Genomic DNA, 56,550 nt, shown 5'->3' with positions numbered 1-56,550 from the left:
GCGCCGCTGACGAAGCGCCGGTTTTGCTCTAACGCTAGAGGTTCTCCGCGTCCTTCGGGCGCGCAGGCAACGGCCGGCCCGGACCGGCTTGCGGGAGTGGGCGTGCGTATCCTGGCCATCGACACAGCGCTGGACACCTGCGCCGCCTGCGTCGCGACGGAGGATGCCGAGGCGCCGCTCTCCACCGAATCGCTGCCGATGGCGCGCGGCCATGCCGAATCCCTGCTGCCGCTGATCGAGCGGGTCATCGCACGGGTCGAGGGCGGCTTCGAGGCGATCGACCGCGTCGCCGTCACCGTCGGGCCCGGGAGCTATACCGGGTTGCGGGTCGGCCTGTCGGCGGCCCGGGCCATCGGCCTCTCCACCGGCAAGCCGGTCGTCGGCGTCGGTACCCTCTCGGCGCTGCTCGCGCCGTTGCTGGCCGAGACCGTCGACGCGACGATCGCGGCGGTGATCGATGCCCGGCACGGGGCCGTCTACGTTCAGGCCCTGGGTCCGGGTGACGGCCTCGCCCCGGTCCATATCGCGGTCGATGCGGCCGCGGAGCGGCTGGGTCCCGGCCCCGTCGTACTCATCGGCTCCGGTGCGCCCTTGCTGGCGGCTGCGCTGGCCGAGCGCGGCGTCGAGGCCCGCGTTGCCGGTGTGGCGGGTCCCGATATCGCGTCGGTCGCCTCCCTCGGGCTGGTGGCCGATCCGGTGCAGGCGCTGCCGCGTCCCCTCTACCTGCGCGGCCCGGATGCCCGGCCGCAGGACCACGCGCGGATCGCACGCCGATGACGCGTCCGTTGCCGTTCTGGCCGTTCGACTGGTGGTTCGCGTGGTGGGACGCGCTGACCCCGGAGCCGTATGTCGCTCCGCTCCGCGACGCCTCGCAGGCCCCTGCCCTCGCCCGCCTGCACGCGACGGCTTTCGCGCGCCCCTGGGATGCGCACGAGTTCGAGCGCATGCTCTGCGAGCGCTCGACCCAGGCGCACGCCCTGTGGCGCGCAGGCACGCTCCAGGGCTTCGTGCTGTCGCGCCGGGCGGCCGACGAGGCCGAGATCCTGACGGTGGTGCTGGCCCCGGCCCTGCGCGGGGGCGGCCACAGCCGCAAGCTGCTCCGCGAGCATCTGTCGAGCCTGGCTCTGGCCGGTGTCGCGCGCGTGCACCTGGAGGTCGACGAGGGCAACGCTCCCGCCCTCCGGCTCTACGCTCGTCACGGATTCCGTCAGGTGGGCTCGCGGACGGGCTATTATCTCAAGGCCGACGGCAGCCGGGCCACCGCGCTGACGATGAGCGCCGATCTGTGACGCCGTGAGCCGCCTCGGCATCGCATGGCGCATGGCGGCCCTGGCCTTCGCCCTCGCGGTGCTCGGGCCGCCGCACTGGGTCGCACTCCGGKTCCTGGGGCGCCGCGCGACGTTGGCGCCGATCCTGTTCCACCGTGCCTTCCTTCGCCTCTTCTCGATCCGGGTGACGGAGAGCGGCACGCCTCCGGAGCCCGGTGAGGCGGCCCTGGTGCTGGCCAATCACGTCTCCTGGCTCGACATCAGCGTGATCGGCTCGCTGCGCCCGCTCTCTTTCGTGGCGAAGTCCGAGATCGCCGGTTGGCCTGGAGTCAGCACGCTCGCGGGACTTCAACGCACGATCTACATCGACCGGCAGCGGCGCGGCGCGACCGCCACGGTCAGCACCGTGGTCGGGCATCGCTTGGCCGAGGGCGAACTCGTGGTGCTGTTCGCTGAGGGCACGACCGGCGACGGCACCCGCCTGTTGCCGTTCCGCTCCTCCCTGGTCGGCGCGGCCCGGGCGGCCCTTCAGGCGGAGGCGGGACGCGGGCGGGTGCGCCTTCAGCCCTTGGCGATCGCCTATCCCCGACGCAACGGCCTGCCGGTGACGCGTGCCGAACGCGCCGAGATCGCTTGGTACGGCGATATGGAACTGGCGCCGCATGTCGCCGACTTCATCCGGGGCGGACCGGTCGACGTGCACGTGGTCTGGGGTGCCCCGATCGCCTTCGAGGCGACGACCGACCGGAAGGCGGCGACGGCCGCCGCGGAGGCGGAGGTCCGCGCTGCGCTGCAGAGCCCGGTCGCGGGGCGCGGCGGCGCTGCACCGAACCCGCGCCCGACTCCCGCCGGGCGCGGCCTGCGCGAACCCGAGGCCGCGCCGGCCTGACCGGTCCGCGACGCTTATTTCGCCATCGGATCCGTCTTCCGCATCGCATCCGGAGTCGCGGATTTCTTGGCCATGCCGTCCTTGGCCATGCTGTCTTTGGCCATGTGGTCCTTCGCCATGCTGTCCTTGGCCATCGGCTCCTTGGCCATGTGGTCCTTGGCCATCGGCTCCTTGGCCATCTGCTCGGCGGCCAGGGCCGGGCTGGCGGCGATCGCGCCGGTCAGGAGAGCGGCAGAGACGAGGCGAAACAGGTTGCGCATGGGGTTGCTCCTCAGCAGACGCCGCGATGTGCGGCACGCTCGCTGTTTCGACGCCGGTGCGTACGGGTTACTCGGGGCGCCCATATCCCGTCGTGGAGGTCGGTCTCGCCACCGTTCCGCGCTCCCGATGCCCTCCGACGAAGATCCGGCGCGGGCGCAGGTTCGGGTCCGATCACGGCCTCGCCCGGCCGTGCAACGGGCCTGGGAATACATGATGCAACACATTGAGCGGGCGGAACTGCTCTGCTAGCTAGGCCGAAACCCGCATCAGGCGGGACCATTCGGAGGACGCCCGTTGCAAACCTGGAATCAGGTTTACGATCCGTTCGGGAGCGCTTGGCTCTCGACGATCGCTGCTTCAGTGCCGGTCATCGCACTGCTCGCCATGATCGCCAGCGGGCGCGTGAAGGCCCATATCGCGGCCGTCATCGCCCTCGGCCTCGCCCTGCTGGTCGCCATCGTCGGCTTCGGCATGCCGACCGGGCTCGCGACCCGGGCGGCGATCCTCGGGATGGTCACGGGCTTCTTCCCGATCGGCTGGATCATCCTCAACGTCATCTTCCTCTACCGTCTGACGGTGGAGAAGGGCTGGTTCGCGATCCTGCAGCAATCGGTTGCCGGCATCACGGCCGACCGGCGCCTGCAACTCCTGCTCGTGGCCTTTGCGTTCGGCGCCTTCTTCGAGGGTGCGGGCGGCTTCGGCACGCCGGTGGCCGTCACCGGCGCGATCCTGATCGGCCTGGGCTTCTCGCCGCTGGCCGCCTCGGGCCTGTCGCTGATCGCCAACACCGCGCCCGTGGCCTTCGGGGCGCTCGGCGCGCCGATCCAGGGCCTCGCCTCGGTGACCGGCTACCCGCCGGAGATCCTCGGCGCCATGATCGGCCGGCAGCTGCCGCTGTTCTCCCTAATCGTGCCGTTCTGGCTGATCTGGGTGTTCGCGGGCTTCCGAGGCATGATCCGGGTGTGGCCGCCGATCCTGGTCTGCGGCGCCACCTTCGCGGTCGCGCAGTTCCTGATCTCGAACTACGTGAACCCGTGGATCGTCGATATCGGCGCCTCGCTCGCCTCGATGCTGGCCCTGGTCCTGTTCCTGAAGGTCTGGCAGCCCGGCGAGATCTGGACCTCGCCGGCCCTGCGCGGCCACGATCCGTCGCTCGCCGTGGCCGGACCCCGTCCGGTGGCGCTCGGCGCCGGCGTGCCCGGCACGCCTCCGGTCCATACCGGTGCCCGCACCGCCTCGCAGGGCGAGATCCTGATGGCCTGGGTGCCGTGGATCATCCTCTCGATCGTGGTGGCGATCTGGGGAACCGGCTGGTTCAAGGGCATCGTCAACCCGCTCTTCACCTGGAAGTACGAGGTGCCGGGCCTGCACAACGTGATCATGAAGGTGCCGCCGGTGGTGGCCAAGCCCGCCCCCGAGGGCGCGGTCTTCCTGTTCACCTACATGTCCTACACCGGCACGGGCGTGCTGATCGCCGCGATCATCTCCGGCCTGATCATGCGGTTCTCGCCGCTGCGCCTCGTCACGGCGTATGTCGAGACCATCTGGGCGCTGCGCTACTCGCTGATCACCATCTCGGCGATGCTCGCCCTCGGCGTCCTCACCCGCTACGCGGGCGTCGACGCCACCCTCGGCCTCGCCTTCGCGGGCACCGGCATCCTGTACCCGTTCTTCGGGACGCTGCTCGGCTGGCTCGGCGTGGCGCTCACGGGGTCGGACACGGCCTCGAACGTCCTGTTCGGCGGCCTGCAGCGGATCACCTCCGAGCAGCTCGGCCTGCCGGGCGTGCTGATGGCGGCGGCGAACTCGTCGGGCGGCGTGATGGGCAAGATGATCGACGCCCAGTCGATCGTCGTCGCCTCCACGGCCACCGGCTATTTCGGCCAGGAAGGCAAGATCCTGCGCTTCGTGTTCTGGCACTCGATCGCGCTCGCCTGCCTGGTCGGCCTGTTCGTGATGCTGCAGGCCTACGTGCCGTTCTTCCAGCACATGGTCATCGACGTGCCCGCCGCGGCCGCGGCCGCGCACTGACCGAGGCGGCGGGTCCTCCGCCGCATCCGGAAACCGGCCGCCTGCGGGCGGCCGGTCGCGTTTCGAGGCGCCGCGACGGCCCGCGCGATCCGTGCTACAGGCCACGCGCCGCCCTGCCCCGCGGGGCAGGCACGAGGATCCAAGCGGACTGGTTCGGGACGGCGCGCGTTGAAGAAGGCTTTCGTCAAATCCTACGGTTGCCAGATGAACGCCTACGACGCGGCCCGCATGGCCGACGTCCTGGGCGCTGAGGGCTACGCGGCGACCGACTCGGTCGAGGACGCGGATGTCGTGGTCCTCAACACCTGCCACATCCGCGAGAAGGCCGCCGAGAAGGTCTATTCCGAACTCGGACGGCTGCGCGTCCTGAAGGGCGAGCGGACGGCGAAGGGTCAAGACACGCGCATCGTCGTCGCCGGATGCGTCGCCCAGGCCGAGGGCGCCGAGATCCAGGCGCGCCAGCCCGCCGTCGACGTCGTGGTCGGCCCGCAGAGCTACCACCGCCTGCCCGACCTGCTGGCCCGGTCCCGGGAGCGCCGCGTCGTCGACACCGAATTCCCGGTCGAGGACAAGTTCGACCACCTGCCCCGGCGGCGGACCCTCGGGCCGTCGGCCTTCCTCACCGTGCAGGAGGGCTGCGACAAGTTCTGCGCCTTCTGCGTGGTGCCCTACACCCGCGGCGCCGAGGTCTCGCGGCCCGTGGCGGCCGTGCTCGCCGAGGCCGGGACGCTCGCCGAAGGGGGCGTGCGCGAGATCACGCTCATCGGCCAGAACGTCAACGCGTATCACGGCGACGGCGCGGATGGCGCGCCGGTCGGCCTGGCGGACTTGGTCCGCGCCGTGGCGAAGATCCCCGGCATCGCGCGGATCCGCTACACGACCAGCCACCCGAACGACTTCGACGACGCGCTGGTCCGGGCGCATGCCGAGGTGCCGGCCCTGATGCCCTACCTCCACCTCCCGGTGCAGTCGGGCTCGGACCGGATCCTCGCCGCCATGAACCGGAAGCACACCGCCGACCAGTACCGGCGCCTCATCGACCGCGTGCGGGCCGCCCGGGGCGACATCGCCCTGTCCTCCGACTTCATCGTCGGGTTCCCCGGCGAGACCGACGCCGACTTCGCCGAGACCCTGCGGCTCGTGCGCGATGTCGGCTTCGAGAGCGCGTTCTCGTTCAAGTACAGCCCCCGCCCCGGCACGCCGGCCGCGGACCGTACCGATCCTGTGCCGGAGGCCGTGATGGCGGATCGGCTCGCCGAGCTTCAGGCGCTCCTCGACGGCCAGCGCCACGCCTACCAGCGGGCGGCCGCGGGACGGGTGTTCGACGTGCTGGTGGAGAAGCCCGGGCGGCATCCGGGCCAGGTCGCGGGCAAGACGCCGCACCTGCTCGCCGTGCAGTTCGACGCCCCGGTCCACCATATCGGGAGCGTGGTTCCGGTTCGGATCACCGAGGCGGGGACAAACTCCCTGTTCGGAGAACTCGTGGCGGAGGCCGCGGCGGCGTGAGGATGATGACGGGGATGACGGCTTGAGCGCGTCGGACGGGGCGGGCGCGCGCGGCGCCCTGAAGGGTCGCGGGCCGGCGCGCCCGGCCGGACAGGAGGAGGCGGTCGAGGTGCCGCTGACCTTCGACGACAACCGCCTCGCGAGTCTCGTCTTCGGCCAGTACGACCAGAACGTCGCCCATATCGAGCGCCGGCTGGACGTGACCGCCACGGCGCTGGGCAACCATCTCGTCATCAAGGGGCCGGCCGACGCGGCCGAGACCGCGCGTCGGGTGTTCCAGAAGCTCTACGCCCGGGTGCGGACCGGCGGCAGCACGCTCACCCTCGGCGACGTCGACGGCGCGATCCGCGAGGCCACCGCCCAGGCAACGCTGTTCCCGGCCGAGGTCATCGCGGTCGAGGCCGACAAGCCGCATTTCGAGCAGATCGCAACCCGCAAGCGTGGGGCCGTGCGGGCGCGCAACCCGGCGCAGGACGCCTACATCAAGCTCCTGCGCACCAACGAGCTGGTCTTCGCCGAGGGACCTGCGGGCACAGGCAAGACCTGGCTCGCCGTCGGCCACGCCGTGTCGCTGCTGGAGCAGGGGCATGCCGAGCGGCTGATCCTGTCCCGACCGGCGGTGGAGGCCGGCGAGCGGCTGGGCTTCCTGCCCGGCGACATGCGCGAGAAGGTCGATCCGTACCTGCGCCCCATCTACGACGCCCTCTATGACTTCATGGAGGCGCGCCACGTCGACCGGGGCCTGCAGACCGGCACGATCGAGATCGCGCCCCTGGCCTTCATGCGCGGGCGCACCCTGACCAACGCGGTGGTGCTCCTCGACGAGGCGCAGAACACCACATCCATGCAGATGAAGATGTTCCTCACGCGGCTCGGCGAGGGATCGCGCATGATCGTCACGGGCGATCCCAGCCAGATCGACCTGCCGCCGGGCCAGAAATCCGGCCTCGTCGAGGCCGTCGGCGTGCTGGAGGGCGTCGAGGGGATCGGGCACGTGCGGTTCAAGGACGTCGACGTGGTCCGCCACGACCTCGTCCGCCGGATCGTCACCGCCTACGAGCACGCCGCCCACGGCGAGGCCGACGCCGACCGCAATCCGAACCCCCGGCGCCGGCCGCTGGCGTGAGCATGCCCCACGAGATCGACCTCGCCGTCGAGGATGCACGCTGGGAAATGGCGATTCCCGACCTCGAAGCCCTCGTCACCCGCGCCGTGGAGGCCGGCCTCGCCATCGCCCCCGGGGGACCGGAAGGCCCTATCGAGGTCAGTGTCCTGTTGACGGACGATACCGCGGTTCAGGACCTCAACCGGACGTGGCGCGGACAGGACAAACCGACCAACGTCCTGTCCTTCCCGGCCGCCCCGCAGCCCCGGCATGCCGGGGCCGCGACGCCGCTGGGCGACGTGGTCCTTGCTTACGAGACCCTGGTGCGCGAGAGTACCGAGCAGTCGAAGCCGCTCCAGAATCACCTCGCCCACCTTCTCGTTCATGGCACCCTGCATTGTCTCGGTCAGGACCACGAGATCGGCGAGGCCGAGGCCGATGCCATGGAAGCCCTCGAGGTCGCGGCGCTCGCGACGCTGGGCATTCCGGACCCTTATGCCTGAGCGCGCGACAACCGAGCGACCCCAGACCCGAGAGACATGAGCAACGATCGAAGTCGCGGCGCGGCCCTGGCCGCGCCCAGTTCCAACGAGGGCGAGTCCCAGAACCGGGAGCCCTGGTACGACCGCCTGCTCCAGGCGCTCCATCTCAAGCCGCGCGATTCCCTGCGCGAGGGCCTTGAGGAAGCACTGGCCGAGCCGGATGCCGGCGAGAGCGGCCTCACCCCGCTCGAGCGCATCATGCTCAAGAACGTCCTCGGCCTGCACAAGGTGCGCGTCGACGACGTGATGGTTCCCCGGGCCGACATCGTCGCCGTGTCGAACGACACGAGCCTCGGCGAGTTGCTCAAGCTGTTCCGCACGGCGGGACATTCCCGGCTGCCGGTCTACGGCGAGACCCTCGACGATCCCCGCGGCATGGTCCACATCCGCGACCTCGTCGATCACATCGCCGCCAAGGCCGAGCCGACGCGGCGCAGCGCACCCACCGTCGTGAAGCCCGCGGACACGGTGGCCGAGGGCGCGGCGGAGGCGTCCCCCACGCCGCGGCCGCGTCGGCCCGCGGTGCGCCTGCCGCGCGGGCTGGACCTCGGCAAGGTCGACCTGACGACGACGCTGGCAGCGGCGCGCATCCAGCGGCCGGTCCTGTTCGTGCCCCCCTCCATGCCGGCGATCGACCTGCTGGTGCGGATGCAGGCGACCCGCACCCACATGGCGCTGGTCATCGACGAGTATGGCGGTACCGACGGGCTGATCTCGATCGAGGACCTTATCGAGGTCGTGGTCGGCGACATCGAGGACGAGCACGACGTCGCCGAGGACAAGTATGTCCAACGTGTCGAGGGCGAAGGCGAGGTGTTCGTGGCCGATGCGCGCACGCCGCTGGCGGAGGTCTCGGAGGTGACGGGCGTCGACCTCGTAGCGGCCGTGGGCGAGATGGCCGAGGAGATCGACACGCTGGGCGGCATGATCGTGACGCTGGCGGGCCGCGTGCCGTCGCGGGGCGAGCTGATCGCCGGCCCGGGCGACCTCGAGTTCGAGGTGCTCGACGCCGATCCGCGCCGCCTGAAGCGGCTGCGGTTCCACAAGGGCGCGGCGCGGATCGGGACCGTCGTGCCGCTCGCCCTGCCCCCGCCATCGAGCACCCCGATCGCCGAGACGCCGCACCCGTGACGGTCGCTTCGTGACGGGCCTGGCGGATGGTTTCGCCCGGTCGCCTGCGGCGGCCGGCGCACCCATGCGTGGCCCGATGCGGGGTCCCATGTCGGATCCGGAGCGGGCGCCTGTGCCGCGCGCCGTCCTGGCGATCGCCCGGCTGGCCGGCTGGCGCCGGCTCGGGCTGGCGTGGCTCGCGGGCGTGCTCGGGGCGCTGGCCATGCCGCCCTACGGGATCCTGCCGGCCCTGGCCCTGTCCTTGACGGTCGCGGTCTGGCTCCAGGACGGGGCCGTCTCCGGGCGGACGACGCTGGGCCGGTTCCGGCCCTGCTTCCTGATCGGCTGGGCCTGGGGCTTCGGCTATCTCACCGCCGGCCTGTGGTGGCTGGGCCAGGCCTTCCTCGTCGAGGCCGATGAGTTCCTCTGGGCTTTGCCCCTTGGCGTCGTCGGACTGCCCTTCGCGCTGGGCCTGTTCTACGGCGCGGGGTTCGGGGCGGCGGGTCTGTTGTGGGGGCGCGGTCCGGCACGCATCGCGGCCCTCGCCTTCGGGCTCGGGGGTGCCGAATGGCTGCGCGGCCACCTGTTCACCGGCTTTCCCTGGAACACCCTCGGGATGGCCCTGGCGCAGAACCTCTGGCTGATGCAGTGGGCTGCCGTGATCGGTCTCTACGGCCTCACCATCCTGGCTGTGCTCGTCTGCGCGGCCCCCGCGACGCTTGCCACCGGGTCGCGTCCGCGTGCTCGGTTCGGACCGAGCGCCGCCGCCGTGATCGTGCTGGTCGGCATGGCCCTCTACGGCGCCGCCCGGCTCGGCTCRCCCGATCCGGTCGTGGCCGGGGTCCGGTTGCGCCTCGTGCAGCCCAACCTTCCGCAGGACGCCAAATTCCGGCCGGAGAACCGGGCTGACATCGTCGACCGCTACATCGAGCTGAGCCAGCGCCCGACCGAGGCCGGCGCCCCCGAGCCGACCCACATCGTCTGGCCGGAATCCGCCTTCCCGTTCCTGATCCAGCGCGATCCCGACGCGCTGGCCAAGGTGGCGGCGGGCCTGAAGACCGGGCAGGCGCTGATCACCGGTGCGGCCCGCGCCGAGGAGCCCCTGCCGGGTGAGCGCCTGCGCTACTACAACGCCGTGATGGTGATCGGGGCCGACGGCCGGATCTCCGACAGCTACGACAAGGTCCACCTCGTCCCGTTCGGCGAGTACCTGCCGGCGCCCCTCGACGCCGCCCTGCGGACGCTCGGCCTGCGCCAGTTCGTGGCCATCCCGGGCGGCTTCTCGGCCGGGTCGCGCGCCGGGCAGCGGATCCTGACGGTTCCGGGCCTGCCTCCGGTGGCGGCCACGATCTGCTACGAGGCGATCTTCCCGGGCGCGATCCTGCCCGCCGGGGTTGCCGCGCCGTCGCCGCAGCCGCCTGGGCTGATCCTGAACGTCACCAACGACGCGTGGTTCGGCGACACGCCTGGCCCGCGCCAGCATCTGGCCCAGGCGCGCCTGCGCGCCGTCGAGGAGGGTCTGCCGCTCGTGCGCGATGCCAATACCGGGATCTCCGCGGTGATCGACCCGCATGGCCGCATCGTCGCCCACACGGCGCTCGACGAGGAGACCTGGCTGGACGCGGACCTGCCCGCCCGCATCGTCGGCGGCACGCTCTACGGCCAGTTCGGCGATGCCGCCTTCGCGCTGATGCTCGCCGTCTGCCTCGGCGGGGCCGTCGTCGCACGGCGGCGGCCGTGAGGTCGGAGCCCGCTACCGCGAACCGTCTCCTGCTCGGCCTCGCGCTGATGCTGGTCGCGTTCAACCTGCGGCCGGCGCTCAGCACGGTCGGCCCCCTCCTGGCGACCATCCGGGACGAGACCGGGCTCGGGGCAGGCGGGGCTGCGATCCTGACGACCCTGCCGGTCCTGTTCCTCGGCATCGCCTGCGCGCTGGCCGCACCGCTGATCCGGCGGATCGGACCCGATCTCGCCGTGCTCGCCGGCTCGACGATCCTGGTGGCCGGCCTGACGCTCCGCGGCCTCGGCGGCCTCGTGCCGCTCTTCGCCGGCACGGCGCTCGCCGCCATCGGGATCGGCCTCGACAACGTCCTCCTGCCCGCCCTGGTCAAGCGCGATTTCGCCGGGAACGGCGGTCTGATGACCGGTCTCTACACGATGACCCTCTGCCTCGGCGCGGCGGCCGGGGCCGGTGCGGCGGTCCCGGTGGAGCACGCCCTCGCGGGCGGCTGGCCGTCCGCGCTGGCGATCTGGTCGCTGCCGGCGCTGGCCGCCGCCTTCCTGTGGATCCCCTTCGCCCGCAGGTCTGCTTCGACGAAAGCCCCTTCGATCGGTCGGCTGCTGCGCAGCCCGCTGGCGTGGTGGGTGACGGGCTTCATGGGGTTGCAGTCGTCCCTCGCCTACATCCTGTTCGGCTGGCTGCCCCTGCTGCTGCAGGGACGCGGCCTCTCTCCTCTCGATGCCGGCCTCTATGCCTCACTCACGACGCTGGTCCAGGCCCCCGGGGCGCTGCTGACGGCCACGCTGGCCGCCCGTGCGCGGAATCAGCGGGCTTGGATCGTCGCGATCCCGGGACTCACCGCTGCGGCCTTCCTGGTCCTCGCCTTCGGAGCGGATTCCCTGCGAATCCCGGCCGCCGGCGCGCTGGGCTTCGGCATCGGCGGCTGCTTTGGCCTCGGGCTCACCCTGATCGTCCTCCGTGCCGCCGACGCGGCGAGCGCCGCTGGGCTCTCGGCCATGGCGCAGGGCATCGGCTACACGGGTGCCTGTCTGGGGCCGCTGGCCTTCGGTCTCGCCCACGAGTCCACGGGCGGCTGGGGTGTGCCGGGAGCTCTGTTCGTGAGCGTTGCCATGGCCGCGATCCTCATCGGCCTCGCCGCCGGCCGGGACCGCAAGGTCAGCGTGGCCGAGCCCGAGACGCGGGGCGCAGCGGCTCAGCCGCTGACCTCGCTCCAGCCCGTGAACCCGGCCAGCGGCTCCTGGTCGTAGCGCGCCATCAGGTCGGTCGTCGCGGCCTGATCGGCGAGCCGGCCCTCCGCGGCCAGCCGTGCCAGTCCCTCGAAGAAACCCTCGCGGCCGAGCGCCGGCGCGAAGCTCAGGGTGAAGCGGAGCGGCTGGTCGCCGCGATTGGCGAAGGCGTGGGCGATGCCGGGCGGGATCAGCGCGAAGTCGCCCGGCCCGAGGTCGTGGTCGGCGTCCGCGACCCGGAGGGCGAGCCGGCCCGCTTCGACCGAGAAGGTCTCGGTCAGCCGCGCGTGGCGGTGCAGTCCGGCACCGGGTGTCCGCGGATCCATCGCGACCCGGTAGATGCCCAGGCCGTCGGCGGTCTCGTCGCTGCGGGCCAGATACGAGATCTGCATGCCGCCGATGACGGCGTTCGGGTCGAGCCCCCGGTGCACGACACGCGTCATCGCCGCCCCCGCCGAATGTTCAAACAAGAACCCCGCGCGGTCGCGAGACCGCGCGGGGCATCGATCGTCGTCGGGACCGCGCGGCTTACTCGGCGGCGACCCGGTGGGCCTGCGCGCCGTCCGTGTAGGTCTCGGACTGCAGGCGCTGGCCCGGGGCGGCGCGGCCCGGCAGCGGCGGCAGGGCCTTGGCCTTCTCCAGGTCGATCCCGGCGCCCTCGGCGACACGGCGGCCGTAATCCTCGTCGGCGTGCCAGAAGTGCCAGACCATCCGCAACTGGATCGGCTCCGGGCACTGCTTCATGTCGCCCACGAGGTTGGCGATCAAGTCGTCGCGTTCCCAATCCTGGAACGACCGGTAGCGCACGCCCGCCTGGGTGTAGTCGTCCTCGGTGCGCGAGGTCTGGTAGCGGCCGAGATTGCCCTGGACCGGCTGGTGATAGTCCTTCGTGGGCTTCGGAGCCTCGCGCAGGCCCTCGGCCAGGGTGGAGGGCTCGTAGTTGATGTGCTTGTTCGGGCCTGTGCCGTCGACCGTGTAGGCCATCTGACCGTCGCGCTGGTTCGAGTAGACCCGCACGCCGGGCTGCGGCGCGTTGATCGGCAGCTGCAGGTAGTTGGCGCCGACGCGGTAGCGCTGGGTGTCCGAGTAGGACAGCGTCCGGCCCTGCAGCATCTTGTCGTCCGAGAAGTCGATGCCGTCGACCAGAACGCCGGTGCCGAAGGCCGACTGCTCGACCTCGGCGAAGAAGTTGTCCGGCACGCGGTCGAGCACCATCCGGCCGCAGGGCAGCAGCGGGAACTGGTCCACCGGCCATAGCTTCGTGTCGTCCAGCGGGTCGAACGACAGGGGGTCGTTCGGGCCGTCCGGCATGATCTGCACGGCGAACTCCCATTCGGGGAAATTGCCGGCCTTGATGTTGTCGTACAGGTCGCGGGTCGCGTGGCCGACATCCTTGGCCTGGATCTCGGAGGCCTGTTGAGACGTCAGGTTCCGGACACCCTGCTTCGGGATCCAGTGGAACTTGCACAGCACCGCCTCGCCCTGGTCGTTGACCAGCTTGTAGGTGTTGACGCCCGAGCCTTCCATCTCGCGGTAATTGGCCGGGATGCCCCAGGGCGACTTCAGGTGCGTCACCATGTGGATCGACTCGGGGTGCTGCGCCACGAAGTCGAAGAAGCGCCACGCCTCCTGGCGGTTGGTCACCGGATCCGGCTTGAACGCGTGGATCATGTCGGGGAACTTGATCGCGTCGCGGATGAAGAAGACCTTGAGGTTGTTGCCCACGAGGTCCCAGTTGCCGTCGACGGTCTTGAACTTGACCGCGAAGCCGCGCGGGTCGCGCTCGGTCTCCGGGCTTTCCTTGGCGCCGGCCACGGTCGAGAAGCGCACGAACATCGGCGTCTTGACGCCGGTCTCGTTGAGCACGCGGGCGCGGGTGTACTTGGAGGCCGGCTCGTCGCCGATCTTGCCGTAGGCCTCGAACCAGCCGTGGGCACCGGCGCCGCGGGCGTGGACGACCCGCTCGGGGATGCGCTCGCGGTCGAAGTGGGTGATCTTCTCGATGAACTGGTAGTTCTCAAGCGTCGCAGGCCCGCGCTCACCGACCGTGCGGGTGCTCTGGTTGTCGCGGACCGGATGGCCCTGGCGGGTGGTCAGGATCGGGCGTTGATCGCTCATGCGTACCGTCTCTCCGTGCTGCGAAGGCTGTCGACCGACATCGCGGCCAACCTGGAACCGTTCTGGTCGGGGGTTATGACCCCGGCATGACCCCGTGGCAAATGCATCGTCACAAAGGTTCTGATAGGCAGAGCCTATGAACCTGGCGGGCCTCTCCCTGCGTGATCTCGAATACGTCGTCGCGGTCGCCGACGAAGGGCATTTCGGCCGGGCCGCCGAGCGCTGCAACGTCAGCCAGCCGACGCTGAGCGTGCAGATCCGCAAATTAGAAACCGCACTCGGCCTGTCTTTGTTCGAACGCTCGAACCGCAGGATCCTCCTGACCGAGGCCGGGCAAGGAATAATCCGTCAGGCGCGCGTGGTCCTGGCAGAGGCGCAGCGTCTCCTGGCGCTCGCCAGCGAGGGCCGCGGCTCGCCGCTGACCGGGCGGCTCGTCCTCGCCGCGATCCAGACGCTCGGGCCGTATTTCTTCCCGTTGGTGCTGCGGCCGCTCCGCGAGCAGTATCCGTTGCTGATGCTCTCACTGGCGGAGTCGCGGACCACCGAGATCGTCGAGGGTCTGCGCGACGGGCGCATCGACGCGGCGCTCGTGTCGCTGCCGGTGGCGCCTCAGGGGCTGACGGTCGCGCCGCTGTTCGTCGAGCCGTTCTGGCTCGCCTGCCCGGCGGAGCATGCCCTCGCCCGGGGCGGTGCCCTGTCGGCGACCGAGATCGGCGGTCCGGACCTGCTGCTCCTCGACGAGGGCAACTGCCTGCGCGACCAGACGATCGCGGCCTGCGGCGCCGGGACCTCGGCCGGCCGCCACGCCACGAGCCTGGAGACGCTCCGCTCGATGGTGGCCGCGGGCGCCGGCTACACGCTGCTGCCGGCCCTCGCGGTGCCTGTCCACCCCGATCCCAGCGGCCTGACGGTGACCCGTGCCTTCGCTGTCGACGGACCGGGACGCACCATCGCCCTGGTCTGGCGAGCGAGCGACCCGCGGGCCGCGGGGCTTATGAACCTCGCCGGCTTCTTCCGGGCGCACGCCCCCCCGGGGACGGCGGCCTGTCGTGACCGCGAGACGGCCCCATCCGAGGCCCCCACTCCGCGCGGTCGTGAATAGGATGGCGGGCCTTGCAGGTCTATCAGGCGGGTCCATCAGGATCGGGCGGAAAACGGGGAGCGGGCCGATGCGGCGCATGAGGGTCTGGGCCGTGCTGGCGCTGCTGGTCCCCGCTGGAGCCCACGCCGAGCCGAAGGACAGCTTCGCCCGGATCGATGAGATCAACCGCGCCTCCCTGGTGATGACGGTGGAAACCGGCATCGTCCCGCGCGCTCTGGCGGCCACCATTGCCCGCGCCCTCGATCAGGTCGCCGCCGACGCGGCGAAGCCGGGGGCCGACCGGCCGGACGACTACCTCCGGATCGAACCGCTGATCACCGCCGTCGCCGGCCCCGACGCCACCCGGATGCATGCGGGGCGCAGCCGCCAGGACATCATCCCGACGGTGCTGAAGCTCGACCAGCGCGACCGCCTCCTCACCCTCGCCAAGACCCTGGCCGAGACCCGCGCCGCCCTGCTGGCGGTGGCCGAGCGCGAGGCCGATACGATCGTCCCGGCCTATACCAACGGGGTCCAGGCCCAGCCGACGACGCTCGGCCATCTGTATCTGGGCTACGCGGCCGTGCTCGCCCGGGATTCGGACCGCCTGCGTGAGACCTGGGCAAGACTGAACCAGTCGCCCCTGGGCGCGGCCGCCCTCGGGACGTCGAGCTTCCCGGTGGACCGCAACCGGCTAGCGGCCCTGCTCGGCTTCGATGCGCCGGTGGAGAACAGCTACGATGCCGGACAGCTCGCGCCGATGGATATGGGGCTTGAGCTGACCGGGCTCGCGGCCAATCTCGCCACCACGGCCGGCAGCTTCGCGCAGGACCTCTACGCGCAGTATCATGAGACCCGGCCGTGGATCCTGCTGCGCGAGGGGGCGTTGACGGGGCCGAGCAGCATCATGCCGCAGAAGCGCAATCCGGTGGCGCTCTACGGTCTGCGCATGAAGGCCAGCGACGTCGTCGGGGCCGCACAGGCCTTCGCGATCATGGCGCACAACGTCGATTCCGGGATGCCGGACTACAAGCGCAACCAGGCCGAGCCCCCGGGGCATACCCTGGCCGAGGCCGCCGAGATGTGCCGGCGTTGGACCCGCGTCCTCGACGGGCTGGTGGTCGACCGGGCGCGCGCCGCCGACGAGGTCGCGGCGGATTACGCCACCACCACCGAACTCGCCGACACGCTCCAGCGCGAGGCGGACGTGCCGTTCCGGCTCGGTCACTACTTTGCGTCCGAACTGGTGAGCTACGGCCGCAGCCACGACCTGCGCCCGGCCGACCTGCCCTTCCCGGAGGTGCGGCGGATCTATGCAGAGGCGGCCGCCGGATCGGGGCTGACACCGGAGCTGCCCATCGATGAGGGCCGACTTCGGGCGGCTTTGTCGGCCCGGGGCATGATCGACGCCGCCAAGGGACTCGGCGGCCCGCAACCCGCGGAGGTCCGGCGGATGCTGGCCGGCGCCCGCGACCGGCTGGAGGCCGACCGGGCCTGGCTCGACGGCCGCCGCAAGGGTCTGGCCAATGCAAGGGCACGCCTCGACACCGCCTTCGCCGCCCTGACCCGCGAGCCCTGACGTTTGCGCGGGGCGGCCGTGTCGAAACGCTGCCGTGACAGGGCCAATATTGCGGTATAGCGCGCGCCTGACGCCTGCCGGCTGAAGCGGGCCACGCCCCGATCGGTCGCCTTGCCCCCTCTCCGCACCTTCGGCCTCTGGGCCGCCCTCGCTGCCGCGTCCGCGGTCCTCTCCTACGGACTGATGCGCGCGCAGTTCCCGGCCGCATTGCTGCTGGGGCCGATGATCGCGGCCATCGCCTTCGGGGTCGGCGGCTCGCGCCTGCGCGTGCCGCGGTCCGCCTTCCAGGCCTCGCAGGCGGCGATCGGCTGCCTCGTGGCGCACGCCGTCACCGGGCAGATCGCCCAGACCCTGCTGGAGGACGGCCCGCTCATCGTCGCGGTGGTGCTGGTGACCGTCGCGGTCAGCGGCCTCGTCGGCTGGATCCTCACCCGGCTGCGCGTGCTCCCGGGGACCACCGCGGCCTGGGGGTCGTCCCCCGGCGGCGCCTCCGCCATGGTGGCCATGGCGGAGGATTTCGGCGCCGACCCGCGCCTCGTGGCGTTCATGCAGTACGTCCGCGTCGCGGCCGTGGTGTTCTCGGCCTCGCTGGCCGCCCGGTTCCTGATGGAGACGCCGGTGCCGGGGGCCGCCGCCGGGGCCGGCGAGGTCACCGGCCCGCTCGCCCTGCTGGCGACCCTCGCGGTCGCCGTCGTGGGCGCGGGTGCGGCGCTCGTCCTGCGGGTGCCGGCCGGCGCGCAGGTCGGGCCGATGGTGCTCGGCAGCCTCCTCCACGCGACCGGGCTCGTCCGCATGGCGCTGCCGGTGCCGATCCTTGAGCTCGCCTATGCCTGCATCGGCATCTACGTGGGCCTGCGCTTCACCCGGGAGACCCTGCGCCTGACGGTCACGGCCCTGCCCGGTATCCTGGTGGCGACCTTCTCGGTCATCGCCCTGTGCGCGGCGTGGGGCTGGGGGCTGACCCTGCTCCTGCCGATCGACCTCCTGACCGCCGTCCTCGCCACCAGCCCCGGGGGCCTCGATTCCGTGGCGATCATCGCCGTCGGCTCGAAGGCCGACGTCTCCTTCGTGCTGGCGGTCCAGACCCTGCGCCTGTTCGTGGTGCTGCTCACCGGCCCGCTGCTCGCCAAGTGGATCAGCCGGTCGGTGCCGGAGACGGCCGTCCGATGAACGCCCTGGTCCTGGCCTTCCTCAATTCCTGGCGCGGCCTGCGCCACGGCGCCCGCACCGAGCGGGCCGTGCGGCAGGAGCTGATGCTCCTGGCCGTAGGCGTGCCGGTCGCCCTGGTCCTGAGCGGGACGCTGTGGGTGCGCATCGCCCTGATGGTCAGCCTGCTGCTGATGCTGGCCGCCGAGTTTCTCAACACCGCCGTCGAGAAGCTCTGCGACCATGTCCATCCGGGCCACCATCCGATGATCGGCACCGTAAAGGACCTCGCCTCCGCCGGCACCTTCATGGCGCAGATGGCGGCGCTGCTGGTCTGGGTGGCGGCCCTGGTCGACCGGCTGGGCTGACCTGCATCGCTCGGGGCGCGCTCGCATCCGCGGGCTGGAGGGTCTATCTGCCCGGCATAGCCCCGCGCATCGGCCGAGACCCAACACCGTGACGGACTACATCCGCAAGATCCTCACCGCCCGCGTCTACGACGTGGCGATCGAGAGCCCCCTCGATCCGATGCCGCGCCTGACGCAGCGCCTCGGGCGGCCGGTCCTCCTGAAGCGTGAGGACCTGCAGCCGGTCTTCTCGTTCAAACTGCGCGGCGCCTACAACAAGATGTCGGGCCTGAGCCCCGAGCAGATCGCCCGCGGCGTCGTCTGCGCGTCCGCCGGCAACCACGCGCAGGGCGTGGCGCTCGCCGCCGCCAAGCTCGGCGCGCGGGCCGTCATCGTGATGCCGCGCACCACCCCGTCGATCAAGGTCGAGGCCTGCCGGGCGCGGGGGGCCGAGGTCGTGCTGCACGGGGACGCCTTCGACGAGGCGCTCGCCCAGGCGAAGATCCTGGAGGCCGAGCAGGGCCTGACCTTCCTGCACCCGTTCGACGATCCGGACGTGATCGCCGGCCAGGGGACGATCGGCAAGGAGATCCTGCAGCAGCATACCGGGCCGATCGAGGCGATCTTCGTGCCGGTGGGCGGGGGCGGGCTCGCCGCCGGGATCGCCACCTTCGTGAAGTACCTGCGGCCCGGCACCAAGGTGATCGGCGTCGAGCCGGAGGATGCCGCCTGCATGGCCGCCGCCCTCGCCGCCGACACCCGGGTCAGCCTGCCCACGGTCGGCCTGTTCGCCGACGGCGTCGCCGTACGCCAAGCCGGCGAGGAGACGTTCCGGCTCTGCCGCGAGCATCTCGACGGGGTCATCACCGTCGACACCGACGCCATGTGCGCGGCGGTCAAGGACATCTTCGACGACACCCGCGCGATCTCGGAGCCCTCCGGCGCGCTGAGCCTGGCGGGCGCCAAGGTCTATGCCGAGCGCGAGGGTGGCGACGGCACCCTGGTCGCCATCTCGTCGGGGGCGAACCTGAACTTCGATCGCCTGCGGCACATCGCCGAACGCGCCGAGATCGGCGAGCAGCGCGAGGTCCTGCTCGGCGTCACCATCCCGGAGCGGCCGGGCGCCTACCGGTCCTTCATCCAGGCCCTCGGACCGCGGGCCGTCACCGAGTTCAACTACCGGCACGCGCCGGGCTCCGAGGCGCAGATCTTCGTCGGCATCAACGTCGCCGGCGGCAAGCGCGAGAAGCAGGGGCTGATCGCCTCCCTGCGCGAGGCGGGCTACCGCGTCCTCGACATGAGCGACAACGAGATGGCCAAGGTGCATGTCCGCTACATGGTCGGCGGCCGAGCCGTGGGCGTGGCGCACGAGCGGCTGTTCCGCTTCCAGTTCCCGGAGCGGCCGGGCGCGCTGATGAAGTTCCTCGAGGCGCTCGGTCCGGACTTCGACATCACGCTGTTCCACTATCGCAATCACGGCGCCGATTACGGCCGGGTTCTGGCCGGCATCGCGGTGCCGCCGGCTGATTGCGCCCGATTCGATTCGGTGATCGAGGCCCTCGGCTACCCGGCCACCGACGAGACCGAGAATCCGGCCTATCGCCTGTTCCTCGACGGTGAGGGTGTCGGAGCGGCGTGAGCCGGCCGCGGCCTACTCCGCCCCCTCCTCCACCGTGACGACGTCCGGCATCGCGCGCAGCTTCGCCGCAATGGCCGCGACGCTCGTTCTGGACAGGCGAACGAAGGTGACGGCGACCTCGTCGTGGTCCGGATCGGTGCCGGGGCGGACCGTGAAGCTCTGCACCCGCGAGGCGCGCTCGCCGGTGGCGGCCTGCAGCGTGTCGATGGACATCGCGCCCCTGCGGACGGTCAATCGCAGGGTCTGAGCCCGCATCCGATCGCGCCAGCGCTCCTCGAACGGCTTCACGCCGGCCAGGATGCCGACGATCAGCCCCGTCGCGGCCAGGGCCGGCACGTAGAGGCCGCTGCCGATCGCCAGCCCGATCGCCGCTACGCCCCACAGGCTCGCCGCCGTGGTGAGACCCTTCACCACCTCGCCGCGCAGCAGGATCGTCCCGGCGCCCAGGAAGCCGATGCCGGAGACCACTTGCGCGCCGATGCGGGAAGGGTCGAGCACGACGTGATCGGTGCCCAGCACGTCGGAGAATCCGAAGGCGGATACCAGCATGATCAGGCAGGAGCCGACGCAGACCAGCATGTGGGTCCGCAGGCCTGCCGCCCAGAGCAGGCGCTCGCGTTCCAGGCCGATCACGCTGCCGAACAGCGCCGCCAGCGCCAGCCGGGCCACCATCTCGCCGTTGCCGATCAGGGCCGCCTCCGTGCCGTCGTCCGAAGCAGACGATACGAGTCTGTGCGGATTTCCCGCGGGCGGATCAAGCGACCCCGAGGGCCGCCTTCTCGACCTCGTAGGCGGCGCGCACGGCGGCGCTCCCATAGGAGCGTTCCAGGCGCCGGACCGTGAAATGGGCGCGTGCGGTCGCCTGGAAGTGGTTCATGAAGGCGGCATTGACCGCCGCACCCCCAAAGGCACCGAGGATCGGCACCGCCTGAGCGGCGACTTTCTGGGACACGACGAGGCCGAAGCGCGCCGCGATCTGCGCGGTGAACCGGATCAGGGCCGGGGCCGACTGGTCGAGGAGCGTCTTGCTGCCGGCGTAGCGCGCGGCTTCGGACAAAGTCTTGGCCAGGGCGGCGCGGACCGCGAAATAGCCGCTCTCGGTGAGCGTCGCGGCCGACGCGGTCTCGGCCGAGGACCGGCCGCCGAGGGCGAAGACCTGGACGCAGGCGAGCGCCCCTTCGGGCGTCTCCAGATCCTCGCCCTCCTCCCGGGCGATCTCGGCGATCGAGCGCAGCATCAGCGTTGTGGAGACCGGAAGCTCCACGGCGAGCGTGGCGAGGCCGAACGCACCGCCGACCGCACCGGACAGCGCCGCCAGGGCCTTGTGCTTGCCGTCGCCCGAGCCGAGCATCCGGGCGATCCGGCCCTCGGCCTTCGCGGCTGCGGCGCCGAGCCCGCCGCCCTCGGCGGGGGCGAGCTGAGTCCGGGGCAGCGTCGCCAACGCGACGCGCATCGCCCCGCGCATGGCGGCCTCGGTACTGCGCCCGACGGCCTCGGTGATGGGTGCGGGCAGCGACCGGCCGATCAGGTCCAGGGGAGCGCCCGCCGCCGCCGAGAGCCGCGCGGCGAGGCTCGGCCGTTCCAGCACCTGCACGGCCCGGCGCAGGGCGGCGAGGTCGGCATCGCTCAGAACCGTCTCTTGCGTCGCCGCCGGCAGGATCTCGCCGGCGCGGGTGAGGTCGCTCGTGCTCATCCGTGGATCCCTGGATCTGTCGCGCTCACGCCGCTCCCGGGGCGCGCGCCGTGGAAGGAAGCTCGGGCGCCGGGATGCGGTTCCCCGCCCCCGGTCCGTCCTGTGCGTCCGCGGCCGCCGCCTGACCGCTGCGCCGCCCCACGGCGAGGCACAGCAGCAGCACCGGGATGCCCACCAGTGAGGTCATCACGAAGAAGGCCGGATAGCCGATCGCCGCGACGATAAAGCCCGACGCGCCGGCGACCAGCTTGCCCGGCAGCGCGTAGAGCGAGGAGAACAGCGCGTACTGCGTCGCCGCGTAGGCCGGGCTGGTCAGGCTCGACATGTAGGCGATCAGCACGATGCCAGCGAAGGAGCCGCAGAAATTCTCGATGGAGATGGCCACCGTCAGGCGCCACAGGTCCGGTGCGCCGGCCGAGAGCCACGCGAAGGCGAGGTGCGAGGACGCGGCCAGGAAGGCACCGATGAGAAGGGTCGGGAACAGCCCGAGGCGGGCCAGCGCCCAGCCGCCCGCAAATCCCCCCGCGATGCCGACCCAGATGCCGTAGAGCTTCGTGACGGTGGCGATCTCCTTCAGGTCGAAGCCCAGCGTCCGGTAAAGCGGGCTCGCCATCACCCCCGACAGGAAGTCCGGAAGCCGGAACAGGGCCACGAGCAGCAGGATGCCCCAGAGGGCACCGCCGAAGCGGCCATGCAGCTCGGTCAGCGGCTCCAGCACGGCCTGGCGCATCGACCAGAGCCGCGATCGGCCGGGCGTCTCCGCCCGGGCGGCACGCTGGATGTCGAAGGCCGGGGCCAGCAAGGCCGCGATCATCCCGACGAGCATCAGGGCGGCCATTATCAGGTAGGCCAGCGTCCAGCCTCCGGCCGCGGCGATGAACAGCGCGCCCGCGCCGGCGGTGATCAGGCCGATGCGGTATCCGAGGTTCGAGGTCGCGGCCAGGATGCCCTGGAAGTCGCTGCCGGCGGCGTCGATGCGCCAGCCGTCGATCACCACGTCCTGGCTGGCGGCGCAGAACGCCACCAGGAACGCCCCGAGGCCGAGGAGCGCGAGGTTGGTCTTGGGATCGGAGAAGGCCATCAGGATGAGGCACAGGGCCACCGCAGCCTGGGTGGTGACCATCCAGGCCCGTCGGCGCCCGAGGCGGGCGCCCAGAACCGGGACGTTCAGCCGGTCGATGGCGGGCGCCCAGAGGAATTTCAGCGAGTAGGGCAGCGCCACGTAGCTGAACAGGCCGATCGCCCGAACGTCGATGTCCGAGAAGGCGAGCCGGAGCGTGAAGGTTCCCAGGACCAGAAGGAGCGGCAGGCCCGAGGAGAACCCGAGCGCCAGCATGAGCACGATCCGCCGGTCCTCGACGATATCGCGGAGCCGGAAGCGACGGTTCGCCTGTGGCGGGTTGGCCATGGCATGGAACTCCTGAGCCTGCGTGGCCTTGATCCCGCGAAATCGTGGCAGCCTTACGCCGCACCGTTCGTCGCTGGATCGTGATGTTTTGCGCCCCATTCTTGGTAGAAGCTTGCTTAACGCGGCGTCCACGTTCCGCGGATCGCGGTGTGTCGGTGACGCCGCCGGACGAACGGGTATGCCGCCTGACCGTGGAATGATGCGTTGATTGTCCCATCCGAGTCCGGTCCACCGTTGGCGACGCTCGTCGACGCGTTCGCCCGCAGCCCTACGCCCATGGTGATCACCGATGCCCGCGTCCCCGACAACCCGATCACCTGGGCGAATGCCGCGTTCCTTCAGGTGACGGGCTATGCCGCCGACGAGATCGTCGGGCGCAATTGTCGGATGCTGCAGGGGCCGGGCACCGACCGGTTTACCGTCGAGCGGATCCGCTCGGCCGTCGAGGCCGCCGAGCCGATCTCGGTCGAGCTGCTGAACTACCGGAAGGACGGGACGACCTTCTGGAACGCCATGACCATCACCCCGGTCAGCGACGCCGAAGGTCTCGCCTACTACTACGCCGCCCAGGCGGACATGACGTATGTCCACCAGATGGAGGTGTCGATGCGCGGCACCAACGACGAGCTGGAGCGGCTCGTCAACGCGCGGACCCACGACCTGACCGCGGCCCTGGAGCAGAAGACGGCGCTGCTGCACGAGGTCGATCACCGGGTGAAGAACAATCTTCAGGTGATCTCCTCGCTGATGCTGCTGAAGGCCCGGCGCACGCCGGAAGGCGAGGCCCGGGAGGCGCTTCAGGGCATGGCGGAACGGATCGGCGCGCTCTCGACGGCGCACCGGATGCTCTATTCCGAGGGCGACTGCACGCATTTCAATCTCGGTGATTTCACGACCGAGTTCCTGGCCGACATGAATGCCGGCCTCGACCCGGACCGGTGCCGCGTCGAGGCCGATGTCGAGTCGATCGCGGTCGCGGCCGCCATGGCGGCGCCGCTCGCCCTGATGATCCACGAGCTCACGGCGAACGCCCTGCGCCACGCCTTCCCGGGCGAGCGCGAGGGGCGCGTCTCCATTCTCGCCCGCCGCACCGACCGGGGCATGCACATGTCGATCCGCGACGACGGCGTGGGTTTCGCCGCCGCGTCGCCGAACCCGGCGGGCTTCGGGCGGAATCTCGTGGAGATGGTCGTCCGGCAGATGCGCGGGACCATCGCGTGGGCGGATGCCGGCCCGGGCACGACCGTCGAGATCGATATTCCGCTCCAGCCGCCGGCTTGAGAAATCGGTTTGGACGCATCAAGCTCGGCGGCCGCGGAGCCGGAGGACGGAGGTCGCATGGGGATCGGGAACGCCGCCGCGGATGTCGGGCTCCGCATCCTCGTGGTCGAAGACGAGGCCCTGATCGCCCTCGAACTCGAAAGCCTCCTGGACGATCTCGGGCACGTCACCGTCGGTGTCGCCGGCAACGCGATCGAGGCCATCGCGATGGGCCGGTCCACCGCGCCCGACGTGGCACTGGTCGACATTCACTTGGTCGACGGCCCGACCGGCATCGACGTCGCCCGCGCCCTGTCGGCCGACCGGCGCACAACCGTGGTTTTCATGACCGCCAACGCCAAACGCATCCCCGCCGATTTCGCAGGGGCGATCGGGGTGATCGCCAAGCCTTATTCGGAGCGTGTGGTGGCCAGCACCCTCGACTACGTTGCAGACCGCCGGGCCGGCCGCGACGAGCCGGCCTGTCCCGACGGGTTCAGCCTCGCTCCGCTCTGAGCCCCTTGTCGCGGCGCGGATCCGACCTCCGATGCGCAGACGCGGCGTTCGGGCCGGCGGTCCGCTTCGGCTTCCCCTCAGCCCCGGCCCGCGCGCTCGCGCTTCAGCCGGTATAGTGCATCGAGTGCCTCCCGCGGCGTGAGCGCGTCGGGATCGATGGCGTCGAGCATCGTCCCGAGGGTATCCTCCGGCGGCGGCTCCGGCGGCGGCGGCGGTGCCAGGGCGGCGAAGAGCGGCAGGTCGTCGATCTTGGCGCGCGCTGGACGGCCCCGCTCGGCCTTCTCGAGGCTCTTCAGGATGGCGCCGRCCCGGGTCACGACGCTGCCGGGCAGGCCTGCGAGCCGCGCCACCTGAAGGCCGTAGCTGCGTTCGGCCACCCCCGCCACGACCTCGTGCAGGAACACGACGCCGTCCCGGTGTTCGGCCACCTTCAGGGTCGCGTTCTCCAGCCGCGCCAGCCGGTCGCCGAGGGCGGTCAGCTCGTGGAAATGCGTCGCGAACAGCGCCCGGCAGGCATTCACCTCGTGGAGGTGCTCCAGGCAGGCCCAGGCGATCGACAGGCCGTCGAAGGTCGCCGTCCCGCGTCCGATCTCGTCCAGGATTACCAGGGAGCGCCGCGTCGCCTGATTGAGGATCGCGGCGGTCTCGACCATCTCGACCATGAAGGTCGATTGTCCACGGGCGAGGTCGTCGGCGGCGCCGACCCGGGAGAACAGACGGTCGACCCGCCCGATCCGCGCCTCCGCGGCCGGTACGAAGGCGCCCATCTGGGCGAGGACCGCGATCAGCGCGTTCTGGCGCAGGAAAGTCGACTTGCCGCCCATGTTCGGGCCGGTGATCAGCCGGATCCGGCCGCGCGTGTCGCCCGAGAGGTCGCAGTCGTTGGCGATGAACGGCTCGCCCGCCCGGCGCAAGGCCGCCTCGACCACCGGATGGCGGCCGCCGACCACGACGAAGCTCAGGGATTCGTCGACGACGGGCCGTCGCCAGTCGAGTTCGACGGCGAGTTCCGCCTGGCTGGCCGCTACGTCCAGTCCGGCCAGCGCCTCGGCCACTTCGGCGATCGGCTCGGCCCTGGCGAGGATGCGGGCCGCGAGGTCATCGAAGACCGCGGCTTCCAGGGCAAGCGCCCGGTCGGAGGCACCCGAGATCTTCGACTCGAGTTCACCCAGCGCGACGCTGGTGAAGCGCATGGCGTCCACCATGGTCTGCCGGTGGACGAACTCGCTCTGGAGACCTTTGAGGCAAGCCTCGCCGACGGATTGCGGGACCTCGATGAAATAGCCGAGCAGGTTGTTGTGCTTGATGCGCAGGGTGCGGCAGCCGGTCTGCTCGGCATAGCGGGCCTGCAGGGCGGCGATCACCTTGCGCGAATCCTGGCCGAGGGTCCGCGCCTCGTCGATCTCGGGGTGGTAGCCCTGCCGCACGAAGCCGCCGTCACGTCGGCTCAGGGGCAGTTCGTCGGCCAGAGCGGCCCCCAGGGTGTCGATCAGCTCAGGGTCGGCGGCGGCCAAGTGCTCGGCCAGGCGTGCGAGATCCGACGGCAGATCGGCGACAGCGGCGAGGCGTGCGCCGAGATCGGCCGCGACGGCGAGGCCGTCCCGTATGGCGGCCAGGTCACGGGGGCCGGCGCGGCCGAGGCCGGTACGAGACAGCGCCCGGGCGAGATCGGGCGCGCGCGCCAGGGTGTCGCGCAACGCGCCGCGCAGGCGCCCGTCCTCCACGAGATGGGCGACGGCCGCGTGCCGCCGGGCGATGGCGTCGAGGTTGGTGAGCGGGCCGGCGAGATGCTCGGCGAGCAGCCGCGCGCCGTTGGCCGTGACCGTACGGTCGATCGTGGCGAGGAGGCTGCCGGCGCGCTCCCCCGACAGGGTCCGGGTGAGTTCGAGGTTGGCGCGGGTCGCGGCGTCGATCGCCAGGGTGGCGCCGCCGTCCTCGCGGGACGGGACCGCCAGGGGCGGCCGGGCGGCGAGCTGGGTGCGGGCGATGTAGAGCAGCGCCGCACCGGCCGCCGCGGTCTCGGCTCGCGTGAACTGGCCGAACCCGTCCAGCGTCGCGACGCCGTACTGCTCCCGCAGGCGCCGCTCGGCGGCGGCGGGCTCCAGTTCGGCCTGGGCCAGGGGCACGATCGCGGCGCGGCTGTCCTGCCAGATCCGCGCCAGAGCCGGATCGGCGTGGATTGCCTCCGACAGGACGATCTCGCGGGGATCGTGCCGGGCGATGGCACCCGCGAGGTCGCCGCCCGCGACCTCGCTCAGGGAAAACCGCCCGGTGGAGATATCGACCGCCGCGAGGCCGTAGGTGACTGCGCCCTCGCCGGTCTTCCGGCGGCCGATCGCCAGGAGGAGGTTGGCCCGGGCGGGATCGAGGAGCCGATCCTCCGTGATCGTCCCCGGGGTGACGAGGCGCACGACTTCCCGTCGCACCACCGATTTCGGGCCGCGCTTCTTGGCCTCGGCGGGATCCTCGGTCTGCTCGCACACGGCGACCCTGTGGCCGAAGGCGATGAGGCGGTGGAGGTAGTCGTCGGCCCGGTCGACCGGCACGCCGCACATCGGAATCTCGTTGCCCGCGTGCTTGCCGCGCTTGGTCAGGACAATGCCGAGGGCTCGGGAGGCGGTTTCGGCGTCCTCGAAGAACAGCTCGTAGAAGTCTCCCATCCTGTAGAACAGGAGGCAGTCCGGATTGGCCGCCTTGATCTCGATGTACTGCGCCATCATCGGCGTGGCGCCGACCGGATCCAGGCCGGGCGTGGGCAGGGGCGTCGTGTCGACGGCGGGGCGGGCGGCGGTTCGGGCCATGGCGTCTCTTAGCAGAGCACCGGCTCCGAATCAGGACGCACGCGCCGACGCGGCTGGGGAGAAGGCGCATCGCCGGTGGATGGAGCGCCGGGCCGAGGCACTGCCGGACTTCAGTAGCGCGGGCCGCCCGTGGTGTTGCCGAGTTGCTGCTGGTAGCCGGGCCGCGATGGGTTCCTGGCGTTCGGGTTGCCGTGGCGCATCGTGTTCATGCGGCGCATGCGGCGCTCGTGCCGGGTCGAATGATGGCGATGCATCCGATGATGATGCATGCGGTGGTGACGATGCATCGCCGCGGTCTCGACCATGTCGGAGGCGGTCAGGCCGGGCTGGGGCGCCACGGGGGTAGCCTGAGCAATCCCGGTTCCGGCGAGCAGGCCGGCGAAGATCACGCCGGTGGTCAGGAAGGAACGAAACGACATGGTGGCCAAACTCCGATCGGTCTGTACGAGACCCCACTAAAGAAATTTATGGTCGCAAAGTTCCGGGGCACCGCCAGAAAATAATGATGCGCCGTGGAGAAAGTCTGCGGATTAAACCCGCGGTCTTCCACGACCCATTGTCCTGCCTTGGACACTGTCGATATTTATCCGTGTATTCATGCCGATCCTGCAATCAGACCGCGTGATGCCGGCGGCGGAGCGCTATCTCAGCTCAGGAAGGCGATCAGGTCCGCGTTGACCGCTGCGGGCTGCTCGTGCGCGATCCAATGGCTGGCGCGCGGGTACCAATGGATCCGGCCGTAGTCGCAGACGGCGAGGCTCGTCTCCGCCAGCCCGGGCTGCAACGCGGTATCCTGCCGGCCCCAGAGAATCAGCGTCGGCACGCGGACGCGGGGCGGCGTCATACGCGGCAGGCGCACCAGAGCCCGATACCAGTTGAGCATGGCCGTCATCGCGCCGGGCTGCATCCAGGCCTCGACGTAGCGGTCGAGATCGGCGGTCGCGAAGGCACCGGGTCGGCTGGTGTTCGACAGCGCCCGGCGCAGGGCGCGGCAGCGGTCCGCCATGAGCAGCCGCTCGGGAAGGTGGGGAAGCTGGAACAGGCCCACATAGGTGCTGCGCAGCCACTGGCCCGGATGGTGCCGCATGTAGGCGCCGACCACGGCGGGATGGGGCGCGTTCAGGATCGCCAGCCGGTCGATCCGTTCGGGGTACCGGCTGGCCACCCACCACGCGACGAGGCCGCCCCAATCATGGCCGACCAGCCGCACCGTGGGCGCCGCGTACGCGTCGGCCAGCGCCAGGACATCGTCCGCCAGCCGGTCCAGGTGATAGGCCGCGATCCCGTCCGGCTTGTCGCTGAGGCCGTAGCCGCGCTGGTCCGGCGCGATCACATGGAGGCCCGCTGCGGCGAGCGGTCCGAACTGGTGGCGCCAGCCGTACCAGAATTCCGGGAAGCCGTGCAGCAGGATGGTTGGCGGTCCCGTCTCCGGGCCGGCCTCGGCCACGTGCAGACCGATCTCCGGCAGCGCGACCCGGCGAAACCGCACACCCGCGACGTCCATGCTGTCCCGTGCTCCGTCATGCCCGGCGGAGAACGCCCGTGCGGGTGCGGGCGATCCGTTCAGAACCCGAGCGCAGTACAGACGCCGGCCTCCGAGGAGAGCTGGTCCCTCAACCGGTCCGGCGAAGTCCGGGTCCAGAGGCACAGGAGCACGAAGGCCGCGCCGTGCAGCACGGATTCCGCGGCGGTCCGGTCGGACGGGGCGTTCCGGTCGCGCGCCGGTCCGGCGGCGGGGAGGATCGCAGGCGTCGCATGGTGGATCATGGCATGAAGCTCCGAAGGATGTTCCTGCCGGAGAGATCGACGCCGCCGGCGCCGTGTTACAGGGCCGGCGGCGTCGCGCGTGCGCTGCCGCACGCCGACCTATCAGCGCATCGGGTCGAGCCAGCCCGCGAGCGCACCGGTTTCCAGGCCAGAMCGGGTTTCCCGGTAGCCGAGTTCCGCCGATTCCCGGAAGCGCGACCACGCCCGCAGATCGATGCCCGCGAGCCGGGGCTTGAGCACGGCGGTTGCGTGGGCCGCCGCCATCAGGCTCTGGGCATCGCTCGACACGGTGGCGGCGCGCAGGAGGAGCGGCGCGAGCCCGGGCATCGCCAGGGGCGAGCCGATCAGCCTGCGCACGAGCCGGCCGCCCCAGCCGCGCTGCGGCATGTCCTGGAACGCCCGGTCGGATCCGACGTCGACGGCCAGCACCGGGCCGCGCTCCATTCCGGCGGCCACGTCGGCCGGGACGTTGTTCATCATGCCGCCGTCGACCAGCACGCCCTCGTCGCAGAGCACCGGCGGCAGCAGTCCGGGGATGGCGATGCTGGCCCGCAGCGCCTTCGGCAGGTCGCCCGAGCGGTGCACCATGGTGTCGCCGGTCGTCAGGTTCGACGAGACGCAGAAGAACGGCAGCCAGAGGTCCTCGATCCGCACGCCGCCGTAGCGCGCGGCCAGCCCGGCATCGACCTTGGCGCCGCGGGTCAGGGCGTGCAGCGGCAGCGTGTAGTCGTTGATCGGGTTGCTGGTGGCAAAGAACGTCTCGATCTGCGCCTGGATCTCCGTGATGCTCCAGCCCATGGCGAGGCTCGCCGCGATGACCGCACCCATGCTGGTCCCGCCGACGAAGTCCGGCGCGCAGGACGCCTCGTCCAGGGCCTTGAGGACGCCGAGATGGGCGAGCCCACGGGCACCCCCGCCGCCCAGGACGAGGCCCCGCGCCGCCCCGCTGACGAGCCGGGCGAGGCGATGGAGATCCGTCTGGCGGCCGTCCCGGACCTGGATCCGCAGTGCCGCCGGCAAGGCCGCGACCTCCGGATGCAGGGGCTTCGGGCGCTGCGCCGCGGGATCCTGGCGGACGACGAGGTCCATGCGGATCCAGTCGGAGCGCACGCGGTCGAGATAGGCCGCAGCCCCCGGCCGCGGCGGCGCGCCGGGTTCGGCCAGGAGCAGGATATGGTCGCCCCGCCGCTGGCTCTGGCGGCACCAGGGGCAGTCGATCTCGTGCGCCGCGAAGATCGTGCGCGCGTGCCGATTTTCGAAACCCTGGAACCACGCCTCGTCGGCGCCGTCCGGCCAGTCCGTCAGGCATCCGGTTTCGCCGGGCAGCAGGGCGTCGAGGGCAGTGGCGAGCTGGTGCGCCGTCACGGCCGGGTCCGGACCATCCGTGACGGCCAGGACCGTGAAGATCCGCGGCGCGTGGTGGACCGAATAGCCGTCGTTGCGCGCCCGCAGGCGGTCGGCGAGCATGCGGGCGAAATAGAGCAGCGTGTGCGGATGCTCGGCGATGACCGCCTCGAAGGCCTCGCGGGTGAGCTTCAAGAGGTGCGAGTCGCGCAGGGCCATGACGGTCGCCGCCCGGGGGGCGTCCGACAGCAAGGCCATCTCGCCGAAGGTCTCGGGCGGTCTGAGACGCGCGACCCGGGTCGGACGCCCGGCATGGTCCCGGGCCGACACGCCCACGACCCCCGAGACCAGGGTGTAGAGCGCATCACCCGTCTCGCCCTGCTCGAACAGGGTCCGGCCGCCTGCCACCGCCATCGGGACCATGCGCGCCCGCACGGCCGCGACCGCCGGAGCGTCGAGTCCGGCGAGGAACGGGATGTCCGGTGCGCTCACGCCGGCACCGCCGCGTCGATCATCCTGCGCAGACCTGCCGACGAACCCGATCGCATCGTGGCGCTCCCCTCCCCGTCCCCTCTGCTTCGCACCACCATAGTGCACAGCATGGGGACGCTAAGCCCCGTGACCGTCACCCGCATCTGAAACGTCTGTCCCTTCGCGCCGCGTCGCCCATCCGCTACAGGCGGAGCAAAGGCGAAACCGGGAGGAAGGCATGTCGAGGGCTGATCGGATCGCGATCGTGACCGGGGCGGGGACGGGGGTCGGCAAGGCCGCCGCCCTGGCGCTCGCCGGCGCCGGATGGCGCGTGGTGCTGTCCGGGCGACGGCAGACCCCCCTCGACGAGGTCGCCGCGCAGATCGGCGGAGACCGGGCGCTCGCGGTGTCCACCGACGTGACCGACCCGGAGTCGATCGCCGCCCTGTTCGCCCGCACGCAGGCCGCGTTCGGCCGCCTCGACCTGCTCTTCAACAATGCCGGGATCGGCGCGCCGGCCGTGCCCCTGGAGGACTTGCCGCTCGAGACGTGGCGGCAGGTGGTCGACACCAACCTGACCGCGCTGTTCCTCTGCACCCAGCACGCCTTCCGGATCATGCGCGACCAGGATCCCCGCGGCGGCCGGATCATCAACAACGGCTCGATTTCGGCGCATGCCCCCCGGCCGAACTCCATCGCCTACACGGCGACCAAGCACGCCGTGACCGGCCTGACCAAGGCGACCTCCCTCGATGGGCGCGCCTACGACATCGCCTGCGGCCAGATCGACATCGGCAATGCCGACACCCCCATGGGCGGCAAGATGAAGGCCGGCGTCCCTCAGGCAGACGGCTCCCTGCGCGCCGAGGCGGTGATGGATCCGGACCATGTCGGCCAGGCGGTGCTGTCGATGGCGAACCTGCCGCTCGAGACCAACGTGCAGTTCATGACCATCATGGCCACCAAGATGCCGTTCGTCGGTCGCGGCTGAGCCGTCCGGACCGTCGCCGGGACGCAAGCACATCCGAACTCCGGGTTCGTCTAACCTTGAGCCGCGACCGGCTTTGCCCGCGCTCCGGGTCCCTCGGGATGTCGCGGCCGCGCTCCGACGCACCATGAGCCGGCGGCACCGCTGTGCGGCCCGCGTCGGCACGCATCGCGCGCCCGCAGGCTCCGCTTCGGTCTCTCCGAGGCCGCGGTGAACCCGGCAGGTTCCGGTTTGCGATCCGCGAAGCGCCAGCCGTCGATCGCGTCTCCGACGGGAATCCACAGCCGACCGATTTTGGAGCGCGATCGGCACCCTCCGATTGACGCCCCGTTCTATAACTCATACAAATCAGGCAACCTTGGCGGCCGAGGTGAAACCCGGCCCCGCAAGAAGACCGCATGCGCCGCTTGCGCGCCGACTTCGACGCTTGGCCGCCGGTCACCTCGGGCCACGCTGGATCCTGTCCGTGTGCCCGGCACCACGTGATTAACGGCATCGTCGCTACTTTGACAGATGCTTCCGTGTAGATCGTGGGCTTTATCGCCGCAAAGCGGTGTCATCTGAAGATAAAGACGGTCATATTCGAGTAGGTATGATCGATTTTAGAGTGATCATTATTAAATAATTCGAAGAATAAAACAAAAATGAGGGGGGAATTATGAACATAAAGAGATTGATTATAAGTTCGATCCTTGGTTCGGCGCTCTTAGGGGCGCCTGCCGCCACCTCGGCGCAGGCTGCCGATGGGGATCCGATCGGGGTCGCCATGCCGACGAAGTCGTCGCAGCGGTGGATCGATGACGGAAACAACATCGTCAGGCTTCTGAAAACCAAAGGCTACAAGCCGGATCTGCAATACGCGGACGACGATATCCCCACACAGCTCGCTCAGATCGAGAACATGCTCACGAAGGGGGTGAAGATCCTGGTTGTCGCCTCCATCGACGGCACCACCCTCAGCGATGTGCTGGCGAAGGCGAGCGAGCGCGGCGTCAAGGTCATCGCCTACGACCGGCTCATCAAGGGGACGCCGAACGTCGACTATTACGCCACCTTCGACAACTACAAGGTCGGCGTCCAGCAGGCGACCTCCATCGTCGACGCCCTCGGGCTGAAGGACGGCAAGGGTCCGTTCAACATCGAGCTGTTCGGCGGCTCACCCGACGACAACAACGCATACTTTTTCTACGACGGTGCCCTGTCGGTGCTGAAGCCCTACATCGACGCCAAGAAGCTGGTGGTCCGCTCGGGCCAATTCGGCATGGACAAGGTCTCGACCCTGCGCTGGGACCCCGCGACCGCCCAGGCCCGGATGGATAACCTGCTCTCGGCCTATTACGGCAACGCCCATCTCGATGCGGTGCTCTCGCCCTATGACGGCATCTCCACCGCCATCCTCTCGTCGGTGAAGAGCGTCGGCTACGGCTCCGGCGGGGTGACGCTGCCGGTGGTCAGCGGCCAGGACGCCGAGCTGCAAGCGGTGAAGTCGATCATCGCGGGCGAGCAGACGGCGACGATCTTCAAGGACACCCGCGATCTGGCCAAGGTCACGGTGGCGATGATCGACGCCATCGAGGCCGGCCGGCCGCCGGAGATCAACGACGCGAAGACTTACGACAACGGCAAGAAGATCGTCCCGTCCTACTTGCTGACCCCGGTGATCGTCACCAAGGCCAACTGGAAGCCGGCCCTGGTCGACACCGGCTACTATACCCTCGACCAGCTCAAGTGACCGAAGCCGGGACCGAAGGGTCCCGTTCGATCCCGGTCCCGCGCCGACATCGCCGGCGCGGGGTGCGCACGTGCAGTCCGAGCTGGAAGGCGCCGCATGCAGCCCATCCTCGAAATGCGGGGAATTTCCAAGACGTTCCCCGGCGTCAAGGCCCTCGACGACGTCAACCTCACTGTCGAGCCCGCCGAGATCCTCGCCCTGGTCGGCGAGAACGGTGCCGGGAAGTCGACGCTCATGAAGGTCCTGAGCGGCGTCTATCCCCACGGGTCCTACGAGGGGGAGATCGTCTACGAGGGCCGCCCCGGCCAGTTCCGGAACATCACCGACAGCGAACGACTCGGGATCGTGATCATCCACCAGGAACTGGCCCTGGTCCCGTACCTGTCGATCGCCGAGAACATCTTCCTGGGCAACGAGCCGGCCCGGTTCGGGATCATCGACCGCGACCGGGTCTATGCCCGCGCCCGCGAGCTGATGGCCCTGGTGGGGCTCCACGAGAATCCCGAAACCCTCGTCACCCAACTCGGTGTCGGGAAGCAGCAGCTCGTCGAGATCGCCAAGGCGCTCTCCAAGAAGGTCAGGCTGCTGATCCTCGATGAGCCGACCGCGAGCCTCAGCGAGACGGACAGCGAGGCCCTGCTGCGGCTGCTGCTGCGCTTCAAGGCGCAGGGCATCGCGTCCATCCTGATCTCCCACAAGCTCAACGAGATCGCCAAGGTCGCCGACCGGATCACCGTCCTGCGCGACGGCACCACCGTCGAGACCCTTCACTGCCGCAGCGAAGCGATCGACGAGGACCGCATCATCCGGGCGATGGTCGGCCGTACCCTGGCGAACCGCTATCCGGTGCGCGTGCCGCGGATCGGCAACGTGCTGATGGAGGTGCGGGACTGGACGGTCCACCACCCCGTCCATGCCGAACGGACCGTGGTGCGCAACGTCAGCCTGAGCCTGCGCAGGGGCGAGATCGTCGGGATCGCTGGGCTGATGGGCTCGGGCCGGACGGAATTCGCCATGAGCCTGTTCGGCCGGTCCTACGGGCAGGGCATCGGCGGCACCGTCCGGATCGATGGTGCGGCGGTCGACGTCTCGACGGTCGAGCGGGCGATCGCGGCGGGCCTCGCTTACGTCACCGAGGACCGCAAACAGCTCGGGCTCGTGCTCGGCGAGGACATCGCCAGGAACACGACCCTGGCGAATCTGCCGGGCATCTCCACCGCCGCGGTGATCGACGAGGACGCCGAGCACCGGGTGGCGAGCGGCTACCGCACGAAGATGCGCATCCGTTCCTTCGGGGTGACGCAGCAGACCGTCAATCTGTCGGGTGGGAACCAGCAGAAGGTCGTGTTGAGCAAGTGGCTGTTCACCCAGCCCAAGGTGCTCATCCTCGACGAGCCGACCCGCGGCATCGATGTCGGCGCCAAGTACGAGATCTACAGCATTATCAACGAGCTGGCCGATGACGGCCGGGGCGTCCTGGTGATCTCCTCCGAGATGCCCGAGCTGCTCGGTCTCTGCGACCGGATCTACGTGATGAACGAAGGGCGCTTCGTCGGCGAGTTTCCCCGCGCCGAGGCCAGCCAGGAAGCGATCATGCGCGCCATCATGCGCGCCAAGGACCTGAACGGATGAACGAAGTTTCTGCGAGCAAGGCCATGGTTCCCGGCCGCGAAGGACTGCCGGCCTCCAGTGCCGCCACCGAGCCCCGGCTGCGCCGCGGCGTCTTCGCGATGACGCAGCTGCGCGAATACGGTCTCGTGTTCGCGCTGGCCGCGATCACCCTGTTCTTCGAGTACGCGACGGGCGGCGTGCTGTTCCAGCCGCTGAACCTCACCAACCTGATCCTGCAGAACAGCTACGTCGTCGTCATGGCTCTGGGCATGTTGCTGGTCATCGTAGCCGGCCATATCGACCTGTCGATCGGCTCTGTCGTCGGCTTCGTGGGCGCGCTGGCGGCGCTCCTGATGGTCCGCTTCGGGTTCGACCCGCTGTCCGCCACCGCCGTGTGTCTCGTGGTCGGCGCGGTCATCGGTGGGCTGCAGGGCTACATCGTGGCCTATCTGGCCATTCCGAGCTTCATCGTCACCCTGGCCGGCATGCTGGTCTTCCGCGGCCTGACCCAGGCGCTCCTGCAGGGCGCTTCCATCGGCCCGTTCCCGGAGGTGTTCCAGCTGCTCTCCAAGGGCTTTCTGACGAATTTCGCCGGTCCCTGGACGGCGCTCCTGATCGCCCTCGTGCTCACGACGGTGGGGGTCGGCCTGAATTGGCGCCGCCGGCGGGCGCGGGTCAGGAGCGGCGGCCCGGTGGCTTCCCCGGCAGCCTTCATCCTCCGCAACGGCGTCACCGCGATCGTGATCCTCGCCTTCGCGTACCAGATGAGCGCCTATCGCGGCCTGCCCAACGTCCTGCTCGTCATGTTCGGGCTGGTGGTGGTGTACGGCTTCGTCACGACCCGGACGACGATCGGGCGTCGGATCTACGCGCTGGGGGGCAACATCAAGGCCGCCCGCCTGTCCGGCATCAGGACGGAGCGCCTGACCTTCCTGACCTTCGCCAACATGGGCGCGCTGGCGGCCCTCGCCGGCATGATCTTCGTCGCCCGTCTCAACACCGCCAATTCGAAGGCCGGCATCGGCTTCGAACTCGACGTGATCGCGGCCTGCTTCATCGGCGGGGCCTCGGCGGCCGGGGGGATCGGCAAGGTCTCGGGCGTGGTGATCGGCGCGTTCATCATCGGCATCATGAACAACGGTATGTCGATCCTGGGGATCGGGGTCGATTGGCAGCAGGTGATCAAGGGGGCCGTCCTGCTGGCTGCCGTCTGCCTGGACGTTCACAACAAGAACAACCGTCTCTGAGCGACCGCACGCTCGTCGGGCCTGAAACGTTAGGCACGCGTCAGGTCTGGCGGGGCGTCTGCCTGTCGCTGTTGCGCCGCCGGTGCGTCGCCACGTCGGGCAGGCGGGACGCCGGCTGTCGCACCTGCATCAGGAGCATCCGGTGGGGCTGGGGACCCTTCGGCGTCGACATCTCCGGTGCATCCGCGGCGGCTTCCCCCGACGGCACCGCATCCGGCGCCCGCGGCGCGGGCGCCCGGGAACGCGGAAGCGCGGAGAACCCGGCGCACAGGATCAGGCACGAGAGCCCGATCAGGATTCCCTCTCGTGACGGCTCCGGATGGGTCATCAGGTAGCCGAGGCCGCCGAGGCCGAAACCGGCGGCCAGAAGGCTCAAGGTCGGATCGTTGGATTGCACGCCCGATCATCGGGCGCGCGCGGTTACGGTCCGGTCAATCCGATCCGCGCAATCGACGGCATCCGGAAGATTCAGGTCTTGCGCGCGACCGTGAAGCGGGCGGCGTCGCGCAGTATGCGCGCGCCCTCCCCCCATGACGAGACCGCATCCTCGCAGACGCCGACGAGACGGTCGCACTCGGCCCGGGCTCCGTCGAGGCCGAGGCGGTCGACGAGGGTGGCCTTGCCGGCATCCTTGTCCTTGCCGGTGGCTTTTCCCATCGCCTCCGGTGAGGCCTCCCGGTCGAGGATGTCGTCGGCGATCTGGAAGGCTTGGCCCAGGGCGAGGCCGTAGCGCAGGAGGGCGGCCCGCTGGCTCTCGTCGGCGCCGCCGACGAGAGCGCCGGCCTCCACCGAGAAGGCGAGGATCGCCCCGGTCTTCATCGCCTGCATCCGCAGGGTGTCGTCGACGTCCATGTTGGCCGTGCCGAACCGGCCCTCGGCGGTGAGGTCGAGGAGCTGGCCGCCGACCATGCCGCCCAGGCCCGAGGCGCGGGCGAGGCCGAGCACGAGATCGGCGCGGATGCGCGCGTCCGGCTGCCAGGCCGGGTCGGCGACGATCTCGAAGGCCAGCGTCTGCAGGGCATCGCCGACCAGGATCGCGGTCGCCTCGTCGTAGGCCTTGTGCACCGTCGGCTTGCCGCGGCGCATGTCGTCGTCATCCATGGCGGGCAGGTCGTCGTGGACGAGGCTGTAGCAGTGGACCAGCTCGACGCCGGCCCCCGCGGCCAGTGCCGCGGCCTCCGAACCGCCGAGCATCCGCGCGGTCTCGATGGCGAGGAACGGCCGGAGACGCTTGCCGCCGCCGAGCACGGCATGGCGCATCGCCTCCATCAGGCGGGGCGGCCGGGCGATCTCGCCGGGGCCGACGGCGGGGCCGAGGCGCTCGACCAGGAAGGTCTCGACCATCCCGGCGACCTCCGTCAACCTGTGGGTAAAATCGGCGGCCGGCGTGACTGCCTTGACCGAACCGGTCGGGGCCTGCGTTGAGGGGGTCGGGGTCATCGGGCTTACGTCCGGTCCTGGCCTTGCGAAAACCAATCGGGTGTCAGTTGGGCGGGGATGGGCTCACGGTGAACGGGGCTGGACGCAGGCGGGAGACGGCAGGTCGCGACCTTCCGCTCGCGCGCCCGCGCCGTTCCCGCCGTGTCCGCCGGATCATGGGAGCCGTGCTGCTGCTCCCCGCCGTCGGGTTCGTCCTCGCGCTGACGTTGGCGCTCGTCTATAGCGCGGTGATGCCGCCGTCGACCCTGATGCTCGGCCGGTGGTTGACGCTTCAACCGGTAAGCCGGGATCCTGTCCCGCTCTCCGCCATCGCGCCGGCCCTGCCCCAGGCGGTGATCGCCTCGGAGGATCAGCGCTTCTGCCTGGATCACGGGGTCGATTTCGGGGCGATCCGCGACGTGGTCGAGGATGAGGATTCGCCGAACCGCGGCGCCTCGACCATCGCCATGCAGACCGTGAAGAACGTCTTCCTCTGGCCCGGCCGCTCCTACATCCGCAAGGCCATCGAGATTCCGCTGGCGCTCGCGCTCGACACCCTTTGGGGCAAGCGCCGGATGATGGAGATCTACCTGAACGTCGCCGAGTGGGGCGACGGGATCTACGGCGCGCAGGCCGCCAGCCGGCACTGGTTCGGCAAGGATGCCAGCCGGTTGACCCGCAACGAGGCCGCCCTCCTCGCCGCCGTCCTGCCCAACCCGATCACCCGCAGCGCCGGCCGGCCCTCGCCCGGCGTGCGCCGCCGCGCCGCGCGGATTCAGGGCCTGATGGGACAGATCGAGGGGCTGACGGGTTGCGTGCGGCGGTAGCAGGGGCCGATCCGCCTCTATAAGACGGGCCTTCGAAGCGCGAGATCCGGGACCGATACACGATGAGCGATGCCGTCTACGACCTGACCCTCGAGCGCATCGCCCTGATCCGCCGGATGGTCGTCGCGTGGGATGGCGCCGAGCCTGGGGCGCCGATCATCCACCCGGCGGCGCCCTACGGAAGCCTGGATCGCGACGGCGACATCGCCAACGTCACCGGCGACGATGAAGGGGCGGAGGAGGAGCATCGCGCGCTCGAGGACGGCTTGGCGGTCTTCATCCAGAACGCGGCGCTGAAGCCGGGCCGCTACCAGTACCACAACGCCCTGGCCAAGCTCGACAGCAGCACGGTCGGCGATGTGTTCCGGGATTCCGAGACCGGCGAGACGCCCGAGCACATCACCTTCGCGGTGACGGCCGAGCACCTCGCCCTCGTTCCGCACCTCACCGTCGGCTGGGATCCCGCGCGGAACGTGCCGCGCGTTAACCCGCAGCAGCCATACGGCGATGCGGGTCCCTATCTCGCGGCGATGACCCGTCACCTCGCCGCGATCCCCGAGGCGGCCGCGAACGACGACGCGGATGGGCGGACCCAGCTCGTCCGGCTGCACCGCGAGATGCAGCCGGCCCTGCAGATCTTCCTGCGCTACGCGGATCTCGGGCCGGGCGACTTCCGGCGCACGGCCTCGGGTTGGGAGCCCGCCTGACGCGTCGCCGCGCCGGCGGGACCGAGCGCCTCAGCCCTCGCGCTTCCTGCGCTGCGCCAGGGTGCGCAGCCGCAGGGCATTGAGCTTGATGAACCCCGCCGCGTCGCGGTGGTCGTAGGCCACGGCACCCTCCTCGAAGGTGACGAGATCCTGGTCGTAGAGCGAGTGCGGGCTCTCGCGACCGATCACGTGGACGCCGCCCTTGTAGAGCTTCAGCCGCACCGTGCCGGTGACCTTCTCCTGGCTCCTGTCGATCAGGGCCTGGATCATCTCGCGCTCCGGCGAGAACCAGAAGCCGTTGTAGATCAGCTCCGCGTATTGCGGCATGAGCTGGTCCTTGAGATGCGCCGCGCCGCGGTCGAGGGTGATCGACTCGATGGCCCGGTGCGCCGGCAGCAGGATCGTGCCGCCGGGCGTCTCGTACATGCCGCGGCTCTTCATGCCGACGAAGCGGTTCTCCACGAGGTCGAGCCGGCCGATGCCGTTCGCGCGGCCGAGTTCGTTGAGTTTGGCCAGCAGACTCGCAGGCGACAGCGCCTCGCCGTCGATGGAGACCGCGTCGCCGCGCTCGAAGCCGATCGTGATGACGGTCGGCTGGTCGGGCGCCTCCTCGGGGGAGAGGGTGCGCGAGTAAACGTAGTCCGGCACCTCGACGGCCGGATCCTCCAAAACCTTGCCCTCGGACGAGGCGTGGAGGAGGTTGGCGTCGACCGAGAACGGGCTTTCGCCGCGCTTGTCCTTGGCGATCGGGATCTGGTGCTGCTCGGCGAAGGCGATCAGCTGCTCGCGGGAGCGAAGGTCCCACTCGCGCCACGGGGCGATCACCGTGACGTCGGGCTTCAGCGCGTAATAGCCGAGTTCGAATCGGACCTGGTCGTTCCCCTTGCCGGTGGCGCCGTGGCAGACCGCGTCGGCCCCGACCCGCTCTGCGATCTCGATCTGCTTCTTGGCGATCAGCGGCCGGGCGATCGAGGTGCCGAGAAGATAGACGCCCTCATAGACGGCGTTCGCCCGGAACATCGGGAAGACGTAGTCGCGGACGAACTCCTCGCGCAGATCCTCGATGAAGATGTTCTCGGGCTTGATCCCGAGGAGTTCGGCCTTGCGGCGCGCCGGCTCCAGTTCCTCCCCCTGGCCGAGATCGGCCGTGAAGGTCACGACCTCGCAGCCGTAGGTCGTCTGCAGCCACTTCAGGATGATCGAGGTGTCGAGGCCGCCGGAATAGGCCAGCACGACCTTCTTCACGGGACTCTTCGCGGGGACGGACATGCGGCTTCCGGAACTGGGCGAGGGATCTGGCTCGGCCTCAGCGGCTTATCGCGGGTGTCATCGGCCTGCAACCGGCGCGCCGTCTCGCGCGTAGCCACGATGCTGGCGGATCGGCCGCGTTTCGCCTCACAGTGGCCTTGCGGCTGTGTCAGAAGCGGCACGGGCGTTGCCAGTCGTCATCGCCGCGAAAGTGCATCGGAGAAGCGAAGTCTATGGCGCGCCAGCCAATTTTGGAGTTCTGGTACGAATTCGCCTCCACCTACTCCTACCTCGCGGCGATGCGCGTCGAGGCGGCGGCGGCCGAGGCCGGCGTGGCGATCCGGTGGCGCCCGTTCCTGGTCGGGCCGCTCTTCGCGTCCCAGGGCTGGACCACCTCGCCGTTCAACCTCTATCCGGCCAAGGGCAAGAACATGTGGCGGGACGTCGAGCGCGAGGCGGCCCATCTCGGCCTGCCGCCGGTGACCCGCCCGGCCCAATTCCCGCAAAACAGCCTCAGCGCCGTGCGGGTCGCCGTGCTCGGCCAGGACCAGGACTGGCTGGTGCCGTTCTCGAAGGCGATCTTCGCCGCGAGCTTCGCCGAGGGCCGCTCCATCGCGGAGCCGGCGGCGGTGGCCGAGATCCTCGATTCGCTCGGCCTGGACGGGACGCAGACGGTCCGGGCCGCCGCCGCCGAGGCCAACAAGACCAAGTTGCGGGTCAGCGTCGAGGAGGCGCGCTCCCGCGGGATCTACGGCGCGCCGACCTTCCTGGCCGATGACGGCGAGCTGTTCTGGGGGAACGACCGCCTGGAACAGGCGCTGGCCTGGGCCTCTGGCGATCGGCCGAAGGGGCTCCGGTAGGACCCCGTTCACGCCACTCGGCCATCAAAACCACTCGACTCCCCGGCTCCGGTCCGGCGCCCCTGTGGCGCGACCGGAGTGGGACAGCAATGCCTCGGACGGACCCCATGCCTGTATCCCGTCGACTCCTCCTCGCCGCCGCCTGCGCAGCCCTGGGATCGGGTCCCGGTCGCGCGGTCGYCCAGTCCTACGGTCAGAGGTTCGCCGTCACCGGTGACGACGGCAAGGCGGTGGCGAACTCGATCCTGCCGGGCGAGATCACCGGGCAGATCCCTGCCCTGCGGGGCATCACCTATGTCGGTCCGCGGGAGGCCGGCGCGACGCTCTACGAGTTCTTCGACTTCAACTGCCCGTATTGCCGGAAGGCCGCCGCCGACGTGGTCGCGCTGCACGAGAGCGATCCGGAACTGCGCATCGGGCTTGTCCACAACCCGATCCTGTCGCCGCAATCGGCCCAGGCCGCCAAGGTGATGCTGGCGGTGCAGCGCAAACTTGGCTCGGAGGCCGCCTGGCACTTCTATCAGACGCTGCTGGGCAAGCCCGGCCGCATCGACGGCCCCGGCGCGCTGACCGCCGCGGCGGCACTGGGGGTTCCGCAGGCCGAGGTCGAGGAGATCGCCGATAGCGAGGAGGTGCGCGCAGCGCTCAAGAGCCAGATGCGCATCGCGGCGGATCTCGGACTCTACGCGACGCCGTCCTACGTCCTCGGCAACAGCGGCATCCTCGGCCATCCGGGCGGCCGCGCCATGGCGAAGATGATCGCCAGCGTCCGGCGCTGCGACCGGCTCGCCTGCGGGAACTGACCCGGCGTCACACTTCCGCCGTCCTGGCGCGCAGCGCGCTCGCCTGCCGTGTTGCGCGCGGCCATGCTGGCATGCTAGGCGGTCGCCGCGCCGCGAGGACAGTTCTCGACCCTGTCCGTTGCCGGCGCGATCCCACGTCCCGAACGGTCACGCACCGCGCTCCTGCCGGAGCGCGCGGAGCGGGCGGGCAACCAGAGAAGAGAGCGACGGGTGGCGCAGAACGGTTCCGAGGCTGGTCCCCTGGTCGCAGGCGTGGCGGGCCGGTACGCTTCCGCCCTGTTCGAACTCGCGCGCGACGAGCGCCAGGTCGACGCGGTCGCTGACTCCCTCAATCAATTCGACACGCTGTTGAACGAGAGCGCGGATCTCCGCCGCCTCGTCCGCAGTCCGGTGTTCAGCGCCGGGGAGCAGGCCGCCGCGATCGGCGCGGTCCTCGACAAGGCGGCGATCGGCGGTCTCGCCGGCAACTTCATCCGCCTCGCGGCGTCGAACCGCCGGCTCTTCGCCCTGCCCGACATGATCAGCGCCTTCCGCAGCCTGGTCCAGGATTCGAAGGGCATCGTCCGCGCTCAGGTGCGGGTGGCCGAGAAGCCGTCCGACACCGTGATCGAGGAGATCAAGGCGTCGCTGCGCGACATCGCCAAGGCCGAGGTCGCCCTCGACCTCGTGGTCGACCCCAGCCTGATCGGTGGCCTCGTCGTGAAGATGGGGTCGCGCATGGTCGACGCCTCCCTCAAGACCAAGCTCAACGGTATCCGCCTCGCGATGCGGGCCGCGCGCTAAGCGCCCCCATCCGACCCGAACACAAATAGACGCATCAGCGACAGAGGCCCGAGTATGGACATCCGCGCCGCCGAGATCTCCGCGATCCTGAAAGAGCAGATCAAGAACTTCGGCGAAGAGGCCGAGGTCTCCGAGGTCGGACAGGTCCTGTCCGTGGGTGACGGCATCGCCCGCGCCTACGGCCTCGACAACGTCCAGGCCGGCGAGATGGTCGAGTTCGAGTCGGGCGTGCGGGGCATGGCCCTGAACCTCGAGCAGGACAACGTCGGCATCGTGATCTTCGGCTCCGACCGCGAGATCAAGGAAGGCCAGACCGTCAAGCGGACCGGCGCCATCGTGGACGTGCCGGTCGGCAAGGGCCTGCTCGGCCGCGTCGTCGACGCCCTGGGCAACCCGATCGACGGCAAGGGGCCGATCGTCTCCACCGAGCGTCGCCGCGTCGACGTGAAGGCGCCAGGCATCATCCCGCGCAAGTCGGTGCACGAGCCGATGGCCACGGGCCTGAAGGCGATCGACGCCCTGATCCCGGTGGGACGCGGCCAGCGCGAGCTGATCATCGGCGACCGCCAGACCGGCAAGACCGCCATCGCGCTCGACACGATCCTGAACCAGAAGCCCGGCCACGCCGCCGGCGGCGACGAGAAGGCCAAGCTCTTCTGCATCTACGTCGCTATCGGCCAGAAGCGCTCGACGGTGGCCCAGTTCGTGAAGGTCCTGGAGGACCAGGGCGCCCTCGAATACTCCATCGTCATCGCCGCCACGGCGTCCGATGCGGCCCCGATGCAGTTCATCGCGCCGTTCGCCGGTTGCGCCATGGGCGAGTACTTCCGCGACAACGGCATGCACGCCGTGATCGTGTACGACGATCTCTCCAAGCAGGCCGTGGCCTACCGCCAGATGTCCCTGCTGCTGCGCCGCCCGCCGGGCCGCGAGGCGTATCCGGGCGACGTGTTCTACCTCCACAGCCGCCTGCTCGAGCGCGCCGCCAAGATGGGCGACGCCGCCGGCAACGGCTCGCTGACCGCTCTGCCGGTCATCGAGACCCAGGCCAACGACGTCTCGGCCTACATCCCGACCAACGTGATCTCGATCACCGACGGCCAGATCTTCCTCGAGACCGACCTGTTCTACCAGGGCATCCGCCCGGCGGTGAACGTCGGCCTCTCGGTGTCGCGGGTGGGCTCGTCGGCCCAGACCAAGGCGATGAAGAAGGTCGCCGGCAAGATCAAGGGCGAGCTCGCGCAGTACCGCGAGATGGCCGCCTTCGCGCAGTTCGGCTCGGATCTCGACGCCTCCACCCAGGCGCTCCTGAACCGCGGATCGCGGCTGACCGAGCTCCTGAAGCAGCCGCAGTTCTCGCCGCTGAAGATGGAAGAGCAGGTCGCGGTGATCTACGCCGGCGTGAACGGCTACCTGGACAAGATGCCGGTCAGCAAGGTCCGTCCCTTCGAGGACGCGCTGCTCTCGACCCTGCGCTCGAAGCACAAGGACCTGCTCGACTCGATCGCCGCCTCCAAGGACCTGTCGGACGAGAACGCCGGCAAGCTGAAGAGCATCGTCGAGAGCGTCGCCAAGTCGATCGGCTGATGTGAGGCCCCTCCCCGCGGGGAGGGATCTTGGGTGGTGCGGGGGGATCCCGGTCCCCGCTGCACCGCCCGAACTTCCGGCTCCTTCCCGCCGAGGGAAGGAGAGGCCCATAGAACGGACCTGGACCTCACCCGATGGCGAGTTTGAAGGACCTGCGCAACCGCATCACCTCGGTSAAGGCGACGCAGAAGATCACCAAGGCSATGCAGATGGTCGCCGCCGCCAAGCTGCGTCGGGCGCAGATGGCCGCCGAGGCGGGCCGTCCCTACGCCGAGAAGATGTCGGCGGTGCTCGGCAACCTCGCGGGCAACCTCGTCGGCGGCGTCGGCGCCCCGCGGCTCCTGTCCGGGACCGGCTCCGAGCAGACGCACCTGCTCGTCGTGTGCACGGGCGACCGTGGCCTCGCCGGCGCGTTCAACTCGTCGATCGTCCGCCTCGCGGTGCGCGAATACGCCCAGAAGCTCACCGTCGAGGGCAAGACCGTCAGGATCATGACGGTCGGCAAGAAGGGTCTCGACGCGCTGCGCCGCCAGTACCGCGACCAGATCGTCGAGAGCATGGACATCCGCGGCAACCGCCCGGTGGATTACGATTTCGCGGCCTCGATCGCCGACAAGATCCTGACCCGCTTCGAGAACGGTGAGTTCGACGTCGCGACCCTGTTCTTCTCCGAGTTCCGCTCGGTGATCTCGCAGATCCCGACCGCACAGCGCCTGATCCCGGCCGAGTTGCCCGAGGCCGACACGACCGCGAAGGCCGCCGCCGGCAACGCCGCACTGGAATTCGAGCCCTCCGAGGAGGCGATCCTGGAGACGCTGCTGCCGAAGAACCTGACGGTGCAGATCTACCGGGCGCTCCTGGAGAACGCCGCCTCCGAGCAGGGGGCGCGCATGAGCGCCATGGATTCGGCGACCCGCAACGCGGGCGAGATGATCAAGAAGCAGACGCTGATCTACAACCGGACGCGTCAGGCCATGATCACCAAGGAACTCATCGAGATCATCTCGGGTGCGGAAGCCCTCTGAGGCACCGCGACCCGACCGCACAGCTTGAAGGGTAGGTTAACGATGGCGAACACCGCACTCCCCGGCACCGGCTCCAACAAGTCCGGCAAGATCACCCAGGTCATCGGCCCCGTGGTCGACGTGCAGTTCGAGGGCCACCTGCCCGAGATCCTGAACGCGCTCGAGACCAAGAACAACGGCGCCCGCCTCGTCCTCGAGGTCGCCCAGCAGCTCGGCGAGAACACCGTCCGCTGCATCGCCATGGACACGTCCGAAGGCCTGACCCGCGGCCAGGAGTGCTTCGACACCGGCGAGCCGATCAAGGTTCCGGTGGGCATGAACACGCTCGGCCGCATCATGAACGTCATCGGCGAGCCGATCGACGAGGCCGGCCCGGTCGTGTGCGACACCTACCGTGCCATCCACCAGCCGGCCCCCTCCTACGCCGATCAGTCGACCGAGGCCCAGATCCTCGTGACCGGCATCAAGGTGGTGGATCTGCTCGCCCCCTACGCAAAGGGCGGCAAGATCGGCCTGTTCGGCGGCGCCGGCGTCGGCAAGACCGTGCTGATCATGGAGCTGATCAACAACATCGCGAAGGTGCACTCGGGCTACTCGGTGTTCGCCGGCGTGGGTGAGCGCACCCGCGAGGGCAACGACCTCTACCACGAGATGATCGAGTCCAAGGTGAACCTGGATCCGAAGGAGAATGGCGGCTCGGCCGAGGGTTCGAAGTGCGCCCTGGTCTACGGCCAGATGAACGAGTCGCCCGGCGCCCGCTCGCGCGTCGCCCTGACCGGCCTGACCATTGCGGAGCAGTTCCGCGACGAGGGCCAGGACGTGCTGTTCTTCGTCGACAACATCTTCCGCTTCACGCAGGCGGGCTCCGAGGTGTCGGCGCTCCTCGGCCGCATCCCCTCGGCGGTGGGCTATCAGCCGACGCTCGCCACCGACATGGGCGCCCTGCAGGAGCGCATCACCACCACCAACAAGGGCTCGATCACCTCGGTGCAGGCCATCTACGTGCCGGCCGACGATCTGACCGACCCGGCTCCGGCCGCATCGTTCGCCCACCTCGACGCCACGACCGTGCTGTCGCGCTCGATCGCCGAGAAGGGCATCTACCCGGCGGTGGATCCGCTGGACTCGACCTCGCGCATGCTGTCGCCGACCATCCTCGGTGAGGAGCACTACGACGTCGCCCGCCGCGTCCAGCAGACCCTGCAGCGCTACAAGGCGCTCCAGGACATCATCGCGATCCTGGGCATGGATGAGCTGTCCGAAGAGGACAAGCTGACSGTSGCCCGCGCCCGCAAGATCGAGCGCTTCTTCTCGCAGCCCTTCTCGGTGGCCGAGGTGTTCACCGGCTCGCCGGGCAAGCAGGTCGCCCYCGAGGACACCATCAAGGGCTTCAAGGGCCTGGTGAACGGCGATTACGACGACCTCCCGGAGGCCGCCTTCTACATGGTTGGCACCATCGAGGAGGCTCAGGAGAAGGCCAAGAAGCTGAAGGCCGCCTAAGACGACACCTCCCCTTCCCCGCGCGGGAAGGGGATGGAAGCTGCGCGGACGAACCTCACCGGTGCCGTCCGCGTGGCATTTTCTACCAACCCCTCCCCGTAAGGCGGGGCGCGCGTCGCGGATCCGGGAACCCGTCAGCCCATGGCCACCTTTCACTTCGATTTCGTCGGCCCCGAGCGGACGCTGTATTCCGGCGAGGTGACCGCCGTTCAGCTGCCCGGCACCGAGGGCGAAATGACCGTGATGCCGGGCCACGCGCCCGTGCTGACCTCGCTGCGGGTCGGCGTCATCGTGATCACCGAGAGCCAGGGGTCGGGCAAGCGGATCTACGTCCGCGGCGGATTCGCCGATATCGGCCCGACCGCCGTCACCGTGCTGGCCGAGCGGGCGGCGCCCATCGAGGAGCTGACCCACGAATCCCTCGATCGCGACATCGAGGCGATCGAGATCCAGCGTGACGCTACCGAGGATCTCCAGAAGCGCGAGGAGCTGAACGGTCAGATCGTCCAGCTTCGGGAGACCAAGGCTCTCCTGAAGCTCTGAACGCTGCTCAGCGGGCGCTCTCGAGCGCCCGCGCCAGCAATTCGGCCCGCGCCTCCTCAGCCGTCGGACATCCGCTGTCCAGCCAGATCTTTCGGGCCGCGGCGAGGCCGCGACCGATCGCGGGTCCCGGGCTGAGGCCTGCCGCGACCAGATCCGCCCCGGTCAGCGGAAAGACCGGCGTGCCGCCCTGGCTCCCGAGCGCGTTCAGGACGGTCCGCGCCGCTTCGGTCACGACGGGCCGCGGCTCATCCGCCAGGATCGCCAGCGTCTCCGCCAGCTGCGTCGAGCCGTATTCGGCCGCCAGGGCGCGAACCGCCGCCCCATCCAGCCTTTCGCGACCGTGCAGGTCGGTCAGCAGGCCGGCATAGCCGGCGAGCCGTCCGTGCTCGGCGTTCGAGAGGCGCAGTCGCTCGCGGAGGCGCTCCGCGTCGTGCCGGTCACCGACCGACAGAGCCGCGAGGCGCATCACCGGAGCGAGATCCGCCGCAGCGGCGCGGTCCAGCCGCCCGAGCTCGCCGACGCCGCCGGTGATCCGCATCAGGAGGCCGGTGGCGCTGAGCGTCACCACCATGGCCGGTCCGCCGGACGCCGCCAGCAGCTTCAGGAACTCCGCACGGACGCGCTCGCGGGAGAGCCGGTCGAGGCTGTCCCGCGCGGCGACGCAGGCGGCCAGGGCTGCGGCGTCCGGGGCTTCGATGCCGAACCGGGCCTGGAAGCGGAAGAAGCGCAGGATCCGCAGGGCGTCCTCGCGGATGCGGGTCGCCGGATCGCCGATGAAACGCACGCGGCCCGCCGCGAGATCGGCGAGGCCGCCCACCGGATCGTGCGGCGTGCCGTCGGCACCGAGCGCGAGGGCGTTGATCGTGAAATCACGCCGCTCAGCGTCGCGGGTGAAGTCCGTCCCGAATCGGACCACGGCGCGGCGACCATCGGTCTCGACATCCTCCCGCAGGGTGGTGACCTCGATCGGGCCGTCCTCGGTCACCAGGGTAATGGTGCCGTGTTCGATCCCCGTCGGCACCGCCTTGAGGCCCCGCGCCTGCCGCGCCGCATCCATTACCGCCTCCGGGAGGAGGGTCGTCGCCATATCGATGTCGGCACTTTGCACGCCGAGCAGCGCATCCCGCACGCAGCCGCCGATCAGGCGCGTTTCGGCGCCGGGACGGTCCAGGGCCGCGAGCACCCGGCGCACGCCCGGACGCGCGAGCAAGGTCGCGAGACCTGCGGGATCGAGGGGAGGCGTCAACGGAAACCGCCCGGCACCAGGCGGCCGTTCTCCATGTGCGTCGGCACGTAGCCACCGGGGCGGCGCTCGGAGAACAGGCCTTCGTAGACGAGGGTGCCGATCACCACCGCCAAGCCGGCCAGGACGAGGCGGAACAGGTGCGCGTCCCAGTGCACCCGGCGCAGCGGGTTGCGGCCGGACAGCAGCAGGTAGACCAGGAACAGGGCAAAGGGGATGAGGAAGAGGCCGAACTCTTCGAGGATGCGGCGCAGCATGGGGCCAGCCTATCGCGCCGCGCGGCGGACGTCGCCCGCCTCCGCCTCCGGGTAGAGTCGTTCCCGGAGGTTGTTCAGGATCCCGGCGGTGACACCCCAGATCAGCCGCTCCCCGAAGGTCAGGGCGTAGAACCAGCGCTCGCGTCCCTGCCACGCGCGGGAGCGCAGGCGGTACCGCTCCCGGTCCATCAGGATGTGGAGCGGGACCTCGAAGACGTCGGCCACCTCCGTGGGGTTGGGCGACAGGGCCGCCTCGGACCCGACCAAGCCGATCACCGGGGTCACCATGAAGCCCGTCCCCGAGAGATAAGGATCGAGATAGCCGAGCAGCCTCACCAAGCCGGGATCGAGCCCGATCTCTTCGAAGGCCTCCCGGAGGGCCGCATCCGCGGGGCCGGGATCGGACGGATCGATCTTGCCCCCCGGAAGGGCGACCTGCCCGGAATGATCGCGCAGATTCGCGGCCCGCAGGGTCAAGATGAGGCTCGGCCCGTCGTCGCGCAGCACGACCGGCACCAGTACGGCGGCGCGGCGGTGCGGAGGCGGCGGCATCACGGCCGAGCCGTCCGGGTCGAGGGTGTGGTCGCCGCGGGGATTGGAGAGCGGATCGTCCGGCCCGGGCGGATCCCGCGACAGACCGATGGCGGCGCGGGCGAGGAAGTCGGCGAGGCGATCGCTCACGCGGCGGCAACCCGCGCGATGGTGTGGAACGTCCCGCCGGCCCACAGGCCGAGCCAGGGCTGCCCGTCGACGCTGTGCTCCTCGGCGAGGTCCACGAGGTCGTAGGTCAGCGCCCGGGTGACGCGCGCCCACAGCCCGCGGCGGACATGGAGATAGGGCTTGAGCGCCCCGTCCGGCCCCTCGTCGAAGCGCAGGGCATGCTCCGCATCGACGCTCACCAGATCGTCGACGTTGGTCCGGAAGGCGATGCGCCGCGCCTCCCCCGTGCCGTCGACGGCCATCTCGACGGCCACGAAGGCCGCATCCTCGACCGTGATCCCGACGCTTTCCACCGGCGTGACCAGGACGGTCCGGCCGTCCGCCTCGCGGCGCAGGATGCTGGCGAACAGCTTGACCAGCTTGTCCCTCCGGATCAGCGCGCCGTTGTGGTGCCATGTCCCGTCCGCGGCGATGCGGATGTCGATGGCGCCGCAATAGGGCGGATCCCACCGTTCCACCGGCGGCAATCCGCGCTTCGGCAGGTCCCCGAGGGCCGCGCTCAGGCGGCCCAGGGTCGGGTCGGGGGTGGTATCCTCGCTCATGCCCGATACAGATAGCGCCCCCCGGCGCCCACAGCCATGGCCGGCGGCCGTGTCCTGCGATCGCGACTGCGCGGCGGCCATGCCGGCCCCTGCCGGGCGCGCTGGAGCCGTTCCCGATCGGGTCAGGACGGTATCGATCACTGTGCCCGTGCCGAACGAGGCGCAGGTCCCCTCCCGCACAGGAGCAGGGTCACGGCGCGGCTGTCGCCAGCGCAGACGCCGGTCTTCCTGACCGTTGCGACCAGATCGGGAACGGCCCTGGCGGTCGCCTCAGGCCGGTCCGGCGCCCTGTGTGTTCACCGTGAGCGCGTAAAGCGACTGGCTCGCCGCCATGAACAGGCGGTTCCGCTTGGGGCCGCCGAAGGTGAGGTTCCCGCACACCTCGGGCAGGCGGATCCGCCCGATCAGCCTCCCCTCCGGCGTCCAGACGGTGACGCCGTTGTAGCCCACGGCCCGGCCGGCATTGCTCGAGACCCAGAGATTGCCGTCGACGTCCGCCCGCAGGCCGTCGGGACCGCACTTCACCCCGTCGACGATGCAATCCGCGAACAGCCGCTTGTTCGCGAGCGCAGGTCCGTCGCCGACATCGAAGGCGTAGATCTCACCCTTGCCGCCGGGGCCGGTATCCCCCGGTCCCTTCCCGGTGGAGCAGACGTAGAGCGTCCGGTGATCGGGCGAGAAACACAGGCCATTCGGATCGGGCACCTGATCGTCGGTGAGGACCCGGTCGATCCGGCCGGACGGATCGATGCGGTACACCGCGTTCGGCAGCGTGCGCCGCCGGGGCTTGATGCCGGCCGGCTGGCCGAGTCGCGGGTCGAGGCGGCCCTGCGGATTGCCCGGGCCGCCCGGCGCGTCGGCCAGGCCCTCGTAGAGCAGCGCGCCGTAGGGCGGATCGGTGAACCAGTACGATCCGTCGGCATGCTGGACCACGTCGTTGGGCGACGTGAGCGGCTTGCCCTCGAAGCTGTCGGCCAGGACCGTCGCCGCGCCGTCGAGTTCGTAGCGCACGACGCGCCCGGCGGCGTGCTCGCAGCTGAGCTGGCGGCCCTGGCGGTCGAAGCTGTTGCCGTTCGAATTGTTGCTCGGCATCCGGAAGACGGAGACGTGCCCGTCCTCCTCGAGCCAGCGCATCTGCCGGTTGTTCGGGATGTCGCTCCAGACGAGGTAGCGGCCGACTGCGTTCCAGGCCGGGCCTTCCGCCCAGAGCGCGCCGGTCCAGAGCCGGCGGATGGCACTGTTCGCCACCACGTAGGGTTCGAAGGCCGGATCGACCGTGATCACGTCCGGATCGGTGAAGTACGTGGTCGGGGATGAACCCGGCCGGAAGTCGCGCGGCGGGCTGGTCACGGTGCTGGGCGGCTCCGGCCGCGCCGAAGCGTCCCCGGCCGCGGTGACGACGGCTCCCAGGCCGGCGAGGATCGCGCGCCGGGAGAGTGCGGCCGAGCCTCGATCCGCCGCGGTTCCGAATGCGTCGGTCTTCGCCTTCCGCATGGGATCCTCCATCGCGCGGCCCGCGCGGGGGCCGCGGGGCGGGCCATCACGTTAGGATCGATGTCCTGTCCCGGTCAACTTGGCCGGCGGCGCAGGATCTTCCAGACCCCGTCCGCCGAGGCGAGGAGGCGCGCGCCGTCGCGGACGTCGCCGCGCATGAACACGAGGGAGCCGGTGCGCTTGACCACCTGCGGCCGGATCTCGATCCAGTCGCCGAGCCGGCCGACATCGATGAACTTCATCTCAAGCTGGATGGTGACGCAGTTGGCACCGTCCGCGGCGCGCATCGCGGTCTCGCCGAGGGCGCGGTCGGCGAAGCTCATCAGCATGCCGCCATGGACCACGCCGATCAGGTTGGCATGCTTCTGCTCGGCCCGGAACGCGTAGGCGCCGTCGGCAGCGCGAAGACGCAGCGGCCCCACATGGGCGATGAAGCCCTTGTCCTCCACCAGCGCCCATCCGTCGGCGGCGGGGTCACGTGCGGTCGTGTCGTTGGTCATCGTGTCCGGTCCGTTCTGGTCGCGTCTGTCGAGGGGTGTCGTGGCCGTCAGGTGCCCCGGGGCTTGGCCCGGCGGGTCGGGGACTCGCTGAGGGGATCCTCCGGCCAGGGATGGCGCGGATAGCGCCCGCGCATCTCGGAGCGCACCGCCGCCCAGGATCCGCGCCAGAAGCCCGGCAGGTCGCGGGTGATCTGGATCGGGCGCTGCGCCGGCGACAGCAGGTGCAGGACCAGCGGCCGCCCCCCGGCCCTGGGATGCCGGTCGAGGCCGAACAGTTCCTGGACCCGCACGGCCAGGACCGGTTCCTCGGCGGTGTAGTCCACCGGGATGCGCGACCCGGTCGGCACCTCGACGTGGGTCGGAGCCTCCGCGTCGAGCCGGGCGCGCAGGTCCCAGGGCAGCAGGGCCTGCAGGGCACCCGCGAGGTCGTCCGCCGTGACCGACGCGAGGGCGGCACGCCCGAGGAGAGCCGACGCGAGCCACGTCTCCGCGGTGCGCGCCAGAGCCACGTCCGAGAGATCCGGCCACGCATCGCCCTCTGCGGCGTGGAGGAAGCGGATCCGAGCGCGCCATTGCGACAGGGCCGGCGTCCAGGGCAGACGCTCAATCCCGAGATCGGCGATGCCGCGCGCCAGGATCTCCGCGCTCTCCGGTTCGGCGGGCACCGGCAGCGGCCGCGCCCCGAGGCTCACGGCGCCCAGCCGCCGGACCGCCCGAGCCCGCAGGGCCGCGGCCTGCGGATCGAACGTGATCTCGGTGCGGGATTCGATCCGGTCGGCGAACAGCCGCTCGATCGCCTCGGTCCCGATCGCCGCCGCGGCGAGGATCCGGGCGTTGCCGGCCGATCCGGCGAGATCGGCAATGACGAGATAGGTTTCGCGGGCGAGCGCGCTCGCGGGGTCGAGACGGCCGGCCCGTCCGCTCGCCATCACGAACTCGCCCTCGCGGCCCCTGGCTCGGGCGACACGGTCGGGATAGGCGAGTGCCAGGAGCGGGCCGGCCGCGGCCGGTTCGGATTCCGCCGGCCGGCCCGCCCCGGCGATCCGAGCCCAGCCGTCCGCGAGCCGCCGCATGTCGGCGGCGCGTTGTCCCCGGTCGCGCCGGAAGCGCTCGACCCGCTCGTCGAGGTCGAGGCCGTCCCCCCCGAGCCCACGCTCCACCAGCACGGCCGCGAGGTCGGCGGCGGCCCGGCCCTGGCCGGTTCTGGCCGCGACTGTCACCATCCGGGCGAGCCGCGGCGGCAGTGGCAGGGCGCGCAGGCGCGCGCCGATTGCCGTCAGGCGTCCATCCCGGTCGAGCGCCCCGAGATCGGCCAGCATCGTGCGGGCCTCCGCCAGGGCCGGGGCCGGCGGCGGATCGAGGAAGGGGAGCGAGCCCGGCTCGGCCACGCCCCAGGCGGCGCAATCGAGGAGCAGCCCGGCGAGGTCGGCCGACAGGATCTCGGGCCGGGTGAAGGGTTCAAGGGCGTTCGTGCCGGCCTCAGACCAGAGGCGCCAGCACAGGCCAGGCTCGGTCCGCCCGGCCCGGCCCCGGCGTTGATCCACGGAAGCCCGGGAGGCGCGGGCCGTGACCAGCCGGGTCAGGCCGAGGCCCGGCTCGTAGACCGGGATCCGGGCGAGGCCGGAATCCACGACGATCCGAACGCCCTCGATCGTCAGGGAGGTCTCGGCGATGCTCGTGGCGAGCACGACCTTGCGGGTGCCGGCCGGCGCCGGGGAGACGGCGCGGTCCTGCTCGGCCGGCGTCAGCGCTCCGTAGAGGGGTGCCAGCTGCACCGCGGCATCGACCTTCTCGGCGAGGAGGTCGGCGGTCCTGCGGATCTCCGCCTGTCCGGGCAGAAACACCAGGACCGAGCCCGGATCCGCGCGCAGAGCCCGCAGCGTGACCTCGGCCACCGAGTCCTCGATCCGGCGGTTCGGGTCGCGATCCACGTACCGGGTCTCCACCGGGAAGGCGCGGCCCTCGGAGGTCACAACCGGGCAATCGTCCATCAGCCGCGCGACCCGGGCACCGTCGAGCGTCGCCGACATGACAAGGATCCGCAGGTCCTCGCGCAGGCCGCTTTGCGCGTCGAGCGCCAGTGCGAGGCCGAGATCGGCGTCGAGGGAGCGCTCGTGGAACTCGTCGAACAGGACCGCACCGATTCCGGCGAGTTCCGGGTCGTCCAGGATCATGCGGGTGAACACGCCCTCGGTGACCACCTCGATCCGCGTCCGCGCGGAGATCTTCGAGCCGAGCCGGACCCGCAGGCCGACCGTCCCGCCGACGGGCTCGCCCAGCGTCTGCGCCATCCGGGCGGCAGCGGCCCTGGCGGCGAGGCGACGGGGCTCCAGGAGGATGATCTTCCGCCCGTCGAGCCAGGGCGCGTCCAGCAGGTCCAGGGGCACACGCGTCGTCTTGCCGGCGCCGGGCGGCGCCACCAGCACGGCGCCGCTGCGCGCGGCGAGCGCGCGGCGCAGATCGGGAAGCGCTGCCTCGATCGGCAGCACGGGTGCGGGGCCGGCCATCGCGGCCGCTGATGGCGCGGCGCGGCCCCGAAGGCAACCGGTCCGCCCGCCCCGTGACGGCGCGCGGGTTTCGACACGTCATCGGCAACCAAGACCCTGGCGGCCGGGCGGCGCTGCCGCGATCGTGCCGCGGGACTCAAACGATCCCCTCGGGAGTGAAACGATGAACACCTTCCACCGCGCGCTGGCGCTTGCCGCCCTCGCCCTGCCGCTGGCGACGGCCGTCGCGCGGGCGCAGGACCGCCTGCCGACGATCCCGCCGCAGGACTACACCCCCGAGCAGAAGCAGGCGGCCGACGCCTTCACCCAGGCGCGGGGCAAGCCGCCGTTCGGGCCGTTCGAGCCCCTCATGCACTCGCCCGAGGTCATGACCCTCGCCCGGTCGATGGGCGACTACCTGCGCTTCAAGCCGAAGATCGGCACCACGCTGTCGGAACTGGTGATCCTGATGACCGCCCGCCGCTGGACGCAAGATTACGAGTGGTACGTCCACGCGCCGATCGCCGAGAAGGCCGGGATCGCGCCCGAGATCGTCGCCGCCATCCGCGACGGCCGCCGCCCGGCCAAGATGAGCGACGACGAGACCATCGTGTACGATTTCACGTCCGAGCTTCAGGATAACAAGCGCGTCTCGGATGCGACCTACGCGCGGGCCGAGTCCCGGTTCGGCAAGGCGGCGATCGTCGATCTCGCGGCGATCTCCGGCTACTACACCTTCCTCGCCATGGAGCTGAACGCCGCGCGCTATCCGATTCCCGCGGACGGTAAGCTGCTGCCGCGGATGCCCGAATGAGCCGGCTTATCCACAGCCGCGTCTAGGCGAAATCCGAGTTCTCCACAGGGTTCGGGCCGGGTGATGCGGGCATCCGGCCCTGTCTTGACGAAACATTAACCCTTCTGGCTTGTTCTCTTTTCGTTCCCGTACCCAACGATGGAGAACCCGATGCCGATCCAGGCCCTGGCCGCGCGCGACGAGCATGCCTGTCCCGTCGAGGCGATCAGCACCGCGTATCTCGGCTTCGCCGGCGGCGATGCCGGGATCGCGTTGCGCTGCGCGATCGCCGACGCCCTGTCGGACCTGATGGAGGCGGAGCGGCGCACCCGGGAGCGCAGCCGCCTGATCTCCCGCGGCTACATCCGGGCCGTGCCGCATCCGGAGGCCGAGCCCGCAAGCTGAACAGTGGCTGCAGGGCGGCTTCAGCGTCGGTGCAGGGCGGGGGTGGCACTGTGTCCTCCGTGATCCGGGGCGCCGCAGGCGTTCCGCACTGCTTCCGGAGACAGGTCATGACACGCATCGCTCTGCTCTCGGCCGCCGCGCTGATCGGCGCGGGCAGCCTGGCCTCCACGACCGCCGAAGCCCGCGGCGGCGGTGCCATCGCGGCCGGCATCCTCGGTGGCTTGGCGGCCGGTGCGCTGATCGGCGCCGCGACCCAGGCACACGGGGCGCCGGGCTACGGTTACGGCGAGCCCGATTATGGCTACGCTCCGGCCCCCGTGGTGGTGCGTCGGGCTCCCGCCTACCGCGTCTACGAGGAGGACGCCCCGGTCTACGCCACGC

Annotated in this window: 54 protein-coding genes; 33 read left to right on the top strand and 21 right to left on the bottom strand. The window is 70.5% G+C overall.

Features of this window, described 5'->3' with window-relative positions:
- Positions 1-102 precede the first annotated feature (102 nt).
- Genes tsaB through AC1DXK_RS04390 form a run of 3 tightly spaced genes read left to right on the top strand, consistent with a single transcriptional unit; the run spans position 103 to position 2,157 of the window.
- Positions 103-777, top strand: coding sequence for a tRNA (adenosine(37)-N6)-threonylcarbamoyltransferase complex dimerization subunit type 1 TsaB (gene tsaB / locus AC1DXK_RS04400; protein ID WP_457104009.1), 675 nt, complete (start codon positions 103-105; stop codon positions 775-777).
- Entirely contained in the window at positions 774-1,289 is a 516-nt protein-coding gene (locus tag AC1DXK_RS04395) for a GNAT family N-acetyltransferase (RefSeq protein WP_457104008.1), read from the top strand. Before tsaB ends, AC1DXK_RS04395 begins: the two co-directional genes overlap by 4 nt.
- A gap of 4 nt (positions 1,290-1,293) precedes the next feature.
- Positions 1,294-2,157, top strand: a complete 864-nt coding sequence (locus AC1DXK_RS04390; protein ID WP_477297007.1) for a lysophospholipid acyltransferase family protein — start codon at positions 1,294-1,296, stop codon at positions 2,155-2,157.
- Between the two features lie 14 nt (positions 2,158-2,171).
- Here the strand turns inward: AC1DXK_RS04390 and AC1DXK_RS04385 are convergent, their stop codons facing one another.
- The gene (locus AC1DXK_RS04385; protein WP_477297005.1) at positions 2,172-2,417 is read right to left on the bottom strand and encodes a pentapeptide MXKDX repeat protein; all 246 of its coding nucleotides are present in this window, start codon (positions 2,415-2,417) and stop codon (positions 2,172-2,174) included.
- A 295-nt stretch (positions 2,418-2,712) separates the two neighbouring features.
- Between AC1DXK_RS04385 and AC1DXK_RS04380 the strand changes: the two genes are divergently transcribed.
- The 7 genes from AC1DXK_RS04380 (at position 2,713) to AC1DXK_RS04350 (ending at position 11,700) form a co-directional block, all read left to right on the top strand.
- Positions 2,713-4,449, top strand: a complete 1,737-nt coding sequence (locus tag AC1DXK_RS04380; RefSeq protein ID WP_457104005.1) for an L-lactate permease — start codon at positions 2,713-2,715, stop codon at positions 4,447-4,449.
- A gap of 168 nt (positions 4,450-4,617) precedes the next feature.
- Entirely contained in the window at positions 4,618-5,955 is a 1,338-nt protein-coding gene (gene miaB / locus AC1DXK_RS04375) for a tRNA (N6-isopentenyl adenosine(37)-C2)-methylthiotransferase MiaB (RefSeq protein ID WP_457104004.1), read from the top strand.
- Between the two features lie 22 nt (positions 5,956-5,977).
- Positions 5,978-7,081 (top strand): PhoH family protein, encoded by a 1,104-nt coding sequence (locus tag AC1DXK_RS04370; protein ID WP_457104003.1) that lies wholly within the window; start codon positions 5,978-5,980, stop codon positions 7,079-7,081.
- A 2-nt stretch (positions 7,082-7,083) separates the two neighbouring features.
- Positions 7,084-7,563 (top strand): rRNA maturation RNase YbeY, encoded by a 480-nt coding sequence (gene ybeY, locus AC1DXK_RS04365; RefSeq protein ID WP_457104069.1) that lies wholly within the window; start codon positions 7,084-7,086, stop codon positions 7,561-7,563.
- Between the two features lie 36 nt (positions 7,564-7,599).
- On the top strand, positions 7,600-8,733 hold the full coding sequence (locus AC1DXK_RS04360) for a hemolysin family protein (RefSeq protein WP_457104002.1): 1,134 nt from the start codon (positions 7,600-7,602) through the stop codon (positions 8,731-8,733).
- Between the two features lie 88 nt (positions 8,734-8,821).
- The gene (gene lnt / locus AC1DXK_RS04355) at positions 8,822-10,453 is read left to right on the top strand and encodes an apolipoprotein N-acyltransferase (RefSeq protein ID WP_477297001.1); all 1,632 of its coding nucleotides are present in this window, start codon (positions 8,822-8,824) and stop codon (positions 10,451-10,453) included.
- Entirely contained in the window at positions 10,450-11,700 is a 1,251-nt protein-coding gene (locus AC1DXK_RS04350) for an MFS transporter (RefSeq protein ID WP_457104000.1), read from the top strand. The genes lnt and AC1DXK_RS04350 overlap by 4 nt, the downstream gene beginning before the upstream one ends.
- Here the strand turns inward: AC1DXK_RS04350 and AC1DXK_RS04345 are convergent.
- Together AC1DXK_RS04345 and AC1DXK_RS04340 are read right to left on the bottom strand one after the other, a co-directional pair.
- Entirely contained in the window at positions 11,646-12,122 is a 477-nt protein-coding gene (locus AC1DXK_RS04345; protein ID WP_457103999.1) for a cupin domain-containing protein, read from the bottom strand. The two genes, AC1DXK_RS04350 and AC1DXK_RS04345, sit on opposite strands and share 55 nt — an antisense overlap.
- 85 nt (positions 12,123-12,207) lie before the next feature.
- Positions 12,208-13,797 carry a catalase gene (locus AC1DXK_RS04340; RefSeq protein WP_457103998.1) on the bottom strand — a complete coding sequence of 530 codons (1,590 nt, stop codon included), beginning with the start codon at positions 13,795-13,797 and terminating at the stop codon, positions 12,208-12,210.
- Between the two features lie 136 nt (positions 13,798-13,933).
- On the opposite strand from AC1DXK_RS04340, the gene AC1DXK_RS04335 reads away from it, so the two are divergent.
- From AC1DXK_RS04335 to ilvA, 5 genes are all read left to right on the top strand, one after another.
- Positions 13,934-14,899 carry a LysR substrate-binding domain-containing protein gene (locus AC1DXK_RS04335; RefSeq protein WP_457103997.1) on the top strand — a complete coding sequence of 322 codons (966 nt, stop codon included), beginning with the start codon at positions 13,934-13,936 and terminating at the stop codon, positions 14,897-14,899.
- Positions 14,900-14,966: 67 nt separating this feature from the next.
- Positions 14,967-16,457, top strand: coding sequence for an argininosuccinate lyase (locus tag AC1DXK_RS04330; protein WP_457103996.1), 1,491 nt, complete (start codon positions 14,967-14,969; stop codon positions 16,455-16,457).
- Positions 16,458-16,568: 111 nt separating this feature from the next.
- Positions 16,569-17,627, top strand: a complete 1,059-nt coding sequence (locus tag AC1DXK_RS04325) for an AbrB family transcriptional regulator (RefSeq protein ID WP_477296998.1) — start codon at positions 16,569-16,571, stop codon at positions 17,625-17,627.
- Entirely contained in the window at positions 17,624-17,971 is a 348-nt protein-coding gene (locus tag AC1DXK_RS04320) for a diacylglycerol kinase (RefSeq protein WP_457103994.1), read from the top strand. Before AC1DXK_RS04325 ends, AC1DXK_RS04320 begins: the two co-directional genes overlap by 4 nt.
- A 1-nt stretch (position 17,972) precedes the next feature.
- On the top strand, positions 17,973-19,589 hold the full coding sequence (gene ilvA / locus AC1DXK_RS04315; protein ID WP_457104068.1) for a threonine ammonia-lyase, biosynthetic: 1,617 nt from the start codon (positions 17,973-17,975) through the stop codon (positions 19,587-19,589).
- A gap of 12 nt (positions 19,590-19,601) precedes the next feature.
- On the opposite strand, the gene AC1DXK_RS04310 is transcribed toward ilvA, so the two are convergent.
- The 3 genes from AC1DXK_RS04310 to AC1DXK_RS04300 all read right to left on the bottom strand — a co-directional run bounded on the left by AC1DXK_RS04310 (position 19,602) and on the right by AC1DXK_RS04300 (position 22,690).
- On the bottom strand, positions 19,602-20,261 hold the full coding sequence (locus tag AC1DXK_RS04310) for an MgtC/SapB family protein (RefSeq protein WP_457103993.1): 660 nt from the start codon (positions 20,259-20,261) through the stop codon (positions 19,602-19,604).
- An 82-nt stretch (positions 20,262-20,343) separates the two neighbouring features.
- Positions 20,344-21,282 carry an EcsC family protein gene (locus tag AC1DXK_RS04305; RefSeq protein ID WP_457103992.1) on the bottom strand — a complete coding sequence of 313 codons (939 nt, stop codon included), beginning with the start codon at positions 21,280-21,282 and terminating at the stop codon, positions 20,344-20,346.
- Between the two features lie 25 nt (positions 21,283-21,307).
- Positions 21,308-22,690: an AmpG family muropeptide MFS transporter gene (locus tag AC1DXK_RS04300; protein WP_457103991.1), complete on the bottom strand. Its 1,383-nt coding sequence runs from the start codon at positions 22,688-22,690 to the stop codon at positions 21,308-21,310.
- 234 nt (positions 22,691-22,924) lie between these two features.
- Between AC1DXK_RS04300 and AC1DXK_RS04295 the strand changes: the two genes are divergently transcribed.
- Together AC1DXK_RS04295 and AC1DXK_RS04290 are read left to right on the top strand one after the other, a co-directional pair.
- Positions 22,925-23,971, top strand: coding sequence for a histidine kinase dimerization/phosphoacceptor domain -containing protein (locus AC1DXK_RS04295; protein WP_457103990.1), 1,047 nt, complete (start codon positions 22,925-22,927; stop codon positions 23,969-23,971).
- A 57-nt stretch (positions 23,972-24,028) separates the two neighbouring features.
- On the top strand, positions 24,029-24,466 hold the full coding sequence (locus AC1DXK_RS04290; protein ID WP_457103989.1) for a response regulator: 438 nt from the start codon (positions 24,029-24,031) through the stop codon (positions 24,464-24,466).
- Between the two features lie 77 nt (positions 24,467-24,543).
- On the opposite strand, the gene mutS is transcribed toward AC1DXK_RS04290, so the two are convergent.
- From mutS to AC1DXK_RS04265, 5 genes are all read right to left on the bottom strand, one after another.
- Entirely contained in the window at positions 24,544-27,267 is a 2,724-nt protein-coding gene (gene mutS, locus AC1DXK_RS04285) for a DNA mismatch repair protein MutS (RefSeq protein WP_477296994.1), read from the bottom strand.
- 110 nt (positions 27,268-27,377) lie between these two features.
- Positions 27,378-27,686, bottom strand: coding sequence for a hypothetical protein (locus AC1DXK_RS04280; protein ID WP_457103987.1), 309 nt, complete (start codon positions 27,684-27,686; stop codon positions 27,378-27,380).
- Positions 27,687-27,913: 227 nt separating this feature from the next.
- Positions 27,914-28,771 carry an alpha/beta fold hydrolase gene (locus AC1DXK_RS04275; RefSeq protein ID WP_457103986.1) on the bottom strand — a complete coding sequence of 286 codons (858 nt, stop codon included), beginning with the start codon at positions 28,769-28,771 and terminating at the stop codon, positions 27,914-27,916.
- Positions 28,772-28,830: 59 nt separating this feature from the next.
- On the bottom strand, positions 28,831-29,034 hold the full coding sequence (locus AC1DXK_RS04270; RefSeq protein ID WP_457103985.1) for a hypothetical protein: 204 nt from the start codon (positions 29,032-29,034) through the stop codon (positions 28,831-28,833).
- A gap of 102 nt (positions 29,035-29,136) precedes the next feature.
- A complete protein-coding gene (locus tag AC1DXK_RS04265; protein WP_457103984.1) occupies positions 29,137-30,870 on the bottom strand; it encodes a patatin-like phospholipase family protein in 1,734 nt (577 codons plus the stop codon).
- Positions 30,871-31,087: 217 nt separating this feature from the next.
- Here AC1DXK_RS04265 and AC1DXK_RS04260 point away from each other — a divergent pair, with 217 nt between their 5' ends.
- The 4 genes from AC1DXK_RS04260 (at position 31,088) to mmsB (ending at position 36,427) form a co-directional block, all read left to right on the top strand.
- On the top strand, positions 31,088-31,840 hold the full coding sequence (locus tag AC1DXK_RS04260) for an SDR family oxidoreductase (RefSeq protein ID WP_457103983.1): 753 nt from the start codon (positions 31,088-31,090) through the stop codon (positions 31,838-31,840).
- 652 nt (positions 31,841-32,492) lie between these two features.
- Positions 32,493-33,569 carry a multiple monosaccharide ABC transporter substrate-binding protein gene (chvE, locus tag AC1DXK_RS04255; RefSeq protein ID WP_457104067.1) on the top strand — a complete coding sequence of 359 codons (1,077 nt, stop codon included), beginning with the start codon at positions 32,493-32,495 and terminating at the stop codon, positions 33,567-33,569.
- A 96-nt stretch (positions 33,570-33,665) separates the two neighbouring features.
- Positions 33,666-35,201 (top strand): multiple monosaccharide ABC transporter ATP-binding protein, encoded by a 1,536-nt coding sequence (mmsA, locus tag AC1DXK_RS04250; RefSeq protein WP_457103982.1) that lies wholly within the window; start codon positions 33,666-33,668, stop codon positions 35,199-35,201.
- Positions 35,198-36,427 carry a multiple monosaccharide ABC transporter permease gene (mmsB, locus tag AC1DXK_RS04245; RefSeq protein WP_477296991.1) on the top strand — a complete coding sequence of 410 codons (1,230 nt, stop codon included), beginning with the start codon at positions 35,198-35,200 and terminating at the stop codon, positions 36,425-36,427. Before mmsA ends, mmsB begins: the two co-directional genes overlap by 4 nt.
- A gap of 40 nt (positions 36,428-36,467) precedes the next feature.
- On the opposite strand, the gene AC1DXK_RS04240 is transcribed toward mmsB, so the two are convergent.
- Both AC1DXK_RS04240 and AC1DXK_RS04235 read right to left on the bottom strand, forming a co-directional pair.
- A complete protein-coding gene (locus tag AC1DXK_RS04240) occupies positions 36,468-36,824 on the bottom strand; it encodes an energy transducer TonB (protein WP_457103980.1) in 357 nt (118 codons plus the stop codon).
- A gap of 71 nt (positions 36,825-36,895) precedes the next feature.
- Entirely contained in the window at positions 36,896-37,867 is a 972-nt protein-coding gene (locus AC1DXK_RS04235; RefSeq protein ID WP_457103979.1) for a polyprenyl synthetase family protein, read from the bottom strand.
- Between the two features lie 155 nt (positions 37,868-38,022).
- Here AC1DXK_RS04235 and mtgA point away from each other — a divergent pair, with 155 nt between their 5' ends.
- Both mtgA and AC1DXK_RS04225 read left to right on the top strand, forming a co-directional pair.
- Positions 38,023-38,673 carry a monofunctional biosynthetic peptidoglycan transglycosylase gene (gene mtgA, locus AC1DXK_RS04230; protein ID WP_457103978.1) on the top strand — a complete coding sequence of 217 codons (651 nt, stop codon included), beginning with the start codon at positions 38,023-38,025 and terminating at the stop codon, positions 38,671-38,673.
- A 62-nt stretch (positions 38,674-38,735) separates the two neighbouring features.
- Complete coding sequence (locus tag AC1DXK_RS04225; protein ID WP_457103977.1) at positions 38,736-39,380, top strand: hypothetical protein; 645 nt, start codon at positions 38,736-38,738, stop codon at positions 39,378-39,380.
- A gap of 30 nt (positions 39,381-39,410) precedes the next feature.
- On the opposite strand, the gene AC1DXK_RS04220 is transcribed toward AC1DXK_RS04225, so the two are convergent.
- Positions 39,411-40,649, bottom strand: a complete 1,239-nt coding sequence (locus AC1DXK_RS04220) for an argininosuccinate synthase (RefSeq protein ID WP_457103976.1) — start codon at positions 40,647-40,649, stop codon at positions 39,411-39,413.
- A 212-nt stretch (positions 40,650-40,861) separates the two neighbouring features.
- Here AC1DXK_RS04220 and AC1DXK_RS04215 point away from each other — a divergent pair, with 212 nt between their 5' ends.
- From AC1DXK_RS04215 to AC1DXK_RS04185, 7 genes are all read left to right on the top strand, one after another.
- Positions 40,862-41,488 carry a 2-hydroxychromene-2-carboxylate isomerase gene (locus tag AC1DXK_RS04215; RefSeq protein WP_457103975.1) on the top strand — a complete coding sequence of 209 codons (627 nt, stop codon included), beginning with the start codon at positions 40,862-40,864 and terminating at the stop codon, positions 41,486-41,488.
- A gap of 107 nt (positions 41,489-41,595) precedes the next feature.
- A complete protein-coding gene (locus AC1DXK_RS04210) occupies positions 41,596-42,291 on the top strand; it encodes a DsbA family protein (RefSeq protein ID WP_477296987.1) in 696 nt (231 codons plus the stop codon).
- A gap of 210 nt (positions 42,292-42,501) precedes the next feature.
- Entirely contained in the window at positions 42,502-43,074 is a 573-nt protein-coding gene (locus tag AC1DXK_RS04205) for a F0F1 ATP synthase subunit delta (RefSeq protein WP_457103973.1), read from the top strand.
- A gap of 54 nt (positions 43,075-43,128) precedes the next feature.
- Complete coding sequence (atpA, locus tag AC1DXK_RS04200; RefSeq protein ID WP_457103972.1) at positions 43,129-44,661, top strand: F0F1 ATP synthase subunit alpha; 1,533 nt, start codon at positions 43,129-43,131, stop codon at positions 44,659-44,661.
- Positions 44,662-44,795: 134 nt separating this feature from the next.
- On the top strand, positions 44,796-45,686 hold the full coding sequence (locus AC1DXK_RS04195; RefSeq protein WP_457103971.1) for a F0F1 ATP synthase subunit gamma: 891 nt from the start codon (positions 44,796-44,798) through the stop codon (positions 45,684-45,686).
- 42 nt (positions 45,687-45,728) lie between these two features.
- The gene (atpD, locus tag AC1DXK_RS04190; RefSeq protein ID WP_477296984.1) at positions 45,729-47,186 is read left to right on the top strand and encodes a F0F1 ATP synthase subunit beta; all 1,458 of its coding nucleotides are present in this window, start codon (positions 45,729-45,731) and stop codon (positions 47,184-47,186) included.
- 141 nt (positions 47,187-47,327) lie between these two features.
- Entirely contained in the window at positions 47,328-47,729 is a 402-nt protein-coding gene (locus AC1DXK_RS04185) for a F0F1 ATP synthase subunit epsilon (protein ID WP_457103969.1), read from the top strand.
- Positions 47,730-47,736: 7 nt separating this feature from the next.
- Here AC1DXK_RS04185 and AC1DXK_RS04180 read toward each other — a convergent pair whose 3' ends face one another.
- The 7 genes from AC1DXK_RS04180 to hrpB all read right to left on the bottom strand — a co-directional run bounded on the left by AC1DXK_RS04180 (position 47,737) and on the right by hrpB (position 54,992).
- Complete coding sequence (locus tag AC1DXK_RS04180; RefSeq protein WP_457103968.1) at positions 47,737-48,975, bottom strand: CCA tRNA nucleotidyltransferase; 1,239 nt, start codon at positions 48,973-48,975, stop codon at positions 47,737-47,739.
- Positions 48,972-49,229: a DUF6111 family protein gene (locus AC1DXK_RS04175; RefSeq protein ID WP_020093505.1), complete on the bottom strand. Its 258-nt coding sequence runs from the start codon at positions 49,227-49,229 to the stop codon at positions 48,972-48,974. The genes AC1DXK_RS04180 and AC1DXK_RS04175 overlap by 4 nt, the downstream gene beginning before the upstream one ends.
- Before the next feature lie 9 nt (positions 49,230-49,238).
- Entirely contained in the window at positions 49,239-49,910 is a 672-nt protein-coding gene (locus AC1DXK_RS04170; protein WP_457103967.1) for a CoA pyrophosphatase, read from the bottom strand.
- Positions 49,907-50,491: a DUF1285 domain-containing protein gene (locus AC1DXK_RS04165; protein ID WP_457103966.1), complete on the bottom strand. Its 585-nt coding sequence runs from the start codon at positions 50,489-50,491 to the stop codon at positions 49,907-49,909. Before AC1DXK_RS04165 ends, AC1DXK_RS04170 begins: the two co-directional genes overlap by 4 nt.
- A gap of 270 nt (positions 50,492-50,761) precedes the next feature.
- Positions 50,762-51,985 (bottom strand): SMP-30/gluconolactonase/LRE family protein, encoded by a 1,224-nt coding sequence (locus AC1DXK_RS04160; protein WP_457103965.1) that lies wholly within the window; start codon positions 51,983-51,985, stop codon positions 50,762-50,764.
- A 74-nt stretch (positions 51,986-52,059) separates the two neighbouring features.
- Positions 52,060-52,485: a PaaI family thioesterase gene (locus AC1DXK_RS04155; protein WP_457103964.1), complete on the bottom strand. Its 426-nt coding sequence runs from the start codon at positions 52,483-52,485 to the stop codon at positions 52,060-52,062.
- Positions 52,486-52,532: 47 nt separating this feature from the next.
- Positions 52,533-54,992, bottom strand: coding sequence for an ATP-dependent helicase HrpB (hrpB, locus tag AC1DXK_RS04150; protein ID WP_477296980.1), 2,460 nt, complete (start codon positions 54,990-54,992; stop codon positions 52,533-52,535).
- Between the two features lie 163 nt (positions 54,993-55,155).
- Here hrpB and AC1DXK_RS04145 point away from each other — a divergent pair, with 163 nt between their 5' ends.
- The 3 genes from AC1DXK_RS04145 to AC1DXK_RS04135 form a co-directional block, all read left to right on the top strand.
- A complete protein-coding gene (locus AC1DXK_RS04145; RefSeq protein ID WP_457103962.1) occupies positions 55,156-55,785 on the top strand; it encodes a carboxymuconolactone decarboxylase family protein in 630 nt (209 codons plus the stop codon).
- Between the two features lie 150 nt (positions 55,786-55,935).
- Positions 55,936-56,169, top strand: a complete 234-nt coding sequence (locus AC1DXK_RS04140) for a hypothetical protein (protein WP_457103961.1) — start codon at positions 55,936-55,938, stop codon at positions 56,167-56,169.
- A 107-nt stretch (positions 56,170-56,276) separates the two neighbouring features.
- Positions 56,277-56,550: hypothetical protein (locus AC1DXK_RS04135; RefSeq protein ID WP_477296978.1), on the top strand; the 274-nt coding region annotated here is incomplete at its 3' end.

The sequence above is a fragment of the Methylobacterium sp. P3_A11 genome, from assembly GCF_056403155.1.
The sequence above is the reverse complement of the archived record's forward strand: the minus strand, read 5'-3'. Positions and strand labels throughout refer to the sequence as shown.

Bases quoted from the DNA above. Each gene is read 5' to 3' on its own strand.
- AC1DXK_RS04395 (WP_457104008.1), top strand. From the start codon at position 774: ATGACGCGTCCGTTGCCGTTCTGGCCGTTCGACTGGTGGTTCGCGTGG.
- AC1DXK_RS04385 (WP_477297005.1), bottom strand. From the start codon at position 2,417: ATGCGCAACCTGTTTCGCCTCGTCTCTGCCGCTCTCCTGACCGGCGCG.
- ybeY (WP_457104069.1), top strand. From the start codon at position 7,084: ATGCCCCACGAGATCGACCTCGCCGTCGAGGATGCACGCTGGGAAATG.
- AC1DXK_RS04360 (WP_457104002.1), top strand. From the start codon at position 7,600: ATGAGCAACGATCGAAGTCGCGGCGCGGCCCTGGCCGCGCCCAGTTCC.
- AC1DXK_RS04345 (WP_457103999.1), bottom strand. From the start codon at position 12,122: ATGACGCGTGTCGTGCACCGGGGGCTCGACCCGAACGCCGTCATCGGC.
- AC1DXK_RS04340 (WP_457103998.1), bottom strand. From the start codon at position 13,797: ATGAGCGATCAACGCCCGATCCTGACCACCCGCCAGGGCCATCCGGTC.
- AC1DXK_RS04335 (WP_457103997.1), top strand. From the start codon at position 13,934: ATGAACCTGGCGGGCCTCTCCCTGCGTGATCTCGAATACGTCGTCGCG.
- AC1DXK_RS04330 (WP_457103996.1), top strand. From the start codon at position 14,967: ATGCGGCGCATGAGGGTCTGGGCCGTGCTGGCGCTGCTGGTCCCCGCT.
- AC1DXK_RS04320 (WP_457103994.1), top strand. From the start codon at position 17,624: ATGAACGCCCTGGTCCTGGCCTTCCTCAATTCCTGGCGCGGCCTGCGC.
- AC1DXK_RS04310 (WP_457103993.1), bottom strand. From the start codon at position 20,261: ATGGTGGCCCGGCTGGCGCTGGCGGCGCTGTTCGGCAGCGTGATCGGC.
- AC1DXK_RS04305 (WP_457103992.1), bottom strand. From the start codon at position 21,282: ATGAGCACGAGCGACCTCACCCGCGCCGGCGAGATCCTGCCGGCGGCG.
- AC1DXK_RS04300 (WP_457103991.1), bottom strand. From the start codon at position 22,690: ATGGCCAACCCGCCACAGGCGAACCGTCGCTTCCGGCTCCGCGATATC.
- AC1DXK_RS04290 (WP_457103989.1), top strand. From the start codon at position 24,029: ATGGGGATCGGGAACGCCGCCGCGGATGTCGGGCTCCGCATCCTCGTG.
- AC1DXK_RS04280 (WP_457103987.1), bottom strand. From the start codon at position 27,686: ATGTCGTTTCGTTCCTTCCTGACCACCGGCGTGATCTTCGCCGGCCTG.
- AC1DXK_RS04275 (WP_457103986.1), bottom strand. From the start codon at position 28,771: ATGGACGTCGCGGGTGTGCGGTTTCGCCGGGTCGCGCTGCCGGAGATC.
- AC1DXK_RS04270 (WP_457103985.1), bottom strand. From the start codon at position 29,034: ATGATCCACCATGCGACGCCTGCGATCCTCCCCGCCGCCGGACCGGCG.
- AC1DXK_RS04260 (WP_457103983.1), top strand. From the start codon at position 31,088: ATGTCGAGGGCTGATCGGATCGCGATCGTGACCGGGGCGGGGACGGGG.
- mmsA (WP_457103982.1), top strand. From the start codon at position 33,666: ATGCAGCCCATCCTCGAAATGCGGGGAATTTCCAAGACGTTCCCCGGC.
- mmsB (WP_477296991.1), top strand. From the start codon at position 35,198: ATGAACGAAGTTTCTGCGAGCAAGGCCATGGTTCCCGGCCGCGAAGGA.
- AC1DXK_RS04235 (WP_457103979.1), bottom strand. From the start codon at position 37,867: ATGACCCCGACCCCCTCAACGCAGGCCCCGACCGGTTCGGTCAAGGCA.
- mtgA (WP_457103978.1), top strand. From the start codon at position 38,023: ATGGGAGCCGTGCTGCTGCTCCCCGCCGTCGGGTTCGTCCTCGCGCTG.
- AC1DXK_RS04225 (WP_457103977.1), top strand. From the start codon at position 38,736: ATGAGCGATGCCGTCTACGACCTGACCCTCGAGCGCATCGCCCTGATC.
- AC1DXK_RS04220 (WP_457103976.1), bottom strand. From the start codon at position 40,649: ATGTCCGTCCCCGCGAAGAGTCCCGTGAAGAAGGTCGTGCTGGCCTAT.
- AC1DXK_RS04215 (WP_457103975.1), top strand. From the start codon at position 40,862: ATGGCGCGCCAGCCAATTTTGGAGTTCTGGTACGAATTCGCCTCCACC.
- atpA (WP_457103972.1), top strand. From the start codon at position 43,129: ATGGACATCCGCGCCGCCGAGATCTCCGCGATCCTGAAAGAGCAGATC.
- AC1DXK_RS04185 (WP_457103969.1), top strand. From the start codon at position 47,328: ATGGCCACCTTTCACTTCGATTTCGTCGGCCCCGAGCGGACGCTGTAT.
- AC1DXK_RS04175 (WP_020093505.1), bottom strand. From the start codon at position 49,229: ATGCTGCGCCGCATCCTCGAAGAGTTCGGCCTCTTCCTCATCCCCTTT.
- AC1DXK_RS04165 (WP_457103966.1), bottom strand. From the start codon at position 50,491: ATGAGCGAGGATACCACCCCCGACCCGACCCTGGGCCGCCTGAGCGCG.
- AC1DXK_RS04160 (WP_457103965.1), bottom strand. From the start codon at position 51,985: ATGCGGAAGGCGAAGACCGACGCATTCGGAACCGCGGCGGATCGAGGC.
- AC1DXK_RS04155 (WP_457103964.1), bottom strand. From the start codon at position 52,485: ATGACCAACGACACGACCGCACGTGACCCCGCCGCCGACGGATGGGCG.
- hrpB (WP_477296980.1), bottom strand. From the start codon at position 54,992: ATGGCCGGCCCCGCACCCGTGCTGCCGATCGAGGCAGCGCTTCCCGAT.
- AC1DXK_RS04145 (WP_457103962.1), top strand. From the start codon at position 55,156: ATGAACACCTTCCACCGCGCGCTGGCGCTTGCCGCCCTCGCCCTGCCG.
- AC1DXK_RS04140 (WP_457103961.1), top strand. From the start codon at position 55,936: ATGCCGATCCAGGCCCTGGCCGCGCGCGACGAGCATGCCTGTCCCGTC.